At 70.8% G+C, this 55334-nt stretch carries 56 protein-coding genes and 2 tRNA genes (2 of these 58 running past the window's edge); 30 read left to right on the forward strand and 28 right to left on the reverse strand.

What is annotated here, in order from left to right; all coding sequences use genetic code 11:
- The 3 genes from ispD to rlmB form a co-directional block, all read left to right on the forward strand.
- On the forward strand, positions 1 to 1071 hold the 3' portion of the coding sequence (ispD, locus tag ACSJD1_RS17040) for a 2-C-methyl-D-erythritol 4-phosphate cytidylyltransferase (protein WP_438856556.1). Its footprint begins 195 nt before the window's first position; only the last 1071 of its 1266 coding nucleotides appear in the window; the start codon falls outside the window, past its left edge; the stop codon is at positions 1069 to 1071.
- A 103-nt stretch (positions 1072 to 1174) separates the two neighbouring features.
- Positions 1175 to 2599: a cysteine--tRNA ligase gene (gene cysS, locus ACSJD1_RS17045; protein WP_438856483.1), complete on the forward strand. Its 1425-nt coding sequence runs from the start codon at positions 1175 to 1177 to the stop codon at positions 2597 to 2599.
- Complete coding sequence (gene rlmB / locus ACSJD1_RS17050) at positions 2596 to 3603, forward strand: 23S rRNA (guanosine(2251)-2'-O)-methyltransferase RlmB (protein WP_438856484.1); 1008 nt, start codon at positions 2596 to 2598, stop codon at positions 3601 to 3603. Before cysS ends, rlmB begins: the two co-directional genes overlap by 4 nt.
- Before the next feature lie 36 nt (positions 3604 to 3639).
- On the opposite strand, the gene ACSJD1_RS17055 is transcribed toward rlmB, so the two are convergent.
- Together ACSJD1_RS17055 and ACSJD1_RS17060 are read right to left on the reverse strand one after the other, a co-directional pair.
- Entirely contained in the window at positions 3640 to 4956 is a 1317-nt protein-coding gene (locus ACSJD1_RS17055; protein WP_438856485.1) for a DUF4032 domain-containing protein, read from the reverse strand.
- A gap of 76 nt (positions 4957 to 5032) precedes the next feature.
- Positions 5033 to 6133, reverse strand: coding sequence for an ABC transporter ATP-binding protein (locus ACSJD1_RS17060; protein ID WP_438856486.1), 1101 nt, complete (start codon positions 6131 to 6133; stop codon positions 5033 to 5035).
- Positions 6134 to 6409: 276 nt separating this feature from the next.
- Here ACSJD1_RS17060 and ACSJD1_RS17065 point away from each other — a divergent pair, with 276 nt between their 5' ends.
- The 3 genes from ACSJD1_RS17065 (at position 6410) to ACSJD1_RS17075 (ending at position 8600) form a co-directional block, all read left to right on the forward strand.
- Positions 6410 to 7336, forward strand: coding sequence for a DsbA family protein (locus tag ACSJD1_RS17065; RefSeq protein ID WP_438856487.1), 927 nt, complete (start codon positions 6410 to 6412; stop codon positions 7334 to 7336).
- A gap of 91 nt (positions 7337 to 7427) precedes the next feature.
- Positions 7428 to 7500, forward strand: a tRNA-Thr gene (locus tag ACSJD1_RS17070).
- A 110-nt stretch (positions 7501 to 7610) separates the two neighbouring features.
- Positions 7611 to 8600 carry a DMT family transporter gene (locus ACSJD1_RS17075; RefSeq protein ID WP_438856488.1) on the forward strand — a complete coding sequence of 330 codons (990 nt, stop codon included), beginning with the start codon at positions 7611 to 7613 and terminating at the stop codon, positions 8598 to 8600.
- On the opposite strand, the gene ACSJD1_RS17080 is transcribed toward ACSJD1_RS17075, so the two are convergent.
- Together ACSJD1_RS17080 and msrB are read right to left on the reverse strand one after the other, a co-directional pair.
- On the reverse strand, positions 8584 to 9135 hold the full coding sequence (locus tag ACSJD1_RS17080) for a nitroreductase family protein (RefSeq protein ID WP_438856489.1): 552 nt from the start codon (positions 9133 to 9135) through the stop codon (positions 8584 to 8586). The two genes, ACSJD1_RS17075 and ACSJD1_RS17080, sit on opposite strands and share 17 nt — an antisense overlap.
- Before the next feature lie 2 nt (positions 9136 to 9137).
- Positions 9138 to 9539, reverse strand: a complete 402-nt coding sequence (msrB, locus tag ACSJD1_RS17085) for a peptide-methionine (R)-S-oxide reductase MsrB (RefSeq protein ID WP_438856490.1) — start codon at positions 9537 to 9539, stop codon at positions 9138 to 9140.
- A gap of 272 nt (positions 9540 to 9811) precedes the next feature.
- Here msrB and ACSJD1_RS17090 point away from each other — a divergent pair, with 272 nt between their 5' ends.
- The 4 genes from ACSJD1_RS17090 (at position 9812) to groL (ending at position 12864) form a co-directional block, all read left to right on the forward strand.
- Positions 9812 to 10081 (forward strand): DUF3263 domain-containing protein, encoded by a 270-nt coding sequence (locus ACSJD1_RS17090; protein WP_438856491.1) that lies wholly within the window; start codon positions 9812 to 9814, stop codon positions 10079 to 10081.
- A 24-nt stretch (positions 10082 to 10105) separates the two neighbouring features.
- On the forward strand, positions 10106 to 10648 hold the full coding sequence (locus ACSJD1_RS17095) for a LytR C-terminal domain-containing protein (protein WP_438856492.1): 543 nt from the start codon (positions 10106 to 10108) through the stop codon (positions 10646 to 10648).
- A 210-nt stretch (positions 10649 to 10858) separates the two neighbouring features.
- Positions 10859 to 11062, forward strand: coding sequence for a cold-shock protein (locus ACSJD1_RS17100; protein ID WP_067948690.1), 204 nt, complete (start codon positions 10859 to 10861; stop codon positions 11060 to 11062).
- Positions 11063 to 11244: 182 nt separating this feature from the next.
- Complete coding sequence (gene groL / locus ACSJD1_RS17105) at positions 11245 to 12864, forward strand: chaperonin GroEL (protein ID WP_438856493.1); 1620 nt, start codon at positions 11245 to 11247, stop codon at positions 12862 to 12864.
- Between the two features lie 120 nt (positions 12865 to 12984).
- On the opposite strand, the gene ACSJD1_RS17110 is transcribed toward groL, so the two are convergent.
- The 3 genes from ACSJD1_RS17110 to ACSJD1_RS17120 form a co-directional block, all read right to left on the reverse strand.
- Positions 12985 to 13275, reverse strand: coding sequence for a WXG100 family type VII secretion target (locus tag ACSJD1_RS17110; protein ID WP_438856494.1), 291 nt, complete (start codon positions 13273 to 13275; stop codon positions 12985 to 12987).
- 130 nt (positions 13276 to 13405) lie between these two features.
- Positions 13406 to 15220, reverse strand: coding sequence for a sensor histidine kinase (locus tag ACSJD1_RS17115; RefSeq protein ID WP_438856495.1), 1815 nt, complete (start codon positions 15218 to 15220; stop codon positions 13406 to 13408).
- A gap of 41 nt (positions 15221 to 15261) precedes the next feature.
- Positions 15262 to 15951, reverse strand: coding sequence for a response regulator transcription factor (locus ACSJD1_RS17120; protein WP_155053295.1), 690 nt, complete (start codon positions 15949 to 15951; stop codon positions 15262 to 15264).
- A gap of 112 nt (positions 15952 to 16063) precedes the next feature.
- On the opposite strand from ACSJD1_RS17120, the gene ACSJD1_RS17125 reads away from it, so the two are divergent.
- From ACSJD1_RS17125 to ACSJD1_RS17140, 4 genes are all read left to right on the forward strand, one after another.
- Positions 16064 to 17296 (forward strand): NAD(P)/FAD-dependent oxidoreductase, encoded by a 1233-nt coding sequence (locus tag ACSJD1_RS17125; RefSeq protein ID WP_438856496.1) that lies wholly within the window; start codon positions 16064 to 16066, stop codon positions 17294 to 17296.
- Between the two features lie 59 nt (positions 17297 to 17355).
- Positions 17356 to 18177 carry a dihydropteroate synthase gene (folP, locus tag ACSJD1_RS17130; protein WP_438856557.1) on the forward strand — a complete coding sequence of 274 codons (822 nt, stop codon included), beginning with the start codon at positions 17356 to 17358 and terminating at the stop codon, positions 18175 to 18177.
- Positions 18178 to 18224: 47 nt separating this feature from the next.
- Complete coding sequence (locus tag ACSJD1_RS17135; RefSeq protein ID WP_438856497.1) at positions 18225 to 18929, forward strand: pyrimidine reductase family protein; 705 nt, start codon at positions 18225 to 18227, stop codon at positions 18927 to 18929.
- Between the two features lie 100 nt (positions 18930 to 19029).
- Entirely contained in the window at positions 19030 to 19761 is a 732-nt protein-coding gene (locus ACSJD1_RS17140; protein WP_438856498.1) for a Pr6Pr family membrane protein, read from the forward strand.
- Positions 19762 to 19768: 7 nt separating this feature from the next.
- Here the strand turns inward: ACSJD1_RS17140 and ACSJD1_RS17145 are convergent, their stop codons facing one another.
- From ACSJD1_RS17145 to ACSJD1_RS17155, 3 genes are all read right to left on the reverse strand, one after another.
- Positions 19769 to 21412, reverse strand: coding sequence for a DNA repair helicase XPB (locus tag ACSJD1_RS17145; protein ID WP_438856499.1), 1644 nt, complete (start codon positions 21410 to 21412; stop codon positions 19769 to 19771).
- Positions 21413 to 21587: 175 nt separating this feature from the next.
- A complete protein-coding gene (locus ACSJD1_RS17150; RefSeq protein ID WP_438856500.1) occupies positions 21588 to 23462 on the reverse strand; it encodes a helicase-associated domain-containing protein in 1875 nt (624 codons plus the stop codon).
- Between the two features lie 5 nt (positions 23463 to 23467).
- Positions 23468 to 23743 (reverse strand): hypothetical protein, encoded by a 276-nt coding sequence (locus ACSJD1_RS17155; RefSeq protein ID WP_438856501.1) that lies wholly within the window; start codon positions 23741 to 23743, stop codon positions 23468 to 23470.
- 109 nt (positions 23744 to 23852) lie between these two features.
- On the opposite strand from ACSJD1_RS17155, the gene ACSJD1_RS17160 reads away from it, so the two are divergent.
- Positions 23853 to 24233 (forward strand): cold-shock protein, encoded by a 381-nt coding sequence (locus ACSJD1_RS17160; protein WP_155053289.1) that lies wholly within the window; start codon positions 23853 to 23855, stop codon positions 24231 to 24233.
- Complete coding sequence (locus ACSJD1_RS17165; RefSeq protein WP_438856502.1) at positions 24226 to 25011, forward strand: DUF3027 domain-containing protein; 786 nt, start codon at positions 24226 to 24228, stop codon at positions 25009 to 25011. Before ACSJD1_RS17160 ends, ACSJD1_RS17165 begins: the two co-directional genes overlap by 8 nt.
- 16 nt (positions 25012 to 25027) lie before the next feature.
- Here the strand turns inward: ACSJD1_RS17165 and ACSJD1_RS17170 are convergent, their stop codons facing one another.
- Positions 25028 to 25297 (reverse strand): DUF2530 domain-containing protein, encoded by a 270-nt coding sequence (locus tag ACSJD1_RS17170; RefSeq protein WP_438856503.1) that lies wholly within the window; start codon positions 25295 to 25297, stop codon positions 25028 to 25030.
- Positions 25298 to 25307: 10 nt separating this feature from the next.
- Positions 25308 to 26423, reverse strand: coding sequence for a phosphoserine transaminase (gene serC / locus ACSJD1_RS17175; protein ID WP_438856504.1), 1116 nt, complete (start codon positions 26421 to 26423; stop codon positions 25308 to 25310).
- 153 nt (positions 26424 to 26576) lie between these two features.
- On the opposite strand from serC, the gene ACSJD1_RS17180 reads away from it, so the two are divergent.
- From ACSJD1_RS17180 to ACSJD1_RS17200, 5 genes are all read left to right on the forward strand, one after another.
- A complete protein-coding gene (locus tag ACSJD1_RS17180) occupies positions 26577 to 27269 on the forward strand; it encodes a metal-dependent transcriptional regulator (protein WP_438856505.1) in 693 nt (230 codons plus the stop codon).
- A 276-nt stretch (positions 27270 to 27545) separates the two neighbouring features.
- Positions 27546 to 28385 (forward strand): C40 family peptidase, encoded by an 840-nt coding sequence (locus ACSJD1_RS17185; RefSeq protein ID WP_438856506.1) that lies wholly within the window; start codon positions 27546 to 27548, stop codon positions 28383 to 28385.
- Between the two features lie 339 nt (positions 28386 to 28724).
- Positions 28725 to 29222 carry an HNH endonuclease gene (locus ACSJD1_RS17190; RefSeq protein ID WP_438856507.1) on the forward strand — a complete coding sequence of 166 codons (498 nt, stop codon included), beginning with the start codon at positions 28725 to 28727 and terminating at the stop codon, positions 29220 to 29222.
- 861 nt (positions 29223 to 30083) lie between these two features.
- Positions 30084 to 30794 carry a CHAP domain-containing protein gene (locus ACSJD1_RS17195; RefSeq protein WP_438856508.1) on the forward strand — a complete coding sequence of 237 codons (711 nt, stop codon included), beginning with the start codon at positions 30084 to 30086 and terminating at the stop codon, positions 30792 to 30794.
- Between the two features lie 304 nt (positions 30795 to 31098).
- A tRNA-Arg gene (locus tag ACSJD1_RS17200) sits at positions 31099 to 31173 on the forward strand.
- 48 nt (positions 31174 to 31221) lie between these two features.
- Here the strand turns inward: ACSJD1_RS17200 and ACSJD1_RS17205 are convergent.
- The 6 genes from ACSJD1_RS17205 to ACSJD1_RS17230 all read right to left on the reverse strand — a co-directional run bounded on the left by ACSJD1_RS17205 (position 31222) and on the right by ACSJD1_RS17230 (position 38085).
- The gene (locus ACSJD1_RS17205) at positions 31222 to 32766 is read right to left on the reverse strand and encodes an ROK family protein (RefSeq protein ID WP_438856509.1); all 1545 of its coding nucleotides are present in this window, start codon (positions 32764 to 32766) and stop codon (positions 31222 to 31224) included.
- Positions 32767 to 32863: 97 nt separating this feature from the next.
- On the reverse strand, positions 32864 to 33790 hold the full coding sequence (locus ACSJD1_RS17210) for a glycoside hydrolase family protein (RefSeq protein ID WP_438856510.1): 927 nt from the start codon (positions 33788 to 33790) through the stop codon (positions 32864 to 32866).
- Positions 33791 to 33825: 35 nt separating this feature from the next.
- Complete coding sequence (locus ACSJD1_RS17215; RefSeq protein ID WP_438856511.1) at positions 33826 to 34860, reverse strand: LacI family DNA-binding transcriptional regulator; 1035 nt, start codon at positions 34858 to 34860, stop codon at positions 33826 to 33828.
- Positions 34861 to 34870: 10 nt separating this feature from the next.
- Positions 34871 to 35743 carry a carbohydrate ABC transporter permease gene (locus tag ACSJD1_RS17220; protein ID WP_438856512.1) on the reverse strand — a complete coding sequence of 291 codons (873 nt, stop codon included), beginning with the start codon at positions 35741 to 35743 and terminating at the stop codon, positions 34871 to 34873.
- A complete protein-coding gene (locus tag ACSJD1_RS17225; RefSeq protein WP_438856513.1) occupies positions 35740 to 36606 on the reverse strand; it encodes a carbohydrate ABC transporter permease in 867 nt (288 codons plus the stop codon). Before ACSJD1_RS17225 ends, ACSJD1_RS17220 begins: the two co-directional genes overlap by 4 nt.
- Positions 36607 to 36810: 204 nt before the next feature.
- Positions 36811 to 38085, reverse strand: a complete 1275-nt coding sequence (locus tag ACSJD1_RS17230) for an ABC transporter substrate-binding protein (protein ID WP_438856514.1) — start codon at positions 38083 to 38085, stop codon at positions 36811 to 36813.
- A gap of 200 nt (positions 38086 to 38285) precedes the next feature.
- On the opposite strand from ACSJD1_RS17230, the gene ACSJD1_RS17235 reads away from it, so the two are divergent.
- Both ACSJD1_RS17235 and ACSJD1_RS17240 read left to right on the forward strand, forming a co-directional pair.
- Entirely contained in the window at positions 38286 to 39422 is a 1137-nt protein-coding gene (locus tag ACSJD1_RS17235; RefSeq protein ID WP_438856515.1) for a LacI family DNA-binding transcriptional regulator, read from the forward strand.
- Positions 39423 to 39425: 3 nt separating this feature from the next.
- Positions 39426 to 41078 carry a glycoside hydrolase family 13 protein gene (locus tag ACSJD1_RS17240; protein ID WP_438856516.1) on the forward strand — a complete coding sequence of 551 codons (1653 nt, stop codon included), beginning with the start codon at positions 39426 to 39428 and terminating at the stop codon, positions 41076 to 41078.
- A gap of 69 nt (positions 41079 to 41147) precedes the next feature.
- Here the strand turns inward: ACSJD1_RS17240 and istB are convergent, their stop codons facing one another.
- The gene (istB, locus tag ACSJD1_RS17245; protein WP_438856517.1) at positions 41148 to 41939 is read right to left on the reverse strand and encodes an IS21-like element helper ATPase IstB; all 792 of its coding nucleotides are present in this window, start codon (positions 41937 to 41939) and stop codon (positions 41148 to 41150) included.
- Positions 41939 to 43153, reverse strand: a complete 1215-nt coding sequence (gene istA, locus ACSJD1_RS17250; protein WP_438856518.1) for an IS21 family transposase — start codon at positions 43151 to 43153, stop codon at positions 41939 to 41941. Before istA ends, istB begins: the two co-directional genes overlap by 1 nt.
- 268 nt (positions 43154 to 43421) lie before the next feature.
- On the opposite strand from istA, the gene pgi reads away from it, so the two are divergent.
- The 3 genes from pgi (at position 43422) to ACSJD1_RS17265 (ending at position 45847) form a co-directional block, all read left to right on the forward strand.
- Positions 43422 to 45104, forward strand: a complete 1683-nt coding sequence (pgi, locus tag ACSJD1_RS17255; RefSeq protein WP_438856519.1) for a glucose-6-phosphate isomerase — start codon at positions 43422 to 43424, stop codon at positions 45102 to 45104.
- Between the two features lie 102 nt (positions 45105 to 45206).
- Entirely contained in the window at positions 45207 to 45542 is a 336-nt protein-coding gene (locus ACSJD1_RS17260) for a DUF7882 family protein (RefSeq protein WP_438856520.1), read from the forward strand.
- Entirely contained in the window at positions 45539 to 45847 is a 309-nt protein-coding gene (locus ACSJD1_RS17265; RefSeq protein ID WP_438856521.1) for a hypothetical protein, read from the forward strand. Before ACSJD1_RS17260 ends, ACSJD1_RS17265 begins: the two co-directional genes overlap by 4 nt.
- Before the next feature lie 19 nt (positions 45848 to 45866).
- Here ACSJD1_RS17265 and ACSJD1_RS17270 read toward each other — a convergent pair whose 3' ends face one another.
- The 3 genes from ACSJD1_RS17270 to ACSJD1_RS17280 form a co-directional block, all read right to left on the reverse strand.
- Positions 45867 to 46223: a hypothetical protein gene (locus ACSJD1_RS17270; protein WP_438856522.1), complete on the reverse strand. Its 357-nt coding sequence runs from the start codon at positions 46221 to 46223 to the stop codon at positions 45867 to 45869.
- 82 nt (positions 46224 to 46305) lie between these two features.
- Complete coding sequence (locus ACSJD1_RS17275) at positions 46306 to 46575, reverse strand: hypothetical protein (protein ID WP_438856523.1); 270 nt, start codon at positions 46573 to 46575, stop codon at positions 46306 to 46308.
- Positions 46572 to 46754, reverse strand: a complete 183-nt coding sequence (locus tag ACSJD1_RS17280; protein ID WP_438856524.1) for a hypothetical protein — start codon at positions 46752 to 46754, stop codon at positions 46572 to 46574. Before ACSJD1_RS17280 ends, ACSJD1_RS17275 begins: the two co-directional genes overlap by 4 nt.
- A gap of 190 nt (positions 46755 to 46944) precedes the next feature.
- On the opposite strand from ACSJD1_RS17280, the gene ACSJD1_RS17285 reads away from it, so the two are divergent.
- Positions 46945 to 48012 (forward strand): ATP-dependent DNA ligase, encoded by a 1068-nt coding sequence (locus ACSJD1_RS17285; protein ID WP_438856525.1) that lies wholly within the window; start codon positions 46945 to 46947, stop codon positions 48010 to 48012.
- Between the two features lie 29 nt (positions 48013 to 48041).
- Here the strand turns inward: ACSJD1_RS17285 and ACSJD1_RS17290 are convergent, their stop codons facing one another.
- Positions 48042 to 48545, reverse strand: a complete 504-nt coding sequence (locus ACSJD1_RS17290; protein ID WP_438856526.1) for an Lrp/AsnC family transcriptional regulator — start codon at positions 48543 to 48545, stop codon at positions 48042 to 48044.
- A gap of 131 nt (positions 48546 to 48676) precedes the next feature.
- Here ACSJD1_RS17290 and ald point away from each other — a divergent pair, with 131 nt between their 5' ends.
- On the forward strand, positions 48677 to 49777 hold the full coding sequence (ald, locus tag ACSJD1_RS17295; protein ID WP_438856527.1) for an alanine dehydrogenase: 1101 nt from the start codon (positions 48677 to 48679) through the stop codon (positions 49775 to 49777).
- A gap of 126 nt (positions 49778 to 49903) precedes the next feature.
- Here ald and ACSJD1_RS17300 read toward each other — a convergent pair whose 3' ends face one another.
- Together ACSJD1_RS17300 and ACSJD1_RS17305 are read right to left on the reverse strand one after the other, a co-directional pair.
- Positions 49904 to 50200: a metal-sensitive transcriptional regulator gene (locus ACSJD1_RS17300; protein ID WP_438856528.1), complete on the reverse strand. Its 297-nt coding sequence runs from the start codon at positions 50198 to 50200 to the stop codon at positions 49904 to 49906.
- Complete coding sequence (locus tag ACSJD1_RS17305; RefSeq protein ID WP_438856529.1) at positions 50197 to 50505, reverse strand: rhodanese-like domain-containing protein; 309 nt, start codon at positions 50503 to 50505, stop codon at positions 50197 to 50199. The genes ACSJD1_RS17300 and ACSJD1_RS17305 overlap by 4 nt, the downstream gene beginning before the upstream one ends.
- 131 nt (positions 50506 to 50636) lie before the next feature.
- Here ACSJD1_RS17305 and ACSJD1_RS17310 point away from each other — a divergent pair, with 131 nt between their 5' ends.
- Both ACSJD1_RS17310 and ACSJD1_RS17315 read left to right on the forward strand, forming a co-directional pair.
- Positions 50637 to 54392 (forward strand): AAA family ATPase, encoded by a 3756-nt coding sequence (locus ACSJD1_RS17310; RefSeq protein WP_438856530.1) that lies wholly within the window; start codon positions 50637 to 50639, stop codon positions 54390 to 54392.
- Positions 54389 to 54619 carry a hypothetical protein gene (locus ACSJD1_RS17315; protein WP_438856531.1) on the forward strand — a complete coding sequence of 77 codons (231 nt, stop codon included), beginning with the start codon at positions 54389 to 54391 and terminating at the stop codon, positions 54617 to 54619. Before ACSJD1_RS17310 ends, ACSJD1_RS17315 begins: the two co-directional genes overlap by 4 nt.
- A gap of 57 nt (positions 54620 to 54676) precedes the next feature.
- Here ACSJD1_RS17315 and mscL read toward each other — a convergent pair whose 3' ends face one another.
- Positions 54677 to 55117 (reverse strand): large conductance mechanosensitive channel protein MscL, encoded by a 441-nt coding sequence (gene mscL, locus ACSJD1_RS17320; RefSeq protein WP_438856532.1) that lies wholly within the window; start codon positions 55115 to 55117, stop codon positions 54677 to 54679.
- A 51-nt stretch (positions 55118 to 55168) separates the two neighbouring features.
- Positions 55169 to 55334: the 3' end of an FmdB family zinc ribbon protein gene (locus ACSJD1_RS17325; protein WP_438856533.1), read on the reverse strand. 173 nt of this gene lie beyond the right edge of the window; 166 of the gene's 339 nt are visible here — the last part of the coding sequence; the start codon falls outside the window, past its right edge — the gene reads right to left on this strand; the stop codon is at positions 55169 to 55171.

A 55334-nucleotide genomic window follows, 5' to 3' on the forward strand; every position in this document is an offset into this window, starting at 1 on the left:
GTGGTCGTGGTGGCTCCGGCCGATCGCGTGGACGAGGTGCGCGAGCGCTCCGCCTCGCGCGTGGCCGCGGCATCCGTCGACCTCGTGGTCGTGCCCGGCGGGCTCACCCGGCAGGAGTCGGTCGCGCGCGGCATCGCCGAGCTCCCGCGCGAGATCGAGGTCGTGCTCGTGCACGACGCGGCGCGGCCGCTCGCCCCTTCCGCGGTGTTCGACGAGGTCGCCGCGGCGGTCGAAGCACGTGGGCGCGGCATCGTGCCCGGCCTCCCCGTCGTCGACACCGTCAAGCGCGTCGACGCCGAGGGGCACGTCCTCGAGACGGTCGATCGGTCGGAGCTCGCCGCCATGCAGACGCCGCAGGGCTTCCCCCGCGAGGTGCTCGAGTCGGCCTACGCCGCCGCCGGTGCCGACTTCACGGATGACGCGGCCCTCGTCGCCGCCGCCGGCGTGCCCGTCGACGTGGTCCCCGGTGACGCGCGCGCGTTCAAGATCACCGTGCCCTCCGACCTGCACCGTGCCGAGCAGCTGCTCGCCGATCGGGCTGCGAGCACGCCCGCGGCCGAGCGGTCGGCGCCGCGCGCACTCGCGGCGCACGCGTCGGTGCCCCGCGTCGGCACCGGCATCGACGTGCACGGCTTCGCGGACGACCCCGACAGCGCACTCTGGCTCGCGGGCCTGCACTGGCCGGGGGAGCGCGGGCTGTCCGGGCACTCCGACGGCGACGCCGTCGCGCACGCGATCTGCGATGCGCTCCTCGCCGCCGCCGGGTTGGGCGACATCGGCGGCATGTTCGGCACCGACGACCCGCGGTTCTCCGGCGCGCACGGCGAGGTGTTCCTCGCCGAGACCGTGCGCCGACTCGCCGAGGCCGGATGGCACGTCGGCAACGTGTCGGTGCAGGTCGTCGGCAACCGTCCGAAGCTCGCGCCCCGCCGCGCCGAGGCCGAGGCCGCGCTGACCGGCATCGTCGGCGCCCCCGTCAGCCTCGCCGCGACGACGACCGACGGCCTCGGCTTCACCGGCCGCGGCGAGGGCGTTACGGCCATCGCGACCGCGCTCGTCGTCCCCGCCTGAGGCCCGCGCACCCGGAGGCGCGGGCGGCCGCGGCGGCGGGCGCCGAACGACGTGGCATCCGTCGTCGACGTCCTCGGACCCGCAGCGCCGGTACGCTTGACGGGTGACGGTGCGACTCCACGATTCGAAGGCCCAGGCGCTGCGTGACTTCGTGCCCCTCGAGGAGGGGCACGTCGGCATGTACGTCTGCGGACCGACCGTGCAGTCGAGCCCGCACATCGGGCACCTCCGGAGCGCGCTGGTGTACGACATCATGCGCCGCTGGTTCATGGCGCGCGGGTACGCGGTGACGTTCGTGCGGAACGTGACCGACATCGACGACAAGATCCTGAACGCCGCGGCCGAGGAGGGCATCGGCGAGCAGTGGTGGTCGCTCGCGTACCGGGTCGAGCTCGAGTTCACCGCCGCCTACAACGCGCTCGGCATCCTGCCGCCGACGTACGAACCGCGCGCCACTGCGAGCGTCACGCAGATGCAGCGGATCATCCAGCGACTCATCGACCGCGGGCACGCCTACCCGGCGCCCGACGGCTCCGGCGACGTCTACTTCGACACCGGCAGCTGGCCGACCTACGGCGAGCTGACCCGTCAGGCCCGCGAGAACATGGAGGCCGCGGCCGACTCCGACCCGCGCGGCAAGCGCGACCCGCGCGACTTCGCGCTCTGGAAGGGCCACAAGGCGACCGAGCCGCGCTCGGCGGGCTGGGAATCGCCGTGGGGACCCGGCCGGCCCGGATGGCACATCGAATGCTCGGCGATGGCGGCGCGCTACCTCGGACCCGAATTCGACATCCACGGCGGCGGGCTCGACCTGCGCTTCCCCCACCACGAGAACGAGCTCGCGCAGTCGACCGCGGCCGGCGACGGCTTCGCGCGCCACTGGGTGCACAACGGCCTCGTGAACATCGGCGGCCAGAAGATGTCGAAGTCGCTCGGCAACTCCGTGTACGCGAGCGAGCTGACGGCGCTCGCCTCGCCCCTCGCCGTCAGGTACCTGCTCGGCCAGGCGCACTACCGCTCGACGCTCGACTACTCGCCCGACTCGCTCCCCGAGGCCGAGGCGGCGGTCGACCGCATCCGCACCTTCCTCACGCGCGTCGAGCGGCGCCTCACGGGCACCCGTTACGCCGATGCGGGGGCGGATGCCTCGTGGCCGGAGTCCTTCGCCGAGGCCATGGACGACGACCTCGGCGTGCCGCAGGCGCTCGCCGTCCTGCACGAGACCGTCCGTGCCGGCAACCAGGCGCTCGACGGGGAGGACCTCGGGACGGCGGCCGACCTGCGCGGCCAGGTGCTCGCGATGGTCCGCGTGCTCGGCATCGATCCGACCGACGCACTCTGGGCGACGGATGCCGGTCCGGCCGCCACCGCGCTCGACACCCTCGTCGCCCGGCTCCTCGAGGATCGCCGCGCAGCGCGCGCCTCGAAGGACTGGGCCGCCGCCGACCGCATCCGCACCGAGCTCGCGGACGCCGGCATCACCATCGAAGACAGCCAGACCGGAACGCATTGGAGCCTCACCTCATGAAGGGCAGCAGCGGAAAGCCTCGCGCCGGAGCGGTGCGCAAGAAGGGCAAGGGCCAGAAGGTCGGAACCGGCGGCCACAGCCGCAAGGCCCTCGAGGGAAAGGGCCCGACGCCGAAGGCGGAGGATCGCCCCTACCACCAGGCGTACAAGAAGAAGGCGGCCGCCGAGCGCGCCGCCGCCAAGTCCGGCGGTCGCGGCGGGCAGCGCCCCGGGGCGCCGCGCGGTGCGTCGGGTGCCGCACGTCGGGCCAAGTCGGGCGACGAGTCCGAGATCGTGACCGGGCGCAACGCCGTCGTCGAGGCGCTGCGCACGCGCATCCCCGCGACGACGCTCTACCTCGCCGCCCGGATCGAGATGGACGACCGCGTCAAGGAGGCCGTGAAGGTCGCAACGAGCCGCGGCATCCCGATCCTCGAGGTCATGCGGCCCGAGCTCGACCGGCTTGCGGGTGAAGGCGGCGTGCACCAGGGGCTCGCGCTCAAGGTGCCGCCGTACGAGTACGCGCACCCCGTCGACCTGCTCGACGAGGTCGTCGACTCCGGTGAGACTCCGCTGTTCGTCGCCCTCGACGGCGTGACCGATCCGCGCAACCTCGGCGCCATCATCCGCTCGACGGCCGCCTTCGGCGGCCACGGCGTCATCGTGCCGCAGCGCCGATCGGTCGGCGTGACCGCTTCCGCATGGAAGACGTCCGCGGGCGCCGCCGCACGCGTGCCCGTCGCGATGGCCTCCAACCTCACCCAGTCGCTCAAGGCGTTGAAGGAGCGCGGCGTGTTCGTGCTCGGCCTCGACGGCGGCGGAGACGTGTCGCTGCCGGGCCTCGACTTCGCCGACCGGCCGATCGTCATCGTCGTCGGCTCCGAGGGCAAGGGGCTCTCGCGGCTCGTCACCGAGACCTGCGACGCGGTCGTGTCGATCCCGATCTCGGCGGCGACCGAATCGTTGAACGCCGGCATCGCGGCATCCGTCACGCTCTACGAGATCGCGAAGCTGCGCGCCGAGTAGGGCGGCCTCGCCGGGCGGCCGGGCGGCCGGGACGCGTCAGACCTTCTGGCGCCAGTCGCCCTCGTCGTCGGGATCGTGCACCGGCACGGCCGCCGTGTCGGGGGCGATCGCGGGCATCGCGGTCGTGATCGCCTCGGTCGGAGGCCCGATGACGGTCGCCTCGTCGCGCCGGTGGCGGAGCTCGTCGTTGATGTACGAGGTGAGGGCCTCCGCGAGGGGGATGTCGCGCCCCGCCGTCTGCGCCATGTACCACCGGTGCTCCAGCAGTTGGTGGAAGATCTCGGCGGGCTCCAGCTTGCCGCGCAGGTCCTGCGGCACGGCGCGGACGACCGGCTCGAACACCCGCATGAGCCATTCGTGGGCGACCATCTCCTCGTCGGCGTCCTTCCGGTACGCGGCGCGATAGGAGTCGAGGTCGTTCAGCAGGCGTCGCGCCTGGTTCTCGCCGGCGTCGAGGCCGGTCAGGCGCAGGAGTCGCCGCTGGTGGTGCCCGGCGTCGACGACCTTGGGCTGGATGCGGAGCGTCGTGCCCGACTCGTCGGTCCGGATCGCGAGCTCCTCGATGTCGAACCCGAGGTCGTTCAGGCGGTTGACGCGCTCGTTGATCCGCCAGCGCTCGGCCATGCCGAAGGACTCGCTACCCGTGAGCTCGCGCCAGAGGTTCCGGTAGGCGTCGACGATGCCGTTGGAGATGTTGACCGGGTCGAGCTCGTCGGCGACGCGCCCGCCCGCCTCGAGGTCGAGGAGCTCGCCCGCGATGTTGACCCGCGCGATCTCGAGGTCGTTCTCACGTTGGCCGTTCGACAGGCCGCCCTCGTAGAGCTTGCCGGTCTCGGCATCGACGAGGTAGGCGGCGAACGCGCCCGCGTCGCGCCGGAACAGCGTGTTCGAGAGCGAGACGTCGCCCCAGAAGAAGCCGATGATGTGCAGCCGGACCAGGAGCACGGCGAGGGCGTCGACGAGTCGGGTCGCGGTGTCGGGGCGGAGCGTCTGCGAGAACAGCGCGCGATACGGGAGCGAGAAGCGGAGGTGCCGCGTGACGAGCACCGGGGCCAGCGCTTCGCCGTCGGCGTCGGTGCGGTTGGTGATGACCGCGACCGGCTCGACGCATGGGATCTCGAGGCGTTGCAGCGTGCGCAGCATCTCGTACTCGCCCTTGGCCATCTCGGCCGTGGTCTCCTTGATGGCGACGACGTGGCCGCTCAAGTGGGCGAACCGCACGAGGTGGCGGGAGATGCCCTTGGGCAGCGCGGCGATGTTCTCGCTCGGCCATGCCTCGAGCGGGAGGTGCCACGGGAGGTCGAGCAGTGCGGGGTCGGTCATCGCCGACGTGATCGAGAGAGTGCCGCTCATCAGGGACAGCGTAGCGGGGAACGACGAAGCCGGCCGGGCCGAGGGCCCGACCGGCTTCGTGGACGACCGGCGTCGGTCAGCTGGCGACCGCCGTCTTGAGCAGGCGCTCGCCCGACTCGGCGTCGAACACGTGCACGTGCTTCGGGGTCGGGAGCAGGTAGACCGTGTCGCCCGCGAACGGGTGGCTGCGGCCGTCGACGCGCGCGACGATGTCGGTGCGCTTGCCCTCGATCTCGGAGTGGCCGTAGAGGTAGCCGTCGGCGCCGAGTTCCTCGACGAGGTCGACCTTCACCTCGAGGCCCTCGCCGGGCGTGTTCGAGACCTGGATGTCCTCGGGGCGGACGCCCACGGTCACGACGTCGCCCGAGGCCGAGGCGAGCGCGTCGCGCTCGACGTCGACCGTGGCGGTGCCGAACTTGATGCCGCCCTCGACGAGCTCGGCGTGGAACAGGTTCATCGCGGGCGAGCCGATGAAGCCCGCAACGAAGACGTTGCTCGGCCGCTCGTAGAGCTCGCGGGGCGTGCCGACCTGCTGGAGGACGCCGTCCTTCAGCACGGCGATGCGGTCGCCCATGGTGAGCGCCTCGGTCTGGTCGTGCGTGACGTAGACCGTCGTGACGCCGAGGCGGCGCTGGAGCGAGGCGATCTGGGTGCGGGTCTGCACGCGGAGCTTGGCGTCGAGGTTCGACAGCGGCTCGTCCATGAGGAACACCTGCGGCTGGCGCACGATCGCGCGGCCCATCGCGACGCGCTGGCGCTGGCCGCCCGAGAGCGCCTTCGGCTTGCGGTTGAGGTACGGCTCGAGGTCGAGCAGCTTCGCGGCCTCGAGGACGCGCGCGGCGCGCTCCTCCTTGCCGACGCCGGCGATCTTGAGCGCGAAGCCCATGTTCTCGGCGACGGTCATGTGCGGGTACAGCGCGTAGTTCTGGAAGACCATCGCGATGTCGCGGTCCTTCGGCGGCACGTCGGTGACGTTGCGGTCGCCGATGAAGATGTTGCCGTCGTTGACCTCTTCGAGGCCCGCGAGCATGCGGAGCGACGTGGACTTGCCGCAGCCGGAGGGTCCGACCAGGACGAGGAACTCCCCGTCGGCGATCTCGAGGTCGAGCTGGTCGACGGCGGGACGGGTGCCACCCGGGTAGAGGCGGGTGGCCTTGTCGAACGTGACTGACGCCATGGTTCTGTTCTCCTTCACCGGCAGGTACGTGCCGGACGATCCGTTGTGAATGGAAACGTCGACATCAGCGTCGACGCCCACCCAGTATGACATGGGTTCACGGAACGGCCGGTCCGGCGGCATCCGCTCGGGGCCGGTCGCGGCGAGGCGAGCGGATGCGGCGTCCAGACCGTGTCCGGGCGTCGTTTGGACGATTCCCAGTGATCGCTCCTACACTCGTCGATGCGTGCGCCTGCATGCGCGCGCGCCCCCACAGCGACCCGGAGTAGAGCCACGATGAGCACTGGCGGACCAGAGCCACGCCCCACCCGCAACCAACGCCGCGAGGCGGCCCGCGAGAAGGCGCGAGTCCTCCGCGAGGAGCAGCGCAAGCGCGACCGCCGCAACAAGGTGCTGATCCAGGGCGGCGTGGTCCTCGCGATCGTGGCGGTCGCCGCACTGATCGGCGGCCTGATCTTCAACAGCATCCGTCCGGCGGGGCCGGGCCCGCGGAACATGGCGAGCGACGGCATCCTCCTCGTCGGCGGGGAGAACGGCATCGAGGCGGTGGAGACCCCGGCGATCCCGGCCGGCGGCCAGCCGACTCCGACGGTCCCCGACGAGAGCGGGACCGTCGCGAACATCGTGGTCTACATCGACTACCTGTGCCCCTTCTGCGGCCAGTTCGAGACGACGAACTCCGAGAACATGCGAACCATGATCGAGCAGGGCGCAGCGACGCTCGAGGTGCACCCGATCGCCATCCTCACGAACAAGTCCGCGGGCACGCAGTACTCGCTGCGCGCGGCGAACGCCGCCGCGTGCGTCGCGGAGAAGTCGCCCGAGGCGTTCTTCGACTTCAACTCGCTCATGTTCGAGAACCAGCCCGAGGAGTTGACCGCCGGACTCACGAACGACGAGATCAAGGAGCTCGCGGCGAAGGCCGGAGCGGCGTCGTCGGTCGACTCCTGCATCGACGACACCCGATTCAAGAGCTGGGTGCAGGATGCCACGGAGCGCGCGCTCACCGAGCCGATCCCGAACTCCGACCTCGCGTCGGTGACGGGCACGCCCACCGTGCTCGTGAACGGCAAGCAGTACGTCGGCTCCCTCGAGGACCCGGCCGAGTTCCAGGCGTTCGTCCTCCAGGCCACCGGCGAGAGCTACTCGGAGTCGGAGGCGACCCCCACCCCGACCCCGTCGCCCACGCCCGCAGCGGGCTGAGCCCACCGCGACCGCAGGACGGCCCGGCCCGGCGGCCGGGCCGTCGTCGTGCGTGCCCCTCGGCCGCCTCGGTAGGATGGCAGGGTTCCATGCCGGCTTGGCGCAATTGGTAGCGCACCGCTCTTGTAAAGCGGTGGTTACGGGTTCGAGTCCCGTAGCCGGCTCGATGTCGACGTCCTCCGGTCCCGCCGGTCCGCCTTCCGCGGCGCCGTCCCACGGTGCCCCCGGCGGTCCGGACCACGCCCACCACCACGTCCACGCCGAGTCCTCGCGCATGCCGATGTGGGTCGCCATCGCGCTCACGATCGTCTCGGGCGGCCTCGTCGCGCTGCAGTCGCGCGTCAACGGCGAACTCTCGCGCGAGCTCCACGACTTCTCGGTCGCCGCAGCGATCTCGTTCGGTTCGGGCCTCGTGATCCTGACCCTGCTCGCAGCGCTCTGGCCGGAGGGTCGGCGAGGGCTCGCCCGAGTCCGCGATGCGGTGCGCGCACGACGGCTCGCGTGGTGGATGCTGCTCGGGGGCGTCGCCGGCGCCTGGTTCGTCGCGACCCAGGGACTCGCGGTGGGCGTCCTGGGCGTTGCGCTCTTCACCGTCGCCCTCGTCGCCGGCCAGACGCTCGGCGGCGTCGTGTTCGACGCGATCGGGCTCGGGCCCGGTGGTCGGCGCCCGCTCAGCCCGACCCGCATCGCGGGCGCCGCGTCGGCGCTCGTGGCGATCGGCTGGGCGGTGTCCGCCCAGGTCGCCGAGGCCGTCCCGCTCTGGCTCATGCTGCTGCCGTTCTCGGCCGGCATCGGCGCATCCTGGCAGCAGGCGATGAACGGTCGCGTGCGCACCGCGTCGACGAGCGCCCTCGCGGCGACGTTCACGAACTTCCTCGTCGGAACGATCGTGCTCGTCGTCGTGATGCTCGTGCACGCGGCATCCGTCGGCTGGCCGACCGCGTTCCCCACGGAACCGTGGCTCTACGCGGGCGGCGCGATCGGGTGCGTGTTCATCGCGGCGCAGGCGGTGCTCGTGCGGCGCGTGGGCGTGCTCGTGCTCGCGCTCGGCCTCGTGGCCGGCCAACTCGCCGCGGCGTTGGCGCTCGACCTGCTGCTCCCGACGTCGGCACGTCCGGTGGGCTTCGCGACCGTCGGCGGCACCGTCCTCGCGCTCGTCGCCGTGGCGCTCGCGAGCATCCGCCGGCGCCCCGCGCGTCACCTCGCGGCCGAACCCCCGCCTCCGCCGGGCGAGGCGCCGGGCGACGTCAGTCGAGCGTCGTGAAGCGGTCCGCGGCCCGCGTCCCGGTGCGCCGCTGCGGCCGGTCGGCGGCGCTGCGGCCGCCCACGTAGAGCCAGCCGAGCAGGTGCTCGCCCTCGGCGAGCCCGTGCATCCGTGCGACGGCCGGATGCCGCGTGAACGGCCCGGTGCGCCACATGACGCCCCAGCCCGCGTCGTCGAGGAGCAGTGCGAGGGCGTGGCCGACGCCCGCGGCGCACGCCTCCTGCTCCCAGGCGGGCACCTTCGGGTGCGCCCGCACCGCCGCGACGAGCGCGACGAGCAGGGGCGCGCGGAGCGGCTTGCCGGCGAGCTTGTCGGCGGCGGCGCCCTCGAATCCGGATGCCTCGACGAGGGCGTCCCCGAGCCGCACCCGGGCATCGCCGCGCAGCGCGATCACGCGCCACGGGGCAAGTGCCGCATGGTCGGCGACGGTCGAGGCCGCCTCGACGAGGTCGAGCAGCTGGGCGTCGGTCGGCGCGGCATCCGTCACCTTCGGCCAGGACCGACGTGCGAGGACGGCGTCTCGGGCGGTGGTCACGCTCAGGACTCGGGGGTGAAGTCGAGCGCGATCGAGTTCATGCAGTAGCGGTCGCCCGTGGGGGTTCCGAAGCCGTCGGGGAACACGTGGCCGAGGTGGGAGCCGCAGTTCGCGCAGCGCACCTCGGTGCGCACCATCCCGAGCGACGTGTCCTCGATGAGCTCGACCGCCTCCGGGCGCACCGACTCGTAGAAGCTCGGCCAGCCGCAGCCGGAATCGAACTTCGTGCCCGACTTGAACAGCTCGCTTCCGCACGCGGCGCACGCGTAGACGCCCGCACGTTCCTCATCGAGGAGCTCGCCCGTCCACGGGCGCTCGGTCGCGGCCTCGCGCAGCACCGCGTACTGCTCGTCGCCGAGCTCTGCGCGCCACTCGTCGTCGGACTTGTTCACCTGGTACGCCATACGGTCTCCTCGGGGTCGGCTGGCCGTCTTCCATCGTCGCAGCTTTGCGGGACGTCGGGTGCAACGTGTCCAGATGCGCCCCTGTTCCCCGGTCCGCGGTCGATCCGTCGCCGGGCCGCGGGGGGCACGGCGTCCGGACCGGCCCGCGCGGTGACCGACGTGTCCGGCCCGACCGCGTTCGGGCCGCGCCGACGCGTGGGGCGGCCTCCCGGCGTCCGCTCCCTAGGATGTGGTCGACGGCGGATGCGGCGGATGCGGCGGAACGAGGTGCGATGGACGCGGACGGGCTGGACGAGGCGCAACGCGCGATCCTCGCCTTCGAATCGCGGTCCTGGCGCGATCCCGCTCGCAAGGCCGATGCGATCCGCGATGAGCTCGGACTCTCCGCCGCCCGGTACTATCGCCTCCTCGGCACGCTCGTCGATTCGCCGGCCGCCCTGCGGTTCGACCCGATGCTCATCGGTCGCCTGCAGCGGCAGCGCGACGCGCGCGCTCAGCAGCGAGCGCGCCGAACCATCCCGACCGCCCGGCCGCTCGCCTGAGCGCCCCGACCGACTGGACCACAGGTGCAGAAGTTCCCCCGCGACCGGTTCGACTCGATCCCGCACGGCATGGACCGGGTCGGCGCGCATCGCGCGCCCGCACGTCGCGGACGACGCTGGGTCGCCTTCGCGTGGGCGGCGCTCGCGACCGTCGTGCTCGCCGGCGCCGGCATCGCGGCGGTCGCCGCCTACAACCAGCGACTCGACTTCGACGACACGGCGCTCCCGACGCCCTCGGCCTCGGCCGTACCCACGGCGGAGCCCACGCTCGCGCCTGACGTCACCGTCGCGGTCCTGAACGGCACCTCGACGACCGGACTCGCCGCGCGGGCGGGCGAGACGCTCACCGCCGCGGGCGTACCCGTCGGCATCACCACGAACGCCGACCGCAACGACATCGAGCAGACCGTCGTCTACTACGCCTCGGCCGACCTCGAAGGTGCAGCACGCGGAGTCGCGCAGCAACTGCCCGAGGCCGAGGTGCGGCTGTCGGAGGAGTTCGGCGAGGAGGGCATGCAGCTCGTCGTGGTCCTGGGCGCGGACTACGCGGACGCCGTCGCCGAATGAGCCGGTGACCGAATCGTTGCCATTCTGCGACCATTCGCGCCGCCCCGGCTCTTGTGCCCGCCCGCTGCGTCGTGAGTATCTAGAAACGGCCGCTCGAACACCCGTGTGAGCACCCGACGCCGGTCCCCGTCGTCGACGTCGGCACGACGACGGCCCGGTACAGCCGACGGCACGTGCTGACTTCGATACACGGCAACATGGGAGCAACGCATGGCGAACGGAACCGTGAAGTGGTTCAACGCTGAAAAGGGATACGGATTCATCACCGTCGACGGTGGAGGCCAGGACGTCTTCGTCCACTACTCCGCCATCGACATGGCCGGCTACAAGGTCCTCGAAGAGGGTCAGCAGGTGACCTTCGAGGTGGGCTCCGGCTCGAAGGGCCCGCAGGCCGAGGCGGTCCGCCCCGCCTGAGTTCGATTCTTCGGAAGCGCCGCCGGATGCCCCCGGCGGCGCTTCCGCATGTCCGCGTGTCGCGAACCGACGCGTCCTCGCTTGCACTCGGCGCATGCGAGTGCCAGAATCGGTTTAGCACTCGCTCGTTTCGAGTGCTAACCCACGGTTCTTAGACGTCCGGGAAGGGACGAGAGACACACATGGCAAAGATCATTGCTTTCGATGAGGAGGCCCGCCGCGGCCTCGAGCGTGGCCTCAACACGCTCGCCGACGCGGTCAAGGTGACCCTCGGCCCGCGCGGCCGCAACGTCGTGCTCGAGAAGAAGTGGGGCGCCCCCACGATCACGAACGACGGCGTGTCGATCGCGAAGGAGATCGAGCTCGACGACCCGTACGAGAAGATCGGCGCGGAGCTCGTCAAGGAGGTCGCGAAGAAGACCGACGACGTCGCCGGTGACGGCACCACCACCTCGGTCGTGCTCGCCCAGGCGCTCGTGCGCGAGGGTCTCCGCAACGTGGCCGCCGGCGCCGACCCCATCTCGCTGAAGCGCGGCATCGAGAAGGCCGTCTCGGCCGTCTCGGAGGAGCTCCTCGCCGCCGCCAAGGAGGTCGAGACGAAGGACGAGATCGCCGCCACCGCGTCGATCTCGGCCGCCGACCCGCAGATCGGCGAGATCATCGCCGAGGCGATCGACAAGGTGGGCAAGGAGGGCGTCGTCACCGTCGAGGAGTCGAACACCTTCGGCACCGAGCTCGAGCTGACCGAGGGCATGCGCTTCGACAAGGGCTACCTGTCGGCGTACTTCGTCACCGACCCCGAGCGCCAGGAGGCGGTCTTCGAGGACCCGTACATCCTCATCGCCAACCAGAAGATCTCGAACATCAAGGACCTGCTCCCGATCGTCGACAAGGTGATCCAGTCGGGCAAGCAGCTCCTGATCATCGCCGAGGACGTCGACGGCGAGGCCCTGGCCACGCTCGTCGTGAACAAGATCCGCGGCATCTTCAAGTCGGTCGCCGTCAAGGCGCCGGGCTTCGGCGACCGCCGCAAGGCCCAGCTCCAGGACATCGCGATCCTCACCGGCGGCCAGGTCATCTCCGAGGAGGTCGGCCTCAAGCTCGAGAACGCCACCCTCGACCTGCTCGGCCAGGCCCGTAAGGTCGTCATCACCAAGGATGAGACGACCATCGTCGAGGGCGCGGGCGACCCCGACCAGATCGCCGGCCGCGTGGCCCAGATCCGTTCGGAGATCGAGAACACCGACTCGGACTACGACCGCGAGAAGCTCCAGGAGCGCCTCGCCAAGCTCGCCGGCGGCGTCGCCGTCATCAAGGCGGGCGCGGCCACCGAGGTCGAGCTGAAGGAGCGCAAGCACCGCATCGAGGACGCCGTGCGCAACGCGAAGGCCGCCGTCGAGGAGGGCATCGTCGCCGGTGGTGGCGTGGCCCTCATCCAGGCCGGCAAGGCCGCGTTCGGCAAGCTCGAGCTCACGGGCGACGAGGCGACCGGTGCGAACATCGTCAAGGTCGCCATCGAGGCTCCGCTCAAGCAGATTGCCCTCAACGCCGGCCTCGAGCCGGGCGTCGTCGCGAACAAGGTGTCGGAGCTCCCCGCGGGCCACGGCCTGAACGCCGCGACCGGCGAGTACGGCGACCTCCTCGCGCAGGGCATCATCGACCCCGCCAAGGTGACCCGCTCGGCGCTGCAGAACGCCGCGTCGATCGCCGGCCTCTTCCTCACCACCGAGGCCGTGGTCGCCGACAAGCCGGAGAAGGTCGCTGCGGCTCCCGCCGACCCGACGGGCGGCATGGACTTCTAGTCCGTTCGCGGATCCCGATCCGCATCGCGGCATCCGCCGCACCAACGCGCGAAGGGCGCCTCCCGCGGGAGGCGCCCTTCGTCGTGTCCGGGTGGGCGACGGCGGGCGCGTCGCCGCGTCTCACCGGACGAAGAGGCGGGCGTTCGACTGCTCGGCATCGGCGTAGTGCATCGCGGCGGCCCCGAGCGCGTGGTTCAGCCCGGCGAGGCTCTGCTCGACGTGCTGCTGCGTGACCCGCCAGTCGGCGACCGCGGCCTGGAACGCCGTGGACGCCTGGCCGGACCACGAGCCCTGCAGCCCCGTGAGCTGGGCCATGAGCGCTGCCACTTCGGACTGGATGCGCCCGATCGTCGCCTGCATGCCCTGCGTCGCGGCGTGCACCGCTTCGCTGTCGACCTGGTACCTGGTCATCGTCATCCTCTCGTCGTGATGCAGCGAACGTAGTCGCGCGATGCGCGGCACGCCGCGGCGTGCGAGGGGAGGCATGGCGTGGGCGCCGGCCCCGCCCGTGTGGAGGACGGGCGCGCCGTGCGACGCCGGGTCAGGCCTGGGCGACGGTCTGCGGCGCGGCGGTCGAACCGGCGAGGGGGAGCGCCACGCGGAACGTCGCTCCGCCGCCCGGCGTCTCGACGACGTCGACGTGGCCGTTGTGCGCCGAGACGATGGAGGAGACGATCGCGAGTCCGAGTCCGGATCCGCCCGTCTCGCGCGTGCGGGACGTGTCGGCGCGCCAGAACCGCTGGAAGATCTTCTCGCGGATCTGCGGCGGGATGCCTTCGCCGTGGTCGACGATCTCGAGGACCGCCCGCTCGGCGTCGTCGTCGACCGTCACGCGGATCTCGATCGGGCTCTCGACCGGCGTGAAGCGGATCGCGTTGCCCATCAGGTTGGTGATCACCTGGCGGATCTTGTTCTCCTCGGCGAGCACGATCGCCCGGCGCACGGGCACGACCGCGGTCGGCGCGTCGGCCGCGGCGTTCGAGACGGCCGCATCCGGCGCGACGTCGGCTGCGGCGGTCGTTCGTGCGGCACCGCCTCGCGCCGACCGGGCCGTCGACGCGCTCCGGCCGCCCCGGCGGCCGCCTCGCGGCGGTGCGGCGTCATCGGCCGGCTCGTTCGCGCGCCGTCCGCGCAGCCGCGCGAGCGTCGCCCCCGCGAACGCCATGGGGCCCGACGCGCGCGCCGCCGCGGGGTCGAGGTCGACCTCGACGTCGGAGGGGACCACCTCCGTCGAACCCGTGGCGATCGCCTCCGGTGCGATGACGGTCACGGTGCGTCCGGGATTCGCGGCCATGGCATCGAGCGCAGCATCGCGCGCGAGCGGCACGAGGTCGACCTCGGCCAGGTCGAGCGGCTTCGCCTCGTCGAGGCGGGCGAGGGCGAGGAGGTCCTCGACGAGGCCGCCCATCCGGATGGCCTCCTTCTCGATGCGATCCATCGCCTGGGCGACGTCCTCCGGGTTCTGCAACGCCCCCATGCGGTACAGCTCCGCGTAGCCGCGGACCGAGACCAGCGGCGTGCGGAGCTCGTGCGAGGCGTCGCCGACGAATCGGCGCATCTGGTCGATCGTGCGCGCGCGGTCGCGGAACGCACGGTCGATGCGGTTCAGCATCGTGTTGAGCGAGCGGTTCAGCCGCCCGACCTCGGTGTTGGGCGTCGCCCCGCCGAGGCGCTGGCTGAAGTCGCCGTCGGCGATGGCGGCGGCCGTCGCCTCGACCTCGCGGAGTGGCGTGAAGGTCGTCGTGACGAGCATGCGGGTCAGCAGTGCACCGACGAGCACGACGCCGATGCCGAAGCCGAGGAAGATCGTGAGGTACGCGGCGAGCAGCCGCTCGGTGTCCTGCGACGAGATCGCGATGAGGATCGGCGCGAGGTTGCCCTGCTCGTCGGCGTACATGACGGCGTACACTCCGCGGAAGGTCAGGTCGCCGTTGGCGTCGGGCAGCGAGAAGACCCGGTACCCGCCGCCGACGTTCTGAGCGTAGACATCCGCCTGCGTCAATCGCTTCGGGATGAGCGGGAAGACGCCCGGATCGCGCGTGCCCCAGTTGTGCGTGAGGAACCTGCCGGAGTTCGCGTCGTACACGGCCACGAAGACGTCGTCGGAGGCGTTGAAGTCGAATGCGTCGTCCGATCCCGAGGAGCTCCCGTCGCCGCGGGTGAGGTACTCGGAGATCCGGCTCGACGCGATCGACTCGAGCTTCGCCTCGAGCTGCGACTCGACGTAGGAGCGCAGCATCGCCGCGGTGCCGATGCCGGAGACCAGCAGGCCGAGCGTCAGCATGAGGACGGTGACGCCCGTGATCTTGGTCCGGAGCGAGATCCGGCTCCAACGGTCGGCGAGGGTCTGGTGCATGGCGGGCCGAGTCTACGGATCCTCCCTGTACCGGGCCTGTACTAGGACTTCGACTTCAGCATGTACCCGAAGCCGCGCTTGGTCTGGATGAGCGGTTCGGAGGAGTGCTGGTCGAGCTTGCGGCGCAGGTACGAGATGTAGCTCTCGACGATGCCCGCGTCGCCGTTGAAGTCGTACTCCCACACGTGGTCGAGGATCTGCGCCTTCGACAGCACGCGGTTCGGGTTCAGCATCAGGTAGCGCAGCAGCTTGAACTCGGTGGGGGAGAGCTCGACGGGCACGTCGCCGACGAGCACCTCGTGGGTGTCCTGGTCCATCGTGAGCTCGCCGGTGCGGATGACCGCGTCCTCCTCGGCATGCATCGTGCGGCGCAGGATGGCGCGGATGCGCGCGACGATCTCGTCGAGGCTGAACGGCTTGGTGACGTAGTCGTCGCCGCCGACCGTGAGGCCGGTGATCTTGTCCTCGGTGTCGTCCTTCGCGGTGAGGAAGAGGATCGGCGCCGTGTACCCGGCCGACCGCAGGCGCTTGGTGACGCCGAAGCCGTTCATGTCGGGCAGCATGACGTCGAGGATGATCAGGTCGGGCTCCTCCTCGAGCACGGCCGAGATGGTCTGCGCGCCGTTGGCCACCGCGCGCACCGCGAAGCCGGCGAACCGGAGGCTCGTCGTCAGCAGGTCGCGGATGTTGGGCTCGTCGTCGACGATGAGGATGCGAGGTCCGTCACTCATGCAACGATTCTGCTGCGCGTGGGCTGAATCTTGGCTGGGAATTGCTCGAATGCGATGCGAGCGGATGCCATGAGCCTTCGACGCGCGTCGGCGACCGTGCAAGACTCGCGGCATGGCACGCGAACGGGTGGTGATCGTCGGTGGCGGCCTCACGGCGGCGCGAGCAGCCGAGGCCATGCGGGAGCACGGGTCGGCCGACGAGATCGTGGTCGTGACGGAGGAACGGCGTCGTCCCCACGAACGGCCGCCGCTGTCGAAGGGCTACCTCGCCGGCGAGGCGCCGTCGAGCGCGATCTACCCGCTGGATGCCGCGTGGTACCGGGACCACGACGTCGACCTCCGGGTCGGCGTGCGTGCCCTCGCGCTCGACGCCGACGCGCGGACCCTCGAGACCGATGCCGGCGAGCTCGCCTGGGACCGGCTGCTCATCGCGACCGGCGCCTCGCCGCGACGCTTCGAGGGTCCCGGCGCGGCCCTGCGCGGCATCCACGTGCTGCGCTCGCTGCCGGATGCCACGCGCCTGCGCACCGCTCTCCGCGCCGGAGGCCGGCGCGTCGTCGTCATCGGCTCGAGCTGGATCGGGCTCGAGGTCGCGGCCGCGGCACGCGGGTACGGCGACGCCGTCACCGTGCTGGGCCGGAGCGAGGCGCCGCTCGACGGCGCGGTCGGCCGCGAGCTCGGCGGCATGTTCGCCGACCTCCACCGCGAGCACGGCGTCCAGGTGCGCACCGAGGTGGCGGCCTCGGCTCTCGTCGGGGAGCGGGGCCGCGTGCGCGGGGTCGTGCTCTCGACGGGCGAGGAGGTGCCGGCCGACCTCGTCGTCGTCGGCATCGGGGCGACGCCGAACGTCGGTCTCGCGGCATCCGCTCGCCTCACGGTCGACGACGGCATCGCGACGGATGCCTCGTTCCGTACGAGCGCCGACGGCGTCTACGCCGCCGGCGACGTGGCGAGCGTGTTCAACCCGACGCTCGGTCACCGACTGCGCGTCGAGCACTGGGCGAATGCCGACGCGAGCGGGCGCGCCGTCGGACGGGTGCTCGCGGGGGAGGAGCTCGAGTACGACGAGATCCCGTACTTCTACACCGACCAGTACGACCTCGGCATGGAGTACTCGGGATACGGCGAACTCGCCGACCGCGCGGACCTCGTGGTCCGCGGCGACCTCGCGGCGCGTGAGTGCATCGCGTTCTGGGTCCTCGACGGCCGTGTCGTCGCCGGCATGAACGTCAACGTCTGGGACGTGAACGACGAGGTGCAGCGGCTCATCCGCGACCGCATCGCGGTCGACCCCGCGGCGCTCGCCGACCCCGCGGTGCCCCTCGCCGGGATCGGCGCCGCGTGAGCGACACGATCCGGCGCATCGGCCCGCGGGAGTTCGACTTCGCCCGGCAGGTCGCGGTCATGGCGATCGTGAACCGCACGCCCGACTCCTTCTACGACCGGGGTTCGACCTTCGCGCTCGACCGTGCGGTCGAGGCCGCCCACTCGGCGGTGGCCGACGGCGCCGACTGGGTCGACATCGGCGGCGCGAAGTTCGCGCCGGGCCCGCCGATCCCGGTCGACGAGGAGGCCGATCGCGTGGTGCCCGTCGTCGCCGCGCTCGCCGGGTCGGGAGCCGTCGTCTCGGTCGACACGTTCCACCCCGAGGTGGCGCGCCGGGCGATCGCGGCGGGCGCGCACGTGATCAACGACACCACGGGAATCCACGACCCGGCCATGGCCGACGTCGTCGCCGACAGCGACGCGACGATCGTGATCACGCACAGCCTCGCTGCACCGCGCAGGCCGCACCCGATGCCGGAGTACGGCGACGTCGTCACCGAGGTCGGCGCGTTCCTCCGCGAACGCATCGACCTCGCCCGTGCGCGCGGAGTGCCCGACGAGCGCATCGTGATCGACCCCGGGCACGACCTGAACAAGAACACGCTGCACTCGCTCGAGCTCACGCGGCGGCTCGGCGAGATCGCCGGGATCGGGCCGCCGCTGCTCGTCGCCCTCTCGAACAAGGACTTCGTCGGCGAGAGCGTCGGCCGGCCCGACCGGCGGGACCGGCTGGCCGGCTCGCTCGCGGCGGCGGTGTACTGCATCGACCGCGGGGCGCGCATCCTCCGCGTGCACAACGTGCGCGAGACGGTCGACGCCGTCCGGATGGTCGAGGCGATCGAGGGATGGCGCGAGCCGGCGTTCCTCGAGCACAACCTGCGGCCGGGCGGTTCGTCGTGAGCACGGGGATCACCGCATCCGACCGGCGGCCATTCGATGCGGACCGGATGCACGCCGCCTACGCCGTCGACGTCGTCGACTCCGGCGGTGGCGCGGACGCGGTCTTCTGCCGGGTCAACATGGTCGAGAGCCTCGACGGGGCGGCGACGCTCGCCGGCCGCAGCGGCGGCCTCGGCGACGACGAGGACCAGCGGCTCATGTCGGTGCTCCGGTCGCACGCCGACGTCGTCCTCGTCGGGTCTGGCACGGTCCGCGCGGAGGGCTACGGCGGTGCCGCGGTCGTCGAGGCGGATGCCGCGTGGCGCGCCGCGCGCGGGCGCGACCCGCAGCCGCGATTCGCCGTGGTCTCGTCCCGGCTCGAGCTCGAGCCGCGGCATCCGTTCTTCGCCGACGCCGTCGCGCGCCCGATCGTCGTCACGAGCGAGGCCGCTCCGCCCGACCGCCGGGAGGCGCTCGCACGCGTCGCCGACGTGATCGTCGCGGGCGGCCGGCGCGTCGACCTCGCCGCGGCGTTCACCGGGCTCGGGCGACGCGGCCTCCGCTCGATCCTCTCGGAGGGCGGGCCGGGCCTGCTCGGGGCGCTCGCCGAGGCCGACCTCGTCGACGAGCTGTGCGTGACGCTCAGCCCGGTGCTCGTCGGCGGCAGCGCCACGCGCATCTCGGAGTCGGCCTCGGAGCGTCCGCGCGGGATGCGGCTCGTGCACGCGATCCAGGGCGAGCGCATGCTGTTCCTACGCTACGCGCGGGGGTGAGCGGTCCGCCCGCGCGGCCCATTGACACCGTCCGACGGCGCCGCCTAGCCTCTGCGTGCGGTGCGCGACGCGCCCGCCGAGGACGAGGAGAGGTGATGGGGTGAGCGTCGACGCCGCCGACCGGATCCGGCCCAAGCCATGCCCCGAGGCCGCGCCGCGCGTGAACGTCTGGGCGACGCCCGCGTTCTGGTGGCGCGCCGCGATCGTCCTCGTGGTGCTCTGGGGCCTCGTCGCGGGGGAGCGCCGCCTGGCGTACTTCACGACGCAGAGCAACGTCATCGTCTTCGCGTACTTCGCCGGAGCGCTGTACTGGATGCTGCGGCGCCGCACCGCGGCGCCTCCGGCGCCGATCCTGCGGGGTGGCGTGACCACCTGGATCCTCACGACGATGGTCGTCTCGCACGTGCTGCTCAACCACTTCGAGAACCCGATCCCGGGCCTCCTCGTCGCGGACCCGACCGACCAGCTCGCCAATCGGGCGATCTTCGCGATGCACTACGTCGTGCCGGTCATGGTCCTCGTCGACTGGGTCGCGTTCGGACCGCACCGGGTCGTGCGGTGGAGGGATGCCGCGTGGTGGCTGCTCTACCCGGCCGTGTACGGGCTCCTGTTCCTCTGGCGCGCGCTGGCGCTGCCCGAGGTGCCCGATCGGTTCCCGTACCCGTTCCTCGACACCGACGCGCTCGGCGCGCTGGGGTCGCTGCTCGAGATGCTCAGGGTCGTCGCGTACATCGCGGTGCTCGGGGTCGTCGTGATGGCGCTCGACCGGTTCGCCTGGTGGGCCGGCACGCGGTTCCGGCGCGCCCGGTCCGGCGGCGGAGCGTCCGCCTGAACGCGGCTCAGGCGGCCTCGAGCGCGTGCGCGTCGAGGATCGTGTAGCTGTAGCCCTGCTCGGCGAGGAACCGCTGGCGGTTCAGCGCGAAGTCCTGGTCGACCGTGTCGCGCGCGACGAGCGTGTAGAAGTTCGCCGAGAGTCCCGACTCCTTCGGGCGGAGCAGGCGCCCGAGGCGCTGCGCCTCCTCCTGGCGGGAGCCGAACGATCCGGAGACCTGGATCGCGACGGTCGCCTCGGGGAGGTCGACCGAGAAGTTCGCGACCTTCGACACCACCAGCACCGGTGTCGTGCCGTCGCGGAACTCCTGGAAGAGCCGCTCCCGTTCGTCGACGGGGGTGGCGCCCGTCAGCTGCGGAGCGCCGAGGGTCTCGGCCAGCTCGTCGATCTGGTCGAGGTACTGGCCGATCACGAGGATGCGCTCGCCGGCGTGCCGGGCCACGAGCTCCTTGACCACGCCGAGCTTCGCGGGTGCGGTCGCGGCGAGGCGGTAGCGTTCGTCGTCGGCGGATGCCGCGTACGCGAGCCGCTCGGACTGCGGCAGGTCGATGCGCACCTCGTAGCAGGCGGCGGGGGAGATGAAGCCCTGGGCCTCGATCTCCTTCCACGGGGCGTCGAAGCGCTTGGGGCCGATGAGCGAGAAGACGTCGCCCTCGCGGCCGTCCTCGCGCACGAGCGTCGCGGTGAGGCCGAGGCGTCGCCGCGCCTGCAGTTCGGCGGTGAGCTTGAAGACGGGCGCGGGCAGCAGGTGCACCTCGTCGTACACCACGAGGCCCCAGTCGAGAGCGTCGAGCAGCGCCAGGTGCGCGTACTCGCCCTTCCGCTTCGCGGTGAGGATCTGGTAGGTCGCGATCGTGACCGGCTTGACCTCCTTGACCTGGCCGGAGTACTCGCCGATCTCGTCGGGCGTCAGGCTCGTTCGGCGCAGGAGTTCGTCGCGCCACTGGCGCGCCGAGACGGTGTTCGTCACGAGGATGAGCGTCGTGGTCTTGGCGGTCGCCATCGCGCCGGCGCCGACGAGCGTCTTGCCCGCGCCGCAGGGGAGTACGACGACGCCCGAACCGCCCTCGAAGAAGTTGTCGACCGCCTTCTGCTGGTAGTCGCGCAGGTGCCAGCCGTCCTGTTCGAGGTCGATCTCGTGCGGCGTCCCCGGCGTGTAGCCGGCGAGGTCCTCGGCCGGCCAGCCGAGCCGCACGAGCTCCTGCTTCAATGCGCCCCGCGCCCAGGCCTCGACGAGGAAGCTCGTGTCGTCGATCCGCTCGGTGAGCAGCGGGGCGACGCGCTTGGCGCCCGCGACCTCGGTGAGCACGGCGAGATCGTCGCTGCGCAGCCGGAGTGCGCCGTCGTCGGTGCGGTCGACCACGAGCCGGCCGTAGCGGTCGACCGTCTCGCGCATGTCGACGGCGACGGTCTGCGGCACCGGGAACTTCGCGTAGCGCTCGAGCGTGCCGAGCATGTCGTCGGCCGTGTGCCCCGCCGCGCGTGCGTTCCACAGGCCGAGCCGCGTGATGCGGTACGTGTGGATGTGCTCGGGTGCGCGCTCGAGTTCGGCGAAGATGGCGAGGTCGTGCCGCGCATCCTCGGCGAGCGGGTTCGCCACCTCGAGGAGCACGGTGCGATCGCTCTGGACGATCAGGGGGCCGTCTGACATAGCGGACCAGTCTATCCGGGATTTCCGAGGGCGGCGCTGAGGGCCACGGATGCCGCGGCGCGTCGCCCGCGGGTTCACGGTTCCGGGTTCCGGATCCCCGGCGTTCGCGTCGGTTCGCCCTCGACACTCGGCCCACCGGCCCGCGCGCCACGGCGCTCGCGTGTCGTACCCGGCCTCAGCTCCCGGCGGGGGCGGGCGCCACCGACGCGATGGCGGAGATCGGCAGCGTCCGCTCGATGTCGGACTTGCGGTCCCGCGCGCGCAAGCGTCCGTTCGCGACGCTCGCCGGCGCGAGGAGGTAATCGGCCGTGTCACCCCCCGGCATCCGCACGGTCACCGTGAGCGTCTCCTTCGCGCGCGCCGCCGCCTCGAGCTGGCGCGCGAGCCAGGCCTGCTCGGTCCCGCCCTCGGCATCCGCTTCGGCGAGCCGGTCGAGCAGGGCCTCGAGCGGGTCGACGCGCGGCGCCGGCGACGGCGCGTGCCCCACGTGGTGACGCCGCAGGCGCACGATGCGGCCCTCGGCGTCCTCTGCGGCGACCGGATAGCGCGCGTCGCTCAGGCCCCAGAAGACCACGTCGGGAGCGAAGCGGGAGAGCAGGCGGTGCGCGCCGTCCTGTCGGAGTCCGAGCGACGAGAGCGACTGGTCGACGAGGAGCGTGCCGATCAGCTGGGGATCGTCGGATCGGACCGACGATCGAGCGGGCGCCTCCGACGGGTCGGCGGCGCCGACCCGGACGGCGCCGAACCGCGCCGCCGATTCGCTCAGCAGGTATCCGAGCGGCTGCGGGATGCCGGTCAGCGAGATCTCCTCGAGGAAGGCGCGGATGCCCTCTTCGCTGTCGCCCGCTGCGAGGGCGCGGTTGACGGATGCCGCGGTCACCCGGTAGCTCGACGCGAGGTCGCGGCCCTCGACCTCGGCGAACGCACGCAGCCGGGCGTCGAGCGAGGGCTCGAGCGGGCCGGGGGAGACGATGGTCAGGTCGTGCTGCACGTAGACCTTGTCGACCTGCTGCGGGAAGTGCCGGGAGAGGCGCTCCGCGGCGCCGGAGAGGTCGCCGGAGAGCACGAGGGATGCCGTCTCGAGCGGTTCGCCGGAGACGGCGAGGCCGAGCGCCTCCGCGTCCTCCAGGAGCCGGTCCATGCCGTCCCGGAGCCAGGCGCCTCCGCCGGGGTAGTACCACGCGACGTCGTCCCTGATGGACGAGGAACTCAGTGCCTCGCTGCGCCGGACGACGAGGTCGCGCAGCGGCGCGGGGATGCGGGCTCGCCAGGCCTCGGCGAGCCGGGTCCACCGGGAACCGGTGCCGAGCATGATCCACTCCGCGCCCGCGTCGGACTCGAGCCACACCGGGCCGTCGCGCACGATGAGCCCGGCCTCGGTGGCCCGCCGCACGAGGCGCGGGAAGTCGTCGAGCTCGACGCCCGCAGCCTCTGCGAGACGCTTCGCATCGGGAAGCGCGAAGCCGCCCTTTGCGAGTTCGCGGGCGGGCTGCACCGCGAGGCCGGCGAGCAGCTCGGCGGTCGCCGCCACGGTGCCGTGCGCCGTCTCGGCCGCCCGCCGGTCGAGCAGGCCCGTGTCGGGGCGCTCACCGGGGACGGCGACCGGCGGGGCGTGCGCGGCGAGGGACTCGAGGCCCGGCAGGTCGTCATCGAGCCGAGCTCCGAGGCGAGCGGTGATCTCCGTCGGGACGTGGATGCGGTCGCCGTCGCGCAGCAGCAGGAGTCGCGCCACGAGGCGTTCGAGCACCGAGCCGGGGTCGCGGACCAGCGCCCCGGCGAGATCGTCGGCCCCGAGCCCGCGGAGCTCGTCGGCGAGTCGATCGAGGTCGGTCCACCCCGCGTCGTCGGACGTCTCCGCCGCGGCGGCGAGGACGGCGAGGGACGGCCGTTCCAGGCGGTCGATCGCGTGATCGATGGAGTCGGTCGCGGTGAGCGCCTCCGCGAGGTCGAAGAGATCGCGGACGCTCGAGTGATCGAGTTCGCGTGCGGCCAGCGCGGCCGCGAGGCGCTCGCGCGGAATCGCGCGGAGGCTCGCGGCGAGCACCAGCATGGCCGTCAGTCCGTGCCCTGCCGGGATTCCCGCGATCGGCGCACGCCGTTGACGACGAGGAGCGCGACCAGCAGGACGAAGCCGATTGGCAGCCCGATCAGGGGGAGCACCAGGACGAACGGCCAGATCCCCTCGCTGAACCCGTCGTCGGCGCCGACGCCTGCGAGCGTGCCGATCATGACCGCGAAGAACGCGATGATCGAGAGCCCGACGGTCGCGGCCACCATGTAGGCGAGGATGCGCTCAAGACGATGGTCGGTGATCGGGCCCTGATTGCTCACGGTCCCAGAATAGGCCCCACGACCGTCCGGGTGGGTGCCGGACCGTAGACTGGGGGCCGAGGTCGCCGCGGTTTCCGGCGCGCCCACCGAGACAGCGGGAGTTCCATCGATGCCCACCGGCAAGGTCAAGTTCTACGACGAGGAGAAGGGGTTCGGCTTCATCAGCGGCGATGACGGCCAGGAGGTCTTCCTCCACGCCTCCGCGCTTCCCGCCGGCGCGACCGTGCGCTCGGGTACCCGGCTGGAGTTCGGCATCGCGCAGGGCAAGCGCGGGGCGCAGGCGCTGTCGGTCCGCGTCCTCGATGCTCCGCCCAGCCTCGCGCGCATGCACCGCAAGCCGGCCGACGACATGGCGGTCATCGTCGAGGACCTGGTGAAGCTCCTCGACGGGATCGGCGCGAACCTGAAGCGCGGCCGGTACCCCGACAACGCCCACAGCCGGAAGATCGCCGCCCTACTGCGCAAGGTTGCGGACGAGCTGGATGCCTGATCAGGAGACCGCCGGCGAGGAGGTCGTCGGCGAGGAGATCCCCGGCGGCGAGGCCGAGGCATCCGACCGGTCGGTCGACGACGACCGACGCTCCCCGATCGTCCCCGACGACGTGCTGCTCGCCGCGGTCGACCTCGCGCGCGGAGCACTGCTCGAGGTCACCGCGCCGCAGACGGTCGGCTCGGTCATCGGCCACGTCGCGCACGACGACCACGTGCTCTCGCTGCACTTCGCCGCCGACCTGCCCGGCTACCCCGGGTGGCACTGGTCGGTCACGCTCGCCCGAGTGGAGGAGGCGGAGCCGACCGTGGTCGAGACCGAGTTGCTGCCCGGCGAGCAGGCGCTCCTCGCGCCCGAGTGGATCCCGTGGTCCGAGCGGCTCGCCGAGTACCGGGCGTCGCAGGCCGCTGCCGCCGCAGAGGCCGAGGCGGCCGACGACGAGGCCGACGCGGTCGACGACCTCGACGACGAGGACTCCGGCGACCACGAGCTCGACGACGGCGAGGACTCGGGCGACGACGTCGATGACGTCGACGACGACTTCGGCGATGCCGATGCCGACGCCGACGACGACTTCGGCGACGAGGACTCGGACGACGACGTCTTCGACGGCATCGACATCGATGCGCTCGATGCATCGGGCGGGTCCGACGACGACGGATCCGGCGACGACGGGTCCGATGACGAGCCCGGCGATGACGAGCCCGGCGACGACGGTGCTGACGACGAGGGCGCTGACGACGACGGCGCCGATGACGGGGCCGACGAGCAGGACTGAGCCGTCGGGTCCGCGCTCAGCGGGGCGTGGGTCCGTCGGGACGGGAGCGATCCCGCCGTCGGCGCAGTTGCACCACGACGAGTCCGACGAGCCCGAGGCCGACGCCGATGGTGGCGGCGGCGACGAACCAGCCGAACCCGGCATCGGCGAGCGCGCCGGAGAACGCCAGCGCGACGCCCAGCGCGATGGCCCATCCGATGGTCCCGGCCAGCAGCGCCTTGCGCGCGTCCGCCCGGACCGGCTCCGGATCCGGACGCCGCTCGGACTCGGAGAGCCACAGCCGCATGGCCGTCACCCTATCCGTTCTGCGCGAGCACCCAGTCCAGCGACGCGGTGAGCGCCCGCACGTCGTCGGGATCGATCGCGGTGAACGTCGCGACGCGCAGCTGGTTGCGGCCGAGCTTGCGGTAGGGCTCGGTGTCGACGATGCCGTTCGCCCGGAGCGTCTTCGCGAGCGCAGCGGCATCCGTCGCCTCGTCGAAGTCGATCGTCACGACCACCTGCGAGCGGTGCCCGGGGTCGGCGACGAACGGCGTCGCGGCCGGGGTCCGCGCGGCCCAGTCGTAGAGGATGCCGGAGGACTCGCGCGTGCGAGCGTCCGCCCAGGCGAGGCCGCCCGACGCGTTCATCCACTCGAGCTGCTCCTCGAGGAGCAGGAGCGTCGCCAGGGCCGGCGTGTTGAGCGTCTGGTCGAGGCGCGAGTTGTCGACCGCGTTCTTCAGCGACAGGAAGTCGGGGATGTAGCGATCGGATGCCGCGATCCGCTCGATCCGCTCGATGGCGGCCGGCGACATGATCGCGAACCAGAGGCCGCCGTCGGAGGCGAAGTTCTTCTGGGGCGCGAAGTAGAGGACGTCGAACTCGGTCGGGTCGGCCGCGGCACCGCCTGCCGCGCTCGTCGCGTCGATCACGGTGAGCGCCCCGTCGTCGCCGTGCACTCGGCGGACCGGGGCCTGGACGCCGGTCGAGGTCTCGTTCTGCGGCCAGCCGTAGACGTCGACGCCCTCGAGCGGTGCGGCGTCGACCCGCGAGCCGGGGACGGCCGTGCGGACGTCGGGTGTCTCGAGCCAGGGCGCAGCGGCGGCCTTGGCGAACTTCGCGCCGAACTCGCCGAACGAGCAGAGCTGGGCGCGCCGCTCGATGAGGCCGAACGCCGCGGCATCCCAGAAGGCCGTCGAACCGCCGTTGCCCAGCACGACCTCGTAACCGTCGGGCAGCGAGTAGAGGTCGGCGACGCCCTGACGCACGCGGCCGACGAGCTGCTTGACCGGCGCCTGCCGGTGCGAGGTGCCGAGCAGGCTCGGCCCGACCTCCGCGAGGTGCGCGAGCTGCGCGGGCCGCACCTTCGACGGTCCGCAGCCGAAACGGCCGTCGGCGGGCAGGAGCGACGAGGGGATCACGAGCTCAGGCATGGTCCGATCTTAGGCGCGGCACGTTCGCCATGGCGGCGGATGACGCGGTGCCCGCCGTTCGCCGTGTCCACCCTCCGCGGGTCGGCGGCATGTCGGCTCCGACAAGTAGTCTGTTCTGATGCACGAGGCGCCCGACGGCCGAGGGGGAGCGAATTGACCGACCTCATCGACACGACCGAGATGTACCTGCGCACCATCCTCGACCTCGAGGAGGAGGGCATCGTGCCGCTCCGCGCTCGCATCTCCGAGCGCATCGGGCACTCCGGGCCCACCGTGTCGCAGACGGTCGCGCGGATGGAGCGCGACGGCCTCGTCGTCGTGTCCGGCGACCGCCACCTCGAGCTGACGGCCGACGGTCGCCAGAAGGCCGTGCACGTCATGCGCAAGCACCGGCTCGCGGAGCGCCTCCTCGCCGACGTGATCGGCCTCGACTGGGAGTACGTCCACGAAGAGGCGTGCCGCTGGGAGCACGTCATGAGCGAGCACGTCGAGCGTCGACTCGTCGAGATCCTCGGCCAGCCGACGCACTCGCCCTACGGCAATCCGATCCCCGGGCTGGAGGAGCTGGGCGCCCCGCCTGCTGCGCCGTTCATGCAGGGCGTGCGCAACGTGCTCACGGCGCTCGACGAGGGCGGCGGTTCGGCCGAGGGCGTGATCCGCAGGCTCGCCGAGCCGGCGCAGTTCGAGCCGGAGCTGCTCGCTCGGCTCAAGGCGGCCGGTGTCCTGCCGGGAGCCCGGGTCTCGTTGCACCGCGACGGTCCGTTCGTGGCGGTGTCGGTCGACGGCCGTGACGACGTGCTCGAGCTGCCGACCCAGCTCGCCGGCCACCTCTTCATCGGCGACTGAATTCCGGTCGCCCGCTCGAGCGCCGTGCCGGCGTCGCATCGCGTTCGGTTCCCGCATCGGCGAGCGTCGGAGCATGCGGAATCCGGCGCTCCGTGATCGAAATGTGACAATCGACCGGGTCTCGCGTATTCTCGTTCGAGTCCGCCGGCGACAAGCCAGCCGGAGGAACAGGGTCGAGACGCCTCCCGCGCTCACCGCTCGGCCCCGATACCCGTGACGCGCCCCCAAGCGCACAGGTGAGACGGAGCTTCGGCATCGTGGGGCGGAGGACACGTTTTGGCTCGATTCCCCCGGCGCCGCTCCGGCGCGACCACCGCCCCCAAGCCCAGGACCGGAACCGCACTCGTGCGTCGTCCGACGCCGGCGGCGCCTGCGGCTGCGACGGATGTCGCAGCGGAGGCGAAGCTCCAGAAGGACTCGCTCGGCCGCCGGCTCCGCCGCGGCGGAGCCAAGAACGTGATGGTGATGTCCGTCGCCGCCGGTCTGGTCGGCACGCTCGCCATCCCCGCCTACGCCTTCGCTCCCGGCAGCGACGGCATCCAGTTCGGCGCGACGGCAGAGACGCAGCTGACCAAGGCCGCGCCACAGGACGTCGAGGTCGCGGAGGACGTCATCGCCGCGCCCATCTCGGAGGACGGCTACGACGCCGTCACCGGCGAGGAGATCCGTGCCGCCGAGGAGGCCGCAGCCGCCGCCGAGGCCGCTCGGCAGGCCGCCGCCCAGGAGATGGCCTCCTACGCCGCGGCCGCGAGCGAGTACACCCCCGCCGCCGTCTACGGTTCGGCGGATCCGGCGAGCGTGTTCGCGGTCGCCCAGCAGTACCTCGGCGTCCCGTACGTCTACGGCGGCGCGACGCCCGCCGGGTTCGACTGCTCGGGCCTCGTGCAGTACGTCTACGCGCAGTTCGGCATCAGCCTTCCGCACTCGTCCTCCGCGCAGGGTGCCGCCGGCACGCAGATCTCCCTCTCCGAGGCGGTTCCGGGCGACCTCGTCGTCATGAGCGGCCACATCGGCTTCTACGCCGGCAACGGCATGATCCTCCACGCGCCGTACGAGGGAACGGTCGTGCGGACCCAGCCCATCTGGACGAGCGACTACTGGATCGTGCGGATCTGACGTGTGAACAGCATGTGAAGCGTGTCACGAATGGCGTGCCGGGAGGACCCGGCACGCCATTCGTGTCGTAGCCTTGACCCTGACGATTCCGAATACCGGGTAGGGGAAGTCCGATGGTCGGTCCACGTAGCAGCACCCATTCCGCGGGTGCGCGCGTGCTCTACGACCAGCGGCGCAGTAGTCAGCCGAGTCGCGACCGCGCCGGGATGCCGACGGGCACTGTCTTCACGACGGTGCCCGTTTCGCGTCTCCGGACCGGTTCCGCGCGCCCCTCGGCATCCGGGTCGTCCTTCCCTTCACGCGGCTGGAAGCCATCCAGCACCGATCGAAAGGCACCCCATGCGCACCCTCGTGCTGAACGCCGGATATGAGCCCCTCGCGGTCGTCTCGTTCAAGCGTGCCCTCCTCCTCGTGATGAACGAGAAGGCCACGGTGATCCTGCACGACGAGGGGAATCCGGTGCACGGCACGACCGGCGACTGGGTCCGGCCGAGCGTCATCCTGCTCACCAGGTACGTCCGTACGCCGCGCGTGCACCAGGTGCCCGTCAGCCGCCGGGGCGTGCTCCGCCGCGACGAGCACCGCTGCGCCTACTGCGGCAAGTCGGCCGGAACGATCGACCACGTCCTGCCGCGGTCGCGCGGCGGGCGCGACACGTGGGAGAACCTCGTCGCGTGCTGCCTGCGGTGCAACAACTCCAAGGGCGACCACACCCCGGCCGAGATGGGCTGGACGCTCCGGATCACTCCCCGCATGCCGCACGGACGCGGGTGGGTGGTGCGCGGGTTCGAGCGGCCGCTCCCGCAGTGGAGCGACTACCTCGAGCGCGCCGCCTGACACGCGCCTCGGCGCGCCGAGGCGCCGCGCGGTGACAAGCGCTCCGGCCGTGCCCTAGGGTGGTACGAGTCCGGAGCACCCCCGGCTCCGGAGAACCCGAAACGCCCCCGCTTCCGCCTCCCCCCGAGCCGGCGCGGGACCGGAGGTACACGATCCTTGTACGGTGACGACGCGCACGGCCGACCCCCGGGCCTGCGGCCCCGACGCCACTCCGCGCTGCCCGCAGACGGGTCCGCGAGCTGGTCGCCCGAGTACCGCGATGCCGCCCCGCGCCCGGATGCCGCGTCCGGCCCGCCCGTGACGGGTCGCCGGGCCGACCGCGCGCGTCCGGCCGACGGCGCGGTCGCACGGGACGCGTCGGCGCTGCGCGACCGTTCGGCGCTCCGCGATGCCGCAACGGCGATGGGACTGCCGTCGGCTCCTCGCGATGTCGACGAGTGGCGCCGTGAGCGAGCTCGGCCCGCAACCGGGGGGCCGCACGCCGGTCGACCCGACCTCCCCTCGCCCGCACCACGGCCCGATGCGGCGCCGGACCGCCGCGCGATGCCTGGTGGCGCTGTCGCTCCGGTCCGCAGGCCCTCCTCGGGGACCTCGTCGATGCCCGAGCGGCCCTCGGCGGTGGCCGTCCCGGCCGCGACGCAGGCCGATCCCGCCGGCATCCCGACGACGACGGCCGACGCTCCTGCCGCGGGGTCGCCGTCCCTGGCCATCGCGGTCGCCGCCGTCGGCGGCAGCGCGTCCCCGTCGGTCGACGCACGGCCCGGCCGCCGGCGCGGCTCCTCACGGGCCCCCGCACGGCGCGCTGCGACCCCGCCTCCGGGCGCACGCGCGTCCGGGCCGGTCTCGCGGCGGAACGGCCCGATGCGCGTGGCGGCCACCGTGCTCCTCGTGCCGGCGCTGGTCGGCACTGTGGCGCTCCCCGCCTACGCGTTCCTGCCCGGTGGACACCTGCCGGGAGGCGCGCCGACCAAGTTCAGCCTCTCGGTCGCCGAGGCGCAGGCGCTCGAGGTCTCGGACCTCGCCGCCGGGGCCCCGGTTTCCAGCGACACGTTCGCGGTGACGACGCGCGAGGAGATCGACGCCGCGGAGGCCGAGGCCGAGCGTGCGGCGTGGGAGGCCGAGCTCGCCTCTCGCGGCACGGGCGAGTACGCGATCGTGGCGCAGCAGGCCGAGGGCGACGATTACCCGTGGTGGTACGAGACGCCTGACGACTACGGTGGCGGGCTGTCGCCACTGCGCTACTACTACCGCGAGTGCGTCGACTTCGTGGCCTGGCGCCTGAACCGGGACGCGGGCGTGACGGGCGCGCCGTGGAAGTGGGACTGGGGCAACCTCGCCTCGGGGAGCGCGTGGATGTGGGCCGACGCCTGGGCTGCGAAGGGCTGGCCGTCGAGCAGTGAGCCCGTCGTCGGCGCGGTCGCCTGGTTCCCGTACAACCACGTCGCGTACGTGCAGGCGGTGAACGGCGACGGCACGGTCACGATCGAGGAGTACAACTGGAACTCCGATCACTCGTACCATGTGCGTACGATCCCGGTCGGCGAGGCGCTCTACCTCTACCCGCCCGCCTGAGCGAGCGTCGGCCTCATCGCGTTGGGTGACACCATGGCGAAACGGTCGCGAGATCTTGGACGTTCCGGACAATGACCGCGGTGTCGCCCCGCCGATAGCCTGAGGCTTCCCTCCCCAGAGAAGCGAAGCATGGTGACCGCGATGACGCAGCCCTCAGACGACAACCGGTTCGACGAGAACGGGTTCGTCGACGAGCTCGCCCCGTCGACGTCCGCGATCGTGGTGCTCGGCTACAACTGACGCCCGGTCCGCTGCGCCATTCGGGCCGAGCCGGCCTCGCGCGCCCGCTAGACTCTTCCGGTCAGCCTCTGTAGCTCAATGGAAGAGCAGCTCCGTCCTAAGGAGAGGGTTGGGGGTTCGAGTCCCTCCAGGGGCACCAGCGCGCGTTCCCTTCGAAACGCTGGGATGGCAGGGCAACGAGACTCCGTCACGATGATCGCCCAGCCCGGACCCGCGGTTCTCGGCGCGCGTCGACCGTCGGGCTCAGCAGTCGGAGCCGTATCGTGTCGCGCGCATTCTCGATCGCGCGCGTCACCGCTCCCAGGACGACGACCTCTGCGCCGAGGCGTGAGCGGATCAGCACCGGCGCTCGCGAGTGCGGATTCGAATCGGCGCTGCGTCGTGCTGCCTCGAGGACCGGTTCGATGCTTTCCGCGATCGCGCCGCAGACTACGATGCGCTCGGGATCGAACATGCTGCTGAGTATTCCGGTCAGCCGTGCGAGGCTCTCGCCGATTCCCGCGGCGATGCGCAGTGCATCCTCTTTGCCATCCGCTGCGAGCACGAGGATCCGGCGAGCGTCGAGCTCTTCGAGTGAGGTCGCGGCGAGGCATCCAGCGGGGTCAAGTTCACCATCTGCGAGCAGTTGGCGAGCGCGCTTCTCGATGGCGGGGCCCAGGCCGAGCGTCGAGTCGAACCCGCTCACCACGTCGAGCACCAACCTCTCGCCGACACTGCCGTGCGCTCCGTGCAATAGGTGCCCGTCGACGACCACGCCCGCGCAGAGACGCTCATCGCCGAGAAGCGCGATGTAGTCGCGACTGCCGACGGCCTCGCCGAGGGCTGCCTCTGCGATGGCGGCGAGCTGGGCGTCGTTCTTGATCTCCACAACACCGGCGGAACTTGACAGCAGGTCGGCGAGAGAGTGGTTCGTGCGCTCCATGCGTCCTTCCGTGCGGCTCCGCGATTCGCCCGCGGCGGCGCGGCTCACACGGTGACCGACGCAGATCGACATCAGCGCATCGGGCGCGATGCCGCTGTCCGCGCATGCGGAGTCGAGGTTCTCCATGAGCGTCCTCTGGAGCTGTCCGACGGTCTGGTCGGGATCGATCGACACGTGGCGGTGGGACAGAGTGCGGCCGCCGAGGTCGGCGATACGCAGGGTGAACTGCGTGTCCCTGACGTGCAGTCCGGCGACCATCCCGAGATCGCCGGGAAGTTCGAACCGGCGAGCCGGTCGGCCCACCCGGTACTCTCCTGCTGCGCGAGCGTTGGGAAGCTCCCGCAGCACTCGCGCCCGCACGAGCGCGTCGAGCGCGTCGATCGTCGTCGACCGTGTGAGCGATGTCGCCGTCATCGCTTCGCTCACGGTGAAGACACCTGCTGCCCAGGCGAAGTCCAGCACTGCGAAGACGCTGGCTCGTCGCATGCCGATGTCGTGCGTGGCGTCCGTCATCGCTCCTGCCGCTCGGGATTCTCTTCCGGCGCTGTCGCGCGGACCATCATGTGCGGCGCTGCTGGCGGCGAATCCGCGTCGTCGCGAGCGAGCCCATGCATGGGGGCTGCCGTGTCCACCGCACTCAACGGGATGCGAGTGCCCGACAGACGCACCGACGACCCGTGCGGATCGGGTCCCGAGCGCGTCAATGGAACTCATCGCGTTCGAGCATCGGGTCGTGACACTCACGCGCGAGCCAGACCGAAGCGTACTGGGCGCCGCAGATGGAGCACTCCCAGCGGCGAGAACCCGCATCGGGTTGGGGTTCGTTGTGTTGCTCTGCGTTCATGGCTCAGCCTCCTCAGCGTCGTGCGCGGCCGTACGGTGGATTCACTCACACATCCCGGTGTTCTCACCCCGGGCGCGTGGGGTCGTGGACGGTGAGCCGTCCGTCGGCGGAGAGCTCGACGGGCCGGGGTTCCGCCATCCTGCCGATGAAGTTGCCGCTGTCGTCGGTGTTCTCGAATGCGAGCAGATAGCTGCTCCCGGTTCGGGTCCGGACGATGCGGCCCGCGTAGAGGTGCTCATCCGTCAACCGGTAGGCGCGGGATGTGTCGAATGGCCCGCTCGCACTGGCGACGTCGACAGCCCACACCCCTCCGCCGCCTGGGGCGCTTCGAGCGCCCGCGAGTTCCGGGCTGAGACAGCTGAAGATGAGGAAGACGCCGCCCTGCACGTTCGCGAGCTGGGGGACCTCCAACTGCCCGAACCCAGCGCCCGCCGCGGAAGCCGGGGGGCGGACCACCCACTTCTCCAGATCCTCCGAAACCGCGAGCCCGATCACTCCACGGTTCGAGGGCTCTCCGGCGTTGGACCGCGCGGTGATCAGCATGCGCCACCCTTCCCCGTCGGGGTCTCGGAAGACCCAGGGATCCCGCCATGCTTCGTCGAACCACACGTCGCCGTCGTACTTCTCGTACCATCGCGGATCCGCCTCGAGGACCGGCGCGTCTCGACGCGTCCACGTATGGAGGTCGGGAGAGGTTGCTGCTCCGATCCGCTGGATTCGGCCGTGATCGGCGCGGCTGGCGCCCGTGTAGAAGAGGTGCCAGAGTCCTTGGTCGTCCTGGATGATCGAACCTGTCCATGTTGTGAGATCGTCGAAAGCGGGGCCTTCGGAAGCGATCAACGCGTCTTCGACTTCGCGCCAGTCGTGCAGGTCCGAGGACACGGCGTGTCCGATCGTGGCGTGGAAGTGCCGGCGCTCCGGGTTGCCCAGCGCGCGGGACGCTTTGAGGTAGAAGGCGTGATAGTCGACGCCGTCGTCGGCGAACCACATGTCCCACGTCCAGCAATCCGGGAGCGAGTGGTGCATCAGCCGCTCTCCCGACCTGAGGTGAATGCGGTGGAGTGGCGGAGCACCAGGGCGGGCTTCCGCTCGGAACCGCCGTCACTGAGGCCTTCACCGCCGGGCTTCATGAGCTGGCGAGCTGCGCCCTGACCTCGAATCTCGGGGTGCGTGTCGACCGAGGTCAGATCGAGGTTTCGGCAGCTCGGGTCGTCCTCCAAGCTGATGATGCTCACCGTCTCGGGCACCGCGAAGCCGAGACGGTGGGCCCCCGTGGCAACGCCTGCAGCGATCTCCGACGTTGATGCGACGATCGCGGTCGGGCGAGGAGACGGGGAGTCGAGCAACTCGACCGCCGCCCCGAAGCCGCTGGTCTCGTCACTTCCTCCCTCGACGATCGTGCCGTGGAGGTGAAGCCTGTCGATCGCACCGGCGAACGCCGCGCGGCGGCGCCGGTCGAATCCCGTGCTCGCCGCCACCGAGTCGTCTACGCCGACGAATGCGATGCGCGTGTGACCCAAGGAGTGCAAGTGGGAGACTGCGCGCATTGCGGCTAGGGAGTCGGCGTCTTCGTCAGACGTCGACTCCTCCTGTCCTACCCTCACGATCGGTGGACCGGTGGGCAGATCGCCCGCCATTCCTGTCTCCGTCCCCGCCATCCCCAAGAGCAGGACTCCTTCGAATCGTCCGCGCGCCCGGAGCAGCTCGCTCAGCCTCGGCCTCCCCGGGCCGTCCGGCGCGGTCTCGATGATGGTCGGGGCCAATCCGAACGTTGACAGTTCCACCCCGGCCGCGCGCGCCATGCGGAGGAGGAAACGTCGATCGAGCGTCGGGACGACGACGGCCACGCTCCCCGTGCGCCCGGTTGCCAGCGCGTAGGCCGCGAACGACGGACGGTAGCCGAGTGCGTCGGCCGCGCGGAGGACGGCCGCACGCGTCTGTTGCGACACCGCACCCCCACCCGACAAGGCGCGACTGACCGTCGCGTTGGACACTGCCGCAAGCTGTGCGACGTCGGAGATCGAGGCGACCCGCGTCGGCTCCTTTTCCGGCCCCGGCATGGCCGGTCACTCAGCCCTTCACGGCCGACGACGCCACGCTCTGGATGAAGAACCGCTGGAACATCAGGAACACGACGACGACGGGGATGACGAGGAGCACACCGAACGCGAAGATCTGTCCCCAATCCGTTGGTGGTTGTGCCTTGAAGACCGCGATCGCGAGCGGCAGTGGTCGGAACTGGGGCTGGTCGACCATCATCACGGGGAAGAGGAACGAGGACCATGCCGCAAGGAAGCTCAGGATCGTCACGGACGCGAACACCGGCTTGGACATCGGCACGATGATCGACCAGTACACGCGCCACGGACCTGCGCCGTCGAGCCGGGCGGACTCCTGGATCGACGCAGGCAGACCGATGAAGAACGTGTAGAAGAGGAAGATCGAGAACGCGCTGGCCACGAAGGGCAGGAACTGCACGTAGTACGTGTTTCGTGCGTCGTTCAGCAGGTAGAACAGGGGCACGGCGATCGCTTCGAACGGGAGGATCACGAGCAGGACCACCAGCGACAGAACCGAGTTGCGTCCACGCCACCGCAGTCGCGCGAGCGCGTAGGCGATCATCGAATTGACGACCAGCCCGCCGAGGACGATCACGAAGCTGACGATCGCGGAGGTGAGGTAGAAGTTCCAGAAGTACCCCGAGGCGGGACTGTTGAACCGGTTGATCACCCCGACGTAGTTGTCGAACGACATGTTCGTCGGGAGGAATCCCTCCATGCCGTTGAGCACCTCGTTCGCCGGCTTGAACGACCCGATGATCATGTACGCGATCGGTGCGAAGAAGAACGCGGTGACGAGAACGAGCACCGTGTATGCCAAGAACTTGCGTCGCCGTTCGCGCTGCGCGAAGGTCGGGCCCCGGTGGCCTGCCGCAGTGGTCATGAGATCTCCTTGTCCTGGCGCAGCAGCGCGCGCTGGATGAGCGTGATCAGCATGATGATGACCACGAATACGACGGTCATGGCCGATCCGCGACCCACGTTGTTCTCGAGGAATGCGGTCGTGACGGCCTGGAACATCACGGTGGTGGTCGCGTCATCCGGTCCGCCGTTCGTCATGATGTAGACCTGGTCGAACAGTCGGAGCGAGAAGATCGTGGTGATCATGATGATGAAGATCAGCGTGTTTCTCAGCCCCGGAATCGTGACGTGGATGAACTGCTGCCACTTCGACGCCTTGTCGAGCGACGCCGCTTCGTAGAGTTCGCCCGGGATGTCCTGCAGGCCGGCGAGCACGATGATCATCTGGAACCCGACGCCGGCCCAGATCGACATGAACGCGATCGAGGCGAGCGCGAGGCTCGGATTGCCGAGCCAGTCCTGCGGACCTATCAGCCCGAAGCTGATCGCTCCCAGGAAGCTGTTGAGCAGCCCGAGGCTGTCACGAGCGAAGATGAGCGTCCAGATCACCGCGACGAGCGCCATCGGGAAGACGACGGGCAGGAAGAAGAACGTGCGGAAGCCCGCCATTCCTCGGAGTTTCTGATTCAGCAGGATCGCCAGCGCCACGGCGAGTGCGGTCTGGATCGGGACCACGATCAGCGCGAAGGTGAAGTTGTTGAGGAGACTGCGCCAGAAGACGCCACTGAGATCCGGGTCGAACAGAATGCGTCGGTACTGTTCGAAGCCCACCCAGACGTTCGGGCGCGCTCCGTCGAGGCGAACATTCTGCAGCGACAGCACGAAGGCCATGATGAACGGGACGACGACCATCGCGATGAGGAGGATGAGCGCGGGAAGGCTCATCAGGATTCCCGCACCCTGGTCGATCCCGAATCGGGAGCGGCGTCTCTTGCGCCTCGGGCCGGGGAGCAGCTTCTCCGGATGGGTTTCCACGGGGACTGAGAGAGCCATCGTCTTGCCTTCCTGCTCTTCATCGAGCGTTGCCTCGGGCGACGGATCGCCGTCCGTCGGGGTCCGCGACCCATCGCCCGAGGTGTTGGGGTTGAGCTAGTCCTCGTACCCGGCGTTGTCGGAGTAGTCGAGATCGATCGTCTTGGCTGCCTTGTCGAGCTCGGTCTGCGCGTCGGCGCCGTTGTAGATCGCCCAGAACGCATCGCTGAACGCGCTGTTGATGACGGGCCACGCGGGGCTGATCGTCCGCGGCACGGTGACGCAGTCCGGCGTCGGGTCATCGGAGCCGCAGGTCAGGGCCAGCTGGTCGGCGTAGAGCCGGAGTGCACCACCCTCGCCATACAGCTCGCTCTGGCCGATCGCCGACTCGGTGCCGGGGACGGCACCGTTGGCTGCGGTGATGTTCAGGACCCACTCGTCCTGCATCATGAACTCGAGGAATGCCGCGGCAGCCTCGGAGTTGCCGCTCTGCGAGCCGATGCCCCACGCGTGCGATCCCTGTCCGCTCTTGGTCCCGTTGCCGAAGTCGGGCAGCGGCATCACGACCAGGTCGTCGCCGATGGCCTCGTCATAGGCGGGGTAGTTCCAGTGGCCGACCCAGCTCAGTCCGACGCGTCCGTCGGTGAACGCCTTGTCGTCGGCGTTGGGGTCCACATAGTCGCGCCAGGCAGAGAAGCGCTGCAGCGCGTCGGCGACCTCCGGAGCGTTGAGTGCTCCGTCGGCGGACCCGTCCTTGACGAGCGGCTGGCCGGCCGAGGCGACCACGGGGGTGAATGCGTACCCGGGCCAGGTGCCGGCGTACTGCTCCTTGATGTCCAGCCCCTTGCCTTCCGGGCTCTGCTCGGCGAGCGCGACGACCGCCGCCTCGAACTCGTCGACCGTCCACGCCTCTTCCACTGTGGTGGGGATGTCGGTGATCCCGGCGGCTTCGAGCATGCTCGCGTTCCCGAACAAGCCGAGTCCGGAGTCGTACTGCGCGACACCGTACACGTTCCCATCGGAGTAGGTGCCTTCTGCGATCACCGAGGGCAGCTGCCCATCGATGATGGCCTGGTCGACAAGCCCGTCCAGCTGCATGAGCTTGCCCGCGTACACGAGGGAGGCGAGCGTCTCACCGTCGAACTCGTACACGTCCGGCAAGGCATCCGCATTGGTGGTCTGCAGAGTCTGCCCGTAGGTGGCCTGAGGGATGAGCGTCAGTTCGGCGGTGACCTCGTCCTGCGACTCGTTGAAGGCGGCGACCGTGTCCTTCGCGGCCTGAACCTCACCCTCCTGACCCTCCTGCGCCCAGATGGTGAGCGTGCCCGAGCCGCCGTCAGTGGTCGAGTCACCGTCGGATCCAGAGCATCCGGCAAGCACGAGCGCAATCACCGCCGCTCCTGCCGCCACTCCTGCGAGTCGGACGCGACTCGTCGTGCCGCGTGCCCCATCAACTGCGTTGTTCACTGTGTCTCCCTTGACTATTGCCCGGTGCGGGTCGACGTGCGGGTGCCAACTTCGCTGGTTCTCGCCGATCGAGTTCGCTCGTGGAGTTGACGCGCGTCAATCAGAACTCAAGTATGGTGGGATTATTGACGCGCGTCAAGGCGCATCTTTCACGGTTCGATAACGGCGCCGTTGCGGCCTTTCCGGTTCATGCGCCCGCGACACCGCGACTCAGGACGGGAGGCACGATGGCGACGCGAGCGGATGTCGCACGGCTGGCGGGAGTGTCCCAGGCTGCCGTGTCATACGCGATCAGCGGCAAGGCACCGATCGCAGCGGCAACGCGCGAGCGGATCTTCGCTGCGATGACCGAGCTCAACTACCGACCCAACGCCCTCGCGAAGGGGCTGGCCGGGGGCCGAAGCATGAACATCGCGCTCCTGCTGCCGACGCAGGACCGCGGCATATCGAGCGCAGACTTCGAGTACGTTCTGGGCGCGGCGAACGCGGCGCGCGAACTCGGATACCACCTGCTCCTCTGGCCGACCGAGAGCGGAGACATGGAGAGCGCCCGCGACCTGGCCCGCACCGGCATGATCGACGGCGTGATCCTCATGGAAGTCCAGCTCGATGATGAGCGCCTGGCGTACCTCCGTGACAGCGACGTCGAAGTCGCTCTCATCGGACGCGTCGCCGACCCGGACGAGGACCTGTTCGCCGATCGCGACTTCGACGCCGTGACCGAACTCGCCGTCGACCACCTCTTCGGCCTCGGGCACAGGGAGCTCCTCTTCCTCAGCGGGCCGCGCGACTTCGACCGCAGCACGACCGCCGTCCAGCTCGCGGACTCCGGCTTCCAAGCGGCGTGCGCGCGACGAGGTCTGCGCACACGGATCGCGCACCTCGAGCCGACGATCGATGCCGGGCGTGACTACTACGCGGAACATCTCGAAGCCGGCAGCGACGTCACCGGCGTCGTGGCGATGAACCCCGAGGCGACGATCGGAGTACTCGCCGGCGCGCGCGAACACGCCGCGAGCGTTCCATCGGAGTTGTCCGTCATCTCCATCGCCACCCCCACGAGTCTGGTCGCTGCGTCCACGCCCGCTCTGACGACGATCAGCCCGCCCGCGGAGGCGATCGGGCGCGCCACTGCCCGACTCCTGATCGCGCGGCTGGCCGGGCTCGACATCGAACCACCCGAACACCTGTGGACCGGCGATCTGGTCGTGCGAGAGACGACCGGGCCTGTCCGTCCCACAGCCGACATGAGGCGGGAGTAGCCCGTGGAGCAGCTTCACAAGGACCGGGACTGGTGGCGGCAGGCCGTCATCTACCAGATCTATCCACGATCGTTCGCCGATGCGAACGGCGACGGAATCGGCGACATCCGCGGAATACTGTCACGACTCGACTACCTCTCGTCGCTGCAGGTGGATGCGGTGTGGCTGAGCCCCTTCTACCCCTCGGCGCTCGCAGATGGCGGCTACGACGTCGATGATCACTGCGCCGTCGACCCGCGCTTGGGAACGCTTCAGGACGTCCGCAACCTCATCGACGCGCTCCACGATCGAGACATCCGCGTGTTCGTCGATATCGTCCCCAATCACTCCTCGGATCGCCACCGCTGGTTTCAGGAGGCGCTCGTCTCGCCACCAGGATCCGCAGCGCGCGATCGGTACATCTTCCGGGACGGCCGCGGCCCGAGCGGGGAACTCCCCCCGAGCGACTGGCCGAGCCACTTCGGGGACAGCGCGTGGACACGAACCCTGGATCCGGACGGCTCCCCGGGCCAGTGGTATCTCCACTTGTTCGCGAAGCAGCAACCCGACTACAACTGGCAGAACCCCGAGGTCTGGGCCGAATACCGTGCGACGCTGCGATTCTGGGCAGACCTCGGTGTGGACGGCTTTCGGATCGATGTCGCGCACGCACTGGCGAAGGACCTCTCGGAGCCCCTTCGCTCGAAGCCTGAGATCATCCCGTTCGACAACCCGGAGACCGGCGACGACGTGCTGTTCGACAGGAACGAGGTGCACGAGATCTACCGCGACTGGCGCAGGGTCTTCGACGAATACGATCCACCACGCGTGGCCGTCGCCGAGGCGTTCGTCAACGCGTCTCGCCGGCCCCTGTACTGTCGTCCCGACGAACTCCACCAGGTGTTCAACTTCGATCTGCTCAACAGCAGATTCGACGCTGCGCAGTACCGCGATGTCATCACCGAGACCCTTGAGATCTCGGCCCGCACCGACACGTCGCCTACCTGGGTCCTGAGCAACCACGACAACGTCAGGCACGCGACACGCTACGGCCTCCCCCCGGACTGCGACTATGACGAATGGCTCATGACCGGCGGATCGTATCCCCCCCTCGACGCAGCGATCGGCCTGAAGCGAGCGCGAGCAGCGACGCTGCTCCTGCTGGCTCTCCCCGGCTCGACGTACCTGTACCAGGGGGAGGAACTCGGTCTCCACGAGGTCGCAGACCTCGACCCCTCACTCCTCGAGGATCCGATCTGGGAACGCAGCCGACACACGAAGAAGGGCCGGGACGGATGCCGGGTCCCGCTGCCCTGGGCTCCGTCGGGCCCATCGCTCGGGTTCGGGTCCGGTGCTCCTCACCTCCCACAGCCGACGTTCTTCGCCGATGCCTCGGTCATGACGCAGGAGCAGACACCGGGCTCCACGCTGCAGATGTACCGAGACGCGATTCGTGTCCGGCGATCGGCGATCGCCGGAGAGCACTTCGCTTGGCTCGACCACGAGAGCACAGAGGTGCTGCACTTCGACCGCGGAGGAGGATGGCGTTCGGTGACCAACTTCGCCGACGAGCCCGCAGCCCTGCCCGCAGGACGCATCATCGCCGCCAGCACCCCGATCACGGACGACTCACTGCCTGGAGCGACAACCGTCTGGCTCTCAACCCTCGACGACTGAATCCGAGTGTCGACGACGGTTGAATTCTGGTCATTTGCGGCGGCCGGAAAGTGAACGGTCGCGGGCAGTCTAGCCGTGGTCTTGTTCGGCTCTGATGCTGGGCAGGGTGTCGATGCCGCGGTCGCGTAGCCGGTAGCTGGCGCCTTTGAGTGCGAGGACCTCGGCGTGGTGGACGATGCGGTCGATCATCGCTGCGGCGACGGTCTGGTCGCCGAATACGCCGCCCCAGCCGCTGAAGGGCAGGTTGCTGGTCAGGATCAGTGAGGCGTGTTCGTAGCGGGATGAGACGAGTTGGAAGAACAGGTTCGCGGCGTCTTGCTCGAATGGCAGGTAGCCGACCTCGTCGACGATGATCAGGCTGTAGCGGCGTAGTCGGGTCAGCTCGTTCGGGAGCCGGCCGATGCGGTGGGCGTCGCTGAGTCGGGTGACCCAGTCGGTCGCGGTCGCGAACAGCACCCGGTGCCCGGCGCGGGCGGCGGCGATGCCCAGCCCGGTGGCCAGGTGGGTCTTGCCGGTGCCGGGTGGGCCGAGCAGGACGACGTTCCGTGCCTCGGTCAGGAACGCGCCGGATGCCAGGGCGGCGATCGGCTGCCTTGCGGCGGGTTGGGCGTCCCAGTCGAAGTCCTCCAGCGTCTTTCTGGCACTGAACCCGGCGGCGCGGATGCGCAGTTCCGCGCCGGACGCGTGGCGGGCGGCGACTTCGCGTTCGAGGACCGCGGCCAGGTAGTCCTCATGGGTCCATCCGGCGTCGCGGGCGTGATCGGCCAACCGGGCGGCGGCTTCGGTGATCCTCGGTGCTTTCAACGCGGCGGCGAGGTAGTGGATCTGCTTGACCGTCTCGGTCGGTGTCTTCGCGCTCATCAGCGGTCGTCCTCGTCGTGGCCGGTCAGCCCGAACGCACGGTCGTAGTCGGCCAGGTCCCTACCGAGTTCGTGCCCGGCCGCGGCCTGGCGGCGGGGCTGTTGGAACAGTCGACGCAACCGGGCGGCTTCTTCGACATGGCCCGGGTCGGTCAGGGTCATCCCGCGCGCCCACACCCGATCGTGCTCGGCGACGATCCGGCCGTTCATCCGCACCCGTTCCAGGTCCGCGGTCACGTCCACGATCCGGCCGATCGCGGCCGGGTTCACGGAGTAGTCGTTGCTGTCGACACGGACGTAGTAGTCCCGACCGAGCCGGACCCGGTTGCGCCAGCCCAGATGCAGTAGCACCGGCGGCAGCGGCAGCATCGCCGCCAGATCCCGTTCGAGCCGTTCGACCGGGCGGGCCTTGGTCGTGCGCACCACCCGCCGGTTTGCGATCGCCAGCCAGTCGGTGAACTGGGCGTTGAAGTCCGCCGGTGACGCGAACTGCCGGCCCGGCATGAACGAGGACTCGAAGTAGCCGTTGCGTCGCTCCACGATGCCCTTGGACTCCGGATCCCGCGGCGGCAGCAGCACGAGCTTGGTCGCCAACGTCCCCGTGAACGCGGTCACCCCCTCAGCGGGCCGGTGGCCGCGGCCGATGCCGGGCTCGTTGTCCCAGATCAGCCGCCGCGGCACCCGACCCAACTGCCGGATCAGCTCCCACGAGCCCAGCAGCAGGTCGGGCGTCTTCCGGGTCGGGATCATCCGGCCGAGCATGAACCGCGAATGCGCCGCGGTGATCACCAGCACCGGCAGCAGCACCCGCGTGCCGTCCTCGAGCGGGATCTTCCGCGGCGGGAACCACAAATCGCACTGCGCCGCATCGCCGGGCTCCCACACCAACCGGTCCGCCGGATCCGGTGGGCGGACCTCGGGACGAAGCCGCCGCACATGCTCACGGAACCAGGTGATCGACCCGTCCCAGCCGACACGTTCGGCGATCACCGTCGCCGGCATGTCCGGGGTGTCCTTCAACAACTGCCGAACCCGCGCTTCGAACGGGGTGAACGAGGTCGGCGCCGGCCTTCGCTCGTACCGCGGCGGCGCATCCGAGCCCGCCACCTTCACCACCGTCGTCCGCGAGATCCCTAACCGCTCCGCGATCCTGGCCTTCGGCACCCCATCGGCCACCAGCCGCCGGATCAACGCCCAGTCCTCCACAGTGATCACTCTCCAATCGTTGAGTGTTCACTCTTCGACCGCCGCTACTGTTCAGTTTCCAAGCGTCGCCGACACCGAGGATCGGGAACCGTCGCGTGCCTGTGCCGATGCCGTTTGCAGGCGCGCGACGAACACCACGAACGCGAAGTCACGAGATCGGAGCATGTGTCACCAGGCTCGGAGCGACTCACGTCGACCTCACCCGGGTCGCGTCAGTTCCCGTAGCCCCGCGCCGCACGGGTTCACGCGCCCGATCGGTACGGGTAGCGTGAGGCGGGTGAGCACGCCGATCGATCCCACCGCAACATCCGCCTGGTCCGAGCTCGAGGCCCACCGCGCCGCGTTCGAGCCAGACCTCCGCGACTGGTTCGCCGCCGATGCGGGCCGCGTCGAGCGACTGAGCCTGCCGCTCGCAGACCTGCACGTCGACCTGTCGAAGAACCTCGTCACCGACGAGATCCTCGCGGCCCTGGTCCGGCTCGCGGAGGAGACGCACGTCGCCGAGCGGTACGCCGCGATGCTGGCCGGCGAGCACATCAACACGACCGAGGACCGCGCGGTGCTGCACACCGCGCTCCGGCGCCCGAAGGGCGCCGCGCCGGCGCTCGTCGTCGACGGACAGGACGTCGACCACGACGTCCACGAGGTGCTCGACCGGCTGGGCGCCTTCGCCGATCGGGTCCGCTCGGGCGAGTGGCGCGGCGTGAGCGGGAAGCGCGTCACGGATGTCGTGAACATCGGCATCGGCGGCTCCGACCTCGGCCCGGTGATGGTCTCCGAGGCGCTGAAGCCCTACGCGGATGCCGGCATCCGAGCGCACTTCGTGTCCAACATCGACCCGACCGACGTGGCGCAGAACACGGCCGGGCTCGACCCGGAGACCACGCTCGTGATCGTCGCGTCGAAGACCTTCACCACGCTCGAGACGCTCACCAACGCGCGGCTCGCGCGCGACTGGCTGTGGGCCGGGCTCGAGTCGGCCGGCGCGATCGACGGCGACGAGGCATCCCGCACCGACGCGGTCGCACACCACTTCGTCGCGGTCTCGACGGCGCTCGACAGGGTCGCGGCCTTCGGCATCGATCCGCAGAACGCGTTCGGCTTCTGGGACTGGGTCGGCGGCCGTTACTCGGTGGACTCGGCGATCGGCCTGTCGCTCGCGATCGAGCTCGGGCCCGAGGTCTTCCGCGAGCTGCTCGCCGGCTTCCACGCCGTCGACGAGCACGTGCGTGCGACTCCGCTCGAGCGCAACGTCCCGGTCCTCATGGGGCTCCTCAACGTCTGGTACACGAACTTCCTGGGTTCGCAGTCCCACGCCGTCCTGCCGTACGCGCAGCAGCTGCACCGGTTCCCCGCGTACCTGCAGCAGCTCACGATGGAGTCCAATGGCAAGTCCGTGCGCTGGGACGGCTCGCCGGTGACGACCACCACCGGCGAGGTGTTCTGGGGGGAGCCGGGCACGAACGGCCAGCACGCGTTCTACCAGCTGATCCACCAGGGCACGCGGCTCATTCCCGCGGACTTCATCGCCTTCGCGAACCCCGCGTACCCGGCGACCGACGACGGCCGCGACGTGCACGGGCTGTTCCTGGCGAACTTCCTCGCGCAGACGAAGGCGCTCGCCTTCGGCAAGACCGCCGAGGAGGTCGAGGCGGAGGGCACCACGGGGCCGCTCGTCGCGGCGCGCACGTTCGAGGGCAACCGCCCCACGACGTCGATCTTCGCGCCCGCGCTCACGCCGTCGGTGCTCGGCCAGCTCATCGCGCTCTACGAGCACATCACGTTCACGCAGGGCGTCGTGTGGGGCATCAACTCGTTCGACCAGTGGGGTGTCGAGCTCGGCAAGCAGCTCGCCCTGCAGATCGCCCCGGCGATCGAGGGCGACGAGTCGGCCCTGGCGGGCCAGGACGCCTCGACGCGTGCGCTGCTCGAGTACTACCGGTCGCACCGCCGCAGCTGAGGCCCACGTCAGCGGGTGGCGGGATCGCTCCTGGCAACCCCTGTTCCCCGCCCCGTCCGCGGGCTACGCTGTCGGTCAGGTTGTGCAGTGCCGGAGGTGGACGTGGGGAAGTTGACGTACGACTCGACGCTCGGCGTGGACTTCGACGATCGCGTACTCGCGCACTTGCAGCTCGTGATCGGTGCGAAGCTCCGCCGGGGCGAATCGTTCTACTTCAGCTGGCGCGACGACCCCGCGATCGGCGACGGTCGCAGCACGCTCTGGATGCACCCGCGGATCCCGCTCGTCTTCAAGTACGCGGGTGGGCGTCAGCCGTCGATCAACCGCGCATGGGTCGACGCGCTCATGTCGACGGCGAACTCGCCCGGCGGGCTCGTCCTCGTCCCCGAACCGGAGACGAGGAGCGGAGTGGACGCGAACGGGGGGCCCGAGTCGTGAAGCGCGTGAACATCATGTACGGCGGCGCCCAGTACTCGGTCGGCCAAGCCGACGTGGAGGCCATCAAGGCGGCGATCGAGCAAGCGCACGAGCGCGGGCTCGCCGACTGGATCACCGTGAACTTCGGCGAGGGCCGCCCGCAGCCCGCCGAGCTGCTCGTCGGGCCCGGAATTCCCGTCAGCATCGTGCCGATCCCCTCGGATGATCCGATCCCGGGCGAGGCCGAGGCCCACGACGAACCGGCCGAGCCGGCTGCCGTGGAGCCGGGAGCGGACGGCATCGACAAGGTCGACCTGGGCGACTGACCGTCGGTCGCGTGCGACCTCAGCGGATCGGCGGCCACTCCAGTTCATCGGTGTCGTCGCCGGCTCCGTACCCGGGTTCCGGCGCCTCGACCATGGGACGGATGGCGGAGAGCGCCGTCGTCGCGGCCCTGAGCCGTGAGACCAGCTCCTCGTCGACGAGTTCCTCCTCGTCGGTCTCGACCGGTTCGGTGAGGAGCTGGCTCGCGGGTCCGACCAGCAGGTGCGCGCGTGCGGTGGAGCCGTCCTCGCCACGGATCGGGATGTCGATGGATGCCGCGGACCGACGCGACGCGAGCGCGGCCGCGTAATCGACGATCGCATCGGCGATCGCGCTTCCGGTGAGCAGCTCGCCGCCCGCGTAGTGGATCCGGTCCATGCCCTCAGGTCTACCGGTCCGTCGCGGTCGACTCAACCGCTTGCACTCTCGCGCCGAACGTGGTCTCATCCCGTCTGCGCGGTCACGTCCAGTCGGTGGCGTGCGTCCATCCCGCCAAGTACGCGCGCTCGTTCGCGCCCAGCCGGATCCCGGATCGGGGGACGGGCCGATCGTCGAGCTCGCAGAGCTCGAGGATCCGCCGCACGACCGCCGTGCGGAGCGGTGCCGTGGGGTGTTCGAGGATCTCGCGCTGCAGCGGCGCCTCCAGCATCGGCCACCAGACCCCGATCGACGGAAGCATGGCGGTCTCACGGCCGGTGCCGTGGTCGGGTCGGTCGATCACGGAGCTCATTGCGCGCGCTCCTCGGTGATCCGCCCGTCGTCGTCCCGCACGGCGACGCGCTCCTCGGCGTCCGCGTCCTCCCGTGCGCGTGCGCGCCGCTCGACCTCGTCGACCGCGGCGTCCATGACGCGGTCCTCCTCCGAGCGTGCGGTCCTCGGTCCGTCTCCATCCGTTTCGGACATGGTCACCCTCACCCCTCCGGGGTCGGTTGCGCCCCGAACGCGTTCCCCGTGATGGAGGGTACGCCGCGGGCGCGCGCGAGGGCAGGCCCTTGATCGCTCGTGGAGGTGGTGCTACCCGCGCGGCGTCCCCCGCTCCCGTGCTCCGTTCGGGGGGATGCCGGGTGCGCGTGTCGGAGGAGGGGAGCATGATGGGCGGATGGACCTGCCGGTGATGCCGCCCGTCAAGCCGATGCTCGCGAGATCGGTGAAGGCCATCCCCGACGTCGGTCACGTCGAGCCCAAGTGGGACGGCTTCCGCACGATCGTGTTCCGCGACGGCGAGGAGGTCGAGCTCGGCAGCCGCAACGAGCGACCCATGACGAGGTACTTCCCCGAGCTCGTCGAGGCGTTGAAGCGGCATCTCCCCGGACGATGCGTCGTCGACGGCGAGATCGTGCTCGTCCGCGACGGCCGGCTCGACTTCGATGCACTGCAGCAGCGGATCCACCCCGCCGCGAGTCGCGTGAAGCTCCTCGCCGAGCAGACTCCCGTCTCGTTCGTCGCATTCGACCTGCTGGCGCTCGGCGACGACGACCTGACGAGCCGGCCGTTCGCCGAACGGCGCGCGCTGCTGGTCGAGGCGCTCGCCGCGGCATCCGACCCGGTCTTCGTGACGCCGGCGACCGCCGACCCCGCCGAGGCCGACGACTGGTTCGCGCGCTTCGAGGGAGCCGGGCTCGACGGCGTGGTGGCGAAGCCGCTGGACGGCACCTACCAACCCGACAAGCGGGTGATGTTCAAGGTCAAGCACGAGCGGACGGCCGACTGCGTGGTCGCCGGCTACCGCTGGCACAAGACCGGCGGAATCGTCGGGTCGCTGCTGCTCGGGCTCCACGGCGACGACGGGCGCCTCCACCACGTGGGCGTCGCCGCGTCATTCCCGATGGCGAAGCGTCGAGAACTCGTGGAGACGCTCGCGCCCTACGTCGAAGAGGACTTCTCGCGACATCCGTGGGGGGAGTGGGCCGATCAGGAGGCGCACCGCACCGGCCGCATGCCCGGCGCGGTCAGCCGCTGGAGCGCGGGCAAGGACCTCTCGTTCGTCCCGCTGCGCCCCGAACTCGTCGTCGAGGTCGCCTACGACCACATGGAGGGCGATCGGTTCCGGCACACGGCGCAGTTCCGGCGCTGGCGCGCGGATCGCGCCCCTGAGAGCTGCACGTACGAGCAGCTCGAGACACCGACCGGGCTGGACCTGGGCGAGATCCTGCCGATGTCGCACTGAGGCGAGGCGGCCGGCACCCGCGATCCGCATCACAGCACGGCGCGCAGCCCGGCCGATTCGGCGGTGTGGTGCTCGAAGACGAGGTTGGTCTCGGTGAGGGCGACGGCGGGGTTCGCCGACAGGTTCTTCAGGACGAACTGGCGCACGTGCTCGCTGTCGCGCACGCGGACGTGGATGAGGAAGTCCTCGCTGCCGCCGAGGAAGAAGAGCTGCGCCACCTCGGGCTCCCGCCGCAGTTCGGCGGAGATCTGCTCCATCAGGTGGCGGGCGCCCGGGCGGATGCGGACCGAGACGAGTGCCTGGAGCGTGAAGCCGAGCGCGGTCGGGTTGATCTCCGCCGTGTAGCGGGTGATGACGCCGCGCTCGCGCAGCGAGCGCACGCGGGCGAGGCAGGTCGACGGGGAGACGCCGACCTCGCGGGCGAGGTCGACGTTCGGGATGCGGGCGTTCTCGTGCAGCAGCGCGATGATCTGCCGATCGATGTCGTCGAGCACGACCCGGGTCGGTTCGCTGAACTTCGGCAGATCGGACATGGCAGCACTCCTCCACGAACTTTCGAGACGGATGCCGTGAGTCTACCGAACATCATGCGGAAGCACTTCACAAACAGCGAACATGAGGCGACCATGGAAGCACACATCCACACAGCATTCGGAGCGTACCCATGCACGTCGGCGTGCCTGCAGAGATCAAGAACAACGAATTCCGCGTCGCGATGACGCCCGCGGGAGCGAATGCGCTCTCCCTGCGCGGCCACCGCGTCGACATCCAGGCCGGTGCCGGCGAGGGTGCCGGCTACCACGACGACGAGTACCGCGCCGCCGGTGCGAACATCGTCGCGACCGCCGCGGAGGCGTGGGCCGCCGAGCTCGTCCTCAAGGTCAAGGAGCCCATCGAGCAGGAGTACGGCTTCCTGCGCGCGGACCTGACCCTCTTCACCTACCTCCACCTCGCGGCCGACCTGCCGCTCACCCGCGCCATCCTCGACTCGGGCGTGACGGCCATCGCCTACGAGACCGTCCAGCTCGCCGACCGCTCGCTGCCGCTGCTCACCCCGATGAGCGAGGTCGCCGGCCGTCTCGCGCCGCAGGTCGGCGCCGCGTCGCTGCACGCCTCCAAGGGCGGCCGCGGCGTCCTCCTCGGCGGCGTGCCCGGCACGGCCCCGGCGAAGGTCCTCGTCATCGGCGGCGGCGTCGCCGGCGAGCAGGCCGCGGCGACGGCCATGGGCATGGGTGCCGACGTCACCGTGATGGACATCTCGCTCCCGAAGCTGCGCGAGCTCGACGCCCGCTACGAGCACCGCATCAAGACCCTCGCGTCATCGCCCTACGAGACCGCGCGCCAGGTGCGCGATGCCGACCTCGTGATCGGCGCGGTCCTCGTGCCGGGTGCGGCCGCGCCCAAGGTCGTGACCGACGAGATGGTCGCCACCATGAAGCGCGGCGCCGTGCTCGTCGACATCGCGATCGACCAGGGCGGCTGCTTCGAGGGCTCGCGCGCGACCACGCACGCCGAGCCGACGTACCAGGTGCACGACGCGATCTACTACTGCGTCGCGAACATGCCCGGCGCGGTCCCCGCGACCTCGACGCCGGCGCTCACCAACGCCACGCTGCCGTACGCGCTGAAGATCGCCGACCTCGGCTGGGAGGCCGCGCTCGCCGCGGACGTCGCCCTGGCCAAGGGCCTGAACGCCACGGCCGGCAAGCTGACCAACGAGGGGGTCGCGAAGGCCCACGGGCTGGAGCTGTCCTCCCTCGTCTGACGCCGGGGTGCCCCACCAGGCGCTCCGTGAGCACACGACGGCCGCCGACCCGAGTCATCGGGCGGCGGCCGTCGTGGCGTTCGTGGGCGTCTCAGGGGGAGTCGGCGCGTCCTGCAGGCCGGTGTGTCACGAGAGCGAGAGGAACAGCTTCTCGAGCTCGTCGAAGTCGAGTCGCCCGCCGGAGCCGTCGACCTTGCCCTCGGGGTCGGCTGCGCAGTCGCGCATCGCGGTCGAGATGACCGCGAAGCCCGCACGGTCGAGCGCGCTCGACACCGCCGCGAGCTGATTCACGACCGTACGGCAGTCGGCGCCCGATTCGACGGCGTCGATCACGGCATTCAGCTGTCCGCGGGCGCGCTTCAGCCGGTTGGCGATGCGGCGCTGGGCGTCGGCGGTCGTCTCGGTCGTCATGTTCGCGGTCATTCGGCACCTCCGATGGTGAGGGGGAGTCCGGCGCGGTACCACTCCGTGATGCCGCCGGAGATGTTCACGGCGTCCACGCCCTGCGTCGTGAGGTACTGGGTGGCCTGTGCGCTGCGACCCCCGGCGTGGCACATCACGTACACGGTGCGGTCGCGGGGCACCTCGTCGAGGCGTTCGACGAGCGTTCCGAGCGGAATGTGGTGGGCGTCCTCGAGGCGGGCCTGTTCGAGTTCGTGCCCCTCGCGGACGTCCAGGATCCACGCGTCGGCGACGGCGTGGGCCTCGAATGGGGAGATCGACTTCATCTGCTGCTCCTCGTGCGCTGGTGTGCCGGGCAAAGCATACCCCCATGGTATCAATACCCGCCGGGTATCGAAAACCCGCGGAGTACGGCGATGCTCCGGAGGATCGCGCCGCCCGGCCGTATGGTGTCGATGTGCAACGGCTCGATCGGAACGACGGGGACGAGTTCCCTGACGACGGCACCGAGACCCCTGCCGCCGAGCGTGCCGGGTCGACGGTTCCCGACCGCGACCCCGCGTCGCCGCACGCGGTGACCATCGGGGACCCGTCGGTCGTCGCCGGCAACATCGCCGAACCGAGCTGGCGGCGGTGGCACGCAGAGCTCCGCGACCTCGGCGGGCGCTCCCCGCTCGTGCACTTCGACGACGCGCCGCGAACGCGCATCGAGCTCTCCACGACCCATCCGGGCGGACTGCCGCAGTTCATCACCGGCAAGTCGACACTGCTCTCGAGCCTCATCCGCGACGAGCTGGCCCTCCGCAACGCTCGGCTCGCGGCCGCTGAGATCACGCAGAAGGGCGTCGAGCTCCGCTCCGTCCGCGGCATCGAGTCGGTGCACCTCGCGATCGGGCTCGCATCGTGGCAGTCCGCGGGCGAGGACTTCCTCGCGCCCGTGCTGCTCCGGCCGCTCGCCATCCGCCGGTACGGCCGCGACTTCGAACTGAAGCTGAAGGGCCAGCCGTTCCTCAACCCCGCGCTCGCGCGCGAGCTGCACGAGCGCTTCCAGATCACCCTCGACGCCGACGCCTTCGTCGCCCTCGCCATCTCGAACGGCGCCTTCAAGCCGCAGCCCGTGATCGATCGGCTGCGCGGGCTGACCTCGCACCTGCCGTACTTCCATGTGGCCCCGCGCCTCGTGGTCTCGTCGTTCGCCGAGGTCGGGCCCTCGATGGGGGCGGATGCCTCCCGGCTCGAGCACCCGGTCATCGATGCGATCGCGGGCAATCCGAACGCGCGCGCCGCCGTGACCCGCGAGGTCGAGGCGCCGATGATCGTCCCGCAGGACGAGCGACCGCCCTCGACCGATCGACTCCTGCTCGACGCCGACCCCGAGCAGGAGCAGGTGATCGCCCGGATCGAGCGGGGCGACTCGATCGTCGTGAAGACCCTCCCCGGGACCGGCGGCACGCAGACCATCGTGAACGCGATCGGGGCGCTCGTCGCCAACGAGCGACGGGTCCTCGTCGTCGGTGCGCGTCGCGCGAGCCTCGACGGGATCGCCCACCGGCTCGGCCAGGTCGGCCTCGGCGGGCTCGCCGTGAGCACCGATCGCCTCCGCCGCGACCTCATCCAGTCGATCACGCGGAACGAGAAGGCCGAGCAGCCCCGTATCGCCGACATCGACGACGCGCTCGTGCGACTGCGTCGGGTCCTGCTCGACTACCGGCACGCACTCACCCGCCGTGACGGGGAACTCGGGGTTTCGGTCCTCGACGCGCTCACCGCGCTCGCCGGTCTCGCGTCGATGCCCGAGCCGCCCGACACCACCGCACGGCTGGACCGCAGCTCGCTCGTCGCGCTCGCGCACGGCCGCGACGCGGTCGCGGCCGACCTGGTCCGAGCCGCCGCGCTCGGCGAGTTCCGCTACGGCCCGGGCGACTCGCCCTGGTACGGCGCCGACTTCGCCACCTCCGAGGAGGCGACGGCCGCCCACGAACTCGCCAAGCGGCTGAGCACCACCGACGTGCCGCGCCTTCTCGAGCGGGCGCGTGCGCTCATCGCGCAGACCCGCCTGCGCCAGTTCGAGTCGGTCGCCGAGCTCGGTGTCTTCCTCCGGCTGCTGCACGACGTCCGCGACACGCTCGACAAGTTCCTCCCGTCGGTCTACGACCGCCCGCTCGGCGAACTCATCGCGGCCACGGCGCCGCGGCGAGAGACCGGCATGTCGGGCGCGAACCGCCGCCGGCTCAAGCGACTCGCGCTCGAGTACGTGCGCCCAGGGGTGCACGTGGGCGACCTGAACGCCGCGCTCCGCGGCATCCAGCAGCAGCGCACGCTCTGGCACAGGTATTCGGAGGCGGGCGCCGTGCCGAGCGTGCCCGTCGGGCTCGACGACGTGCACGTGGCATTCCACACGGTCGCCGCCGACCTGCAGGAGCTCGACGGCCCGCTCGGCCTCGCCGGCACGCCGAAGCGACTCGGCGCCCGCCCGCTGCGCGACCTCGAGGCCACGCTCGTCGGCCTGGCCGCGGAGTCCGAGGTGCTGCTCAACCTGCAGGAACGGACGGCCCTGCTGCAGAAGCTCCGCGGGCTCGGCCTCGACCCGCTGCTCATCGACCTCGCCAAGCGCCACGTCCCCGAGCAGCAGGTCGTCTCCGAGCTCGAGCTCGTGTGGTGGCAGTCGGTGTTCGAGACCATGCTGGTCGGCGACCCGGCGCTCCTCGGCGCGAACACGAGCGTGCTCGACCGCCTCGAGTCGGACTTCCGCCTCGTCGACGACGCGCACGCCTCGGCGGCCGGACCCCTGCTCGCGTGGCGACTCGCCGAGGCGTGGCGGGTGGCCCTCGTCGACCAGGCCGACGAGGCGGAACGTCTGCGGCGGATGCTCCGCGGCGACCGAGTGCGTCCGGATCGGCTGCACCGCGAGGCCCCCCACCTGTTCCGGCTGCTCGCCCCCGTCTGGCTGGCATCGCCCTACGAGGTGCCCGAGATCGACGACGCGATCCGCTTCGACACGGTGCTCCTCGTGGACGCCGGCGCGACGACCATCGCCGAGAACCTCGGCGCGATCCGGCGGGCGAGCCAGGTCGTCGCCTTCGGCGACCCGGTGACGCAGACGCCGACGCGATTCGAGGTCGCGATCCCGGCCGAGGCCGACGAGCGACCGCGTGCCGAGCACGGCGTCGATGCCCTTCACGCCGACTCGGCACTCGCCCGCCTCGCAGACCTGCTGCCGACCATGACGCTCACCCGCAGCTACCGCGCCGGCGGCGAGGACCTCGCCGAACTCGTCAACCGCCGGTTCTACGGCGGTCGGATCGTCTCGATGCCGTGGGCCGGGAGCTTCCTCGGCCACGGCAGCCTCGGGCTGCACTACGTCCGCGGCAACGGGCTGCCGGACGCCGTGACGGGGACCGTGGAGAGCCTCGACGTCGAGGTCGCGAAGGTCGTCGAGCTCGTGATGGAGCACGCGGTGAAGCGGCCTCGCGAGTCGCTCATGGTCATCACGGCGAGTGCGCGGCACGCCGCACGCGTCCACCAGGCCGTGCTCGCCGCGTTCGCCAAGCGCAGCGACCTGTCCGACTTCATCCTGCGCGACCGCGCCGAGCCGTTCACCGTGCTCACGCTCGAGCAGGCGGTGGCGCAGAGCCGTGATCGTGTCGTGTTCTCGATCGGCTACGGCCGCACGCCCCACGGTCGGCTGCTGTCGAATTTCGGCGCGCTCGGCGAGCCGGGCGGCGAACGGCTGCTCGCGGTCGCCATGACGCGCGCACGCCGCTCGATGGACATCGTCACGGCCTTCCGGCCCGACGACATCGACGAGGACCGCCAGCGTCACGGCGTCGTCGCGCTCGCGAGCGTGCTCTCGCAGACCGAGGAGCAGCAGGACGCGACGCGCGTTCACGGACCCGGCGACCCCATGCTGGTCGACCTCGCCGCACGGCTCGAGCGCCGGGGCATCCGCGTGAGCGTCGGTCACCGCGACACGCTCTCGCTCGCCGCGGCCCACGCCGGCAGGGCGGTCGTCGTCGAGACGGACCAGGCGCTCGTCGGCCAGAGCCTGCGCGAATCGCTCCGGCTCCGGCCCGACGTGCTGCGCCGGCTCGGATGGCACTACCTGCGCGTGCACAGCTTCGAGCTCTTCGGCGATCCCGAGGCCGTCGCCGAGCGCGTCGCGTCGGTGCTCGGGAGGGGAGCGCCGGCGGTCGAGGAGGCCGAGACGGCGTGAGCGATCCGACCGGTCGCGACGACGACGGGCCGGATGCCACGGCTCCGCGTCAGCGCGTGGAGCGCGCTCGCGGCGCGCGGCGCGCCCGACTGACTCCGGCCCCGGGCACGGATCCGGCACCCGAGTCGGCCGTGCCCGGGGCGCACGACGAGGACGAGGAGGGAGCGCCGCGGAAGGTGCGCCCGGAGGACGAGCGGATCACCCGCGAGCGTCCGCCGCACTGGTGAGACGACGACGGCGCCCGCCGGATCGGTCGACGGGCGCCTCGACGCGGTGCATGCGCGCTAGTCGGCGCGGTGCGTTCCCGACTGGCCCTGCCGTTCCGCGGCGAGGAGGTCCCGGATCTCGGCGAGCACCGTGAGCTCGGTCTCGGGGTCCTCCGCCTTCGACTCGCCGGCCTGACGGCGCGTCTCCGCGCGCTCCTTCAGCACGTTCATCGGCATGACGAAGACGAAGTAGACGACGGAGGCCACGATGAGGAACGTGAGGATCGCGCCGAGCACCGCACCGAACCTCACCTCGGCGACGCTGCCGTCCATCGTGGGGATCGACCAGACGAACGCGGAGTCGAGGCTGTCGGCACGGAAGAGCGCTCCGATGAGCGGGTTGAACAGGTTGTCCACGATCGAGTTGACGACCGCCGTGAACGCGGCGCCGATGACGACCGCGACCGCGAGGTCGATGACGTTCCCCCTGAGGATGAACTCCTTGAATCCCTTGAGCACGCGGTGGGCCCCCTTCGTTTCCGTTGCGGTGTGCGTGGAGCGGATGTCGGCCTAGGCGGCGGTCGACGAGGAGCTCGTCGTCGAGCTCGAGGATGATCCCGACGCGGACGACCCCGTCGAGGTCGACCCCGACGAGGGCGACTCGGATGCGGACGACCCGCCGGCCCCGGACTCCGCACCGGAGCCGCCGCCCTTCGCGCCCTTCGCGCCCGACTCG

Origin of the sequence: Agromyces excoecariae (assembly GCF_051715505.1) — a bacterium.
In the GTDB taxonomy this organism is placed as follows: domain Bacteria; phylum Actinomycetota; class Actinomycetes; order Actinomycetales; family Microbacteriaceae; genus Agromyces.

Bases quoted from the DNA above. Each gene is read 5' to 3' on its own strand.
- ACSJD1_RS17225 (WP_438856513.1), bottom strand. From the start codon at position 36,606: ATGAGCCTTCCCGCGCTCATCCTCCTCATCGCGATGGTCGTCGTCCCG.
- ACSJD1_RS17270 (WP_438856522.1), bottom strand. From the start codon at position 46,223: ATGGACCGGATCCACTACGCGGGCGGCGAGCTGCTCACCGGAAGCGCG.
- folP (WP_438856557.1), top strand. From the start codon at position 17,356: ATGGCGATCGTGAACCGCACGCCCGACTCCTTCTACGACCGGGGTTCG.
- ACSJD1_RS17160 (WP_155053289.1), top strand. From the start codon at position 23,853: ATGCCCACCGGCAAGGTCAAGTTCTACGACGAGGAGAAGGGGTTCGGC.
- istB (WP_438856517.1), bottom strand. From the start codon at position 41,939: ATGAGCGCGAAGACACCGACCGAGACGGTCAAGCAGATCCACTACCTC.
- ACSJD1_RS17100 (WP_067948690.1), top strand. From the start codon at position 10,859: ATGGCGAACGGAACCGTGAAGTGGTTCAACGCTGAAAAGGGATACGGA.
- ACSJD1_RS17125 (WP_438856496.1), top strand. From the start codon at position 16,064: ATGGCACGCGAACGGGTGGTGATCGTCGGTGGCGGCCTCACGGCGGCG.
- ACSJD1_RS17065 (WP_438856487.1), top strand. From the start codon at position 6,410: ATGAGCACTGGCGGACCAGAGCCACGCCCCACCCGCAACCAACGCCGC.
- ACSJD1_RS17150 (WP_438856500.1), bottom strand. From the start codon at position 23,462: ATGCTGGTGCTCGCCGCGAGCCTCCGCGCGATTCCGCGCGAGCGCCTC.
- ACSJD1_RS17055 (WP_438856485.1), bottom strand. From the start codon at position 4,956: ATGAGCGGCACTCTCTCGATCACGTCGGCGATGACCGACCCCGCACTG.
- ACSJD1_RS17190 (WP_438856507.1), top strand. From the start codon at position 28,725: ATGCGCACCCTCGTGCTGAACGCCGGATATGAGCCCCTCGCGGTCGTC.
- ACSJD1_RS17205 (WP_438856509.1), bottom strand. From the start codon at position 32,766: ATGCGGGTTCTCGCCGCTGGGAGTGCTCCATCTGCGGCGCCCAGTACG.
- ACSJD1_RS17275 (WP_438856523.1), bottom strand. From the start codon at position 46,575: ATGAGCTCCGTGATCGACCGACCCGACCACGGCACCGGCCGTGAGACC.
- ACSJD1_RS17075 (WP_438856488.1), top strand. From the start codon at position 7,611: ATGCCGATGTGGGTCGCCATCGCGCTCACGATCGTCTCGGGCGGCCTC.
- ACSJD1_RS17170 (WP_438856503.1), bottom strand. From the start codon at position 25,297: ATGCGGCTGTGGCTCTCCGAGTCCGAGCGGCGTCCGGATCCGGAGCCG.
- ACSJD1_RS17120 (WP_155053295.1), bottom strand. From the start codon at position 15,951: ATGAGTGACGGACCTCGCATCCTCATCGTCGACGACGAGCCCAACATC.
- groL (WP_438856493.1), top strand. From the start codon at position 11,245: ATGGCAAAGATCATTGCTTTCGATGAGGAGGCCCGCCGCGGCCTCGAG.
- ACSJD1_RS17220 (WP_438856512.1), bottom strand. From the start codon at position 35,743: ATGACCACTGCGGCAGGCCACCGGGGCCCGACCTTCGCGCAGCGCGAA.
- msrB (WP_438856490.1), bottom strand. From the start codon at position 9,539: ATGGCGTACCAGGTGAACAAGTCCGACGACGAGTGGCGCGCAGAGCTC.
- ACSJD1_RS17115 (WP_438856495.1), bottom strand. From the start codon at position 15,220: ATGCACCAGACCCTCGCCGACCGTTGGAGCCGGATCTCGCTCCGGACC.
- ACSJD1_RS17285 (WP_438856525.1), top strand. From the start codon at position 46,945: ATGGACCTGCCGGTGATGCCGCCCGTCAAGCCGATGCTCGCGAGATCG.
- serC (WP_438856504.1), bottom strand. From the start codon at position 26,423: ATGCCTGAGCTCGTGATCCCCTCGTCGCTCCTGCCCGCCGACGGCCGT.
- ACSJD1_RS17210 (WP_438856510.1), bottom strand. From the start codon at position 33,790: ATGTGGTTCGCCGACGACGGCGTCGACTATCACGCCTTCTACCTCAAA.
- ACSJD1_RS17215 (WP_438856511.1), bottom strand. From the start codon at position 34,860: ATGCCGGGGCCGGAAAAGGAGCCGACGCGGGTCGCCTCGATCTCCGAC.
- ACSJD1_RS17135 (WP_438856497.1), top strand. From the start codon at position 18,225: ATGCACGCCGCCTACGCCGTCGACGTCGTCGACTCCGGCGGTGGCGCG.
- ACSJD1_RS17110 (WP_438856494.1), bottom strand. From the start codon at position 13,275: ATGACCAGGTACCAGGTCGACAGCGAAGCGGTGCACGCCGCGACGCAG.
- ald (WP_438856527.1), top strand. From the start codon at position 48,677: ATGCACGTCGGCGTGCCTGCAGAGATCAAGAACAACGAATTCCGCGTC.
- ACSJD1_RS17165 (WP_438856502.1), top strand. From the start codon at position 24,226: ATGCCTGATCAGGAGACCGCCGGCGAGGAGGTCGTCGGCGAGGAGATC.
- ACSJD1_RS17300 (WP_438856528.1), bottom strand. From the start codon at position 50,200: ATGACCGCGAACATGACGACCGAGACGACCGCCGACGCCCAGCGCCGC.
- ACSJD1_RS17060 (WP_438856486.1), bottom strand. From the start codon at position 6,133: ATGGCGTCAGTCACGTTCGACAAGGCCACCCGCCTCTACCCGGGTGGC.
- rlmB (WP_438856484.1), top strand. From the start codon at position 2,596: ATGAAGGGCAGCAGCGGAAAGCCTCGCGCCGGAGCGGTGCGCAAGAAG.
- ACSJD1_RS17195 (WP_438856508.1), top strand. From the start codon at position 30,084: ATGCGCGTGGCGGCCACCGTGCTCCTCGTGCCGGCGCTGGTCGGCACT.
- ACSJD1_RS17090 (WP_438856491.1), top strand. From the start codon at position 9,812: ATGGACGCGGACGGGCTGGACGAGGCGCAACGCGCGATCCTCGCCTTC.
- ACSJD1_RS17145 (WP_438856499.1), bottom strand. From the start codon at position 21,412: ATGTCAGACGGCCCCCTGATCGTCCAGAGCGATCGCACCGTGCTCCTC.
- ACSJD1_RS17305 (WP_438856529.1), bottom strand. From the start codon at position 50,505: ATGAAGTCGATCTCCCCATTCGAGGCCCACGCCGTCGCCGACGCGTGG.
- ACSJD1_RS17290 (WP_438856526.1), bottom strand. From the start codon at position 48,545: ATGTCCGATCTGCCGAAGTTCAGCGAACCGACCCGGGTCGTGCTCGAC.